We start from the raw sequence: 55,392 nt of genomic DNA, 5'->3' as shown, positions 1-55,392 counted from the left end.
CCGCGGCGCTCACTTGGCGAAGCCGAACGACTCCGCGCCCTCGACCTTGGCCCGTAGGCGCTTGCCCTTCTCGGTGGCCTGGTCGTTCAGCTCCTGCTGGAACTCGCGCATGCGGCCGAGCAGTTCGGGGTCCTGCGTGGCGAGGATCCGCGCGGCGAGCAGACCGGCGTTGCGGGCGCCGCCGACGGAGACCGTGGCGACGGGCACGCCGGCCGGCATCTGCACGATGGAGAGCAGCGAGTCCATGCCGTCGAGGTACTTCAGCGGCACCGGCACGCCGATGACGGGCAGCGGGGTGACGGAGGCCAGCATGCCGGGCAGGTGGGCGGCGCCGCCCGCACCCGCGATGATCGCCTTCAGGCCGCGGCCCGCGGCCTCCTCGCCGTACGCGATCATCTCGCGGGGCATCCGGTGCGCGGAGACGACGTCGACCTCGTAGGGGATGCCGAACTCGTCGAGGGCCTGTGCCGCGGCCTCCATGACGGGCCAGTCGGAGTCGGATCCCATGACGATGCCGACGACGGGTGCGGTGGCGGAGCTCATTCGGTGATCGTTCCTCGCAGGTAGCCGGCGGCGTGGCGGGCGCGCTCCAGCACGTCGTCCAGGTCGTCGCCGTAGGTGTTGACGTGGCCCACCTTGCGTCCGGGCTTCACGTCCTTGCCGTACATGTGGATCTTGAGCTGCGGGTCCCTGGCCATGCAGTGCAGGTACGCGGAGTACATGTCCGGGTAGTCGCCGCCCAGGACATTGCACATCACGGTCCACGGCGCGCGCGGCCGCGGATCGCCGAGGGGCAGGTCGAGGACCGCCCGGACGTGGTTGGCGAACTGCGAGGTGATCGCCCCGTCCTGGGTCCAGTGACCGGAGTTGTGCGGGCGCATCGCCAGTTCGTTGACCAGGATGCGGCCGTCCGTCGTCTGGAAGAGCTCCACGGCGAGGTGGCCGACGACGCCGAGCTCCTTGGCGATGCGGAGCGCCAGCTCCTGCGCCTCGCCCGCCAGGGCGTCGTCCAGGTCCGGCGCGGGCGCGATCACCGTGTCGCAGACGCCGTCGACCTGACGGGACTCGACGACGGGGTACGCCACGGCCTGGCCGTGCGGGGAGCGGACGATGTTCGCCGCGAGCTCGCGGACGAAGTCGACCTTCTCCTCGGCGAGGACCGGCACGCCCGCGAGGAACGGGTCCCGGGCGTCCTCCTCCGTGCGCACGAACCAGACGCCCTTGCCGTCGTAGCCGCCGCGCACGGTCTTGAGGATGATCGGGAAGCCGCCGACCTCGGCGGCGAAGGCCACCGCGTCCGCCGCGTCCGCGACGATGCGGTGGCGGGGGCTGGGCGCGCCGATCTCGTCGAGCTTCGCGCGCATCACCCCCTTGTCCTGGGCGTGCACCAGCGCGTCGGGCCCGGGGCGGACGGGGATGCCGTCCGCTTCGAGGGCCCGCAGGTGCTCGGTGGGCACGTGCTCGTGATCGAAGGTGATCACGTCGCAGCCGCGAGCGAAGTCACGCAGCGTGTCCAGGTCGCGGTAGTCGCCGATGACGACGTCGCCGACGACCTGGGCCGCGGAGTCCTGCGGGGTGTCGCTGAGGAGCTTGAACTTGATGCCGAGGGGGATGCCCGCCTCGTGGGTCATACGCGCGAGCTGACCGCCGCCGACCATGCCTACTACGGGAAACGTCACCCTCTTAGGGTATCCGCACCATCGGTGAACACGCGTCCGGCTGTGGTTTGGCACAAGCGGACCGCAGGCCCCGGGCGGGTTTCCCCGTGGTTTGCGAGGTACTCGGGCGGGTGAGGAGGGTGCTGGTTAGCATGGTTGGGTTGACGTCGCCCGGACGTCACCCGGACGGACGGACAGAGCCATCACCATGAGTGAATCCGGCGCGCTGCGCACGCGACTCAACGGGCTCTTCCGCGAGGTCGCCAAGTTCGGGGTCGTCGGCGGTCTGGGCGTCCTGGTCAACCTCGGCGTCTTCAACCTGGTGCGCGGCGCCACGGAGATCCCGGTGGTGCGGGCCAGCCTGATCGCCACCGTGGTCGCGATCGCCTTCAACTACGTCGGGTTCCGTTACTTCACGTACCGTGACCGTGACAAGTCGGGCCGCACCAAGGAACTGTCGCTGTTCCTGCTCTTCAGCGTGGTCGGCATGGTCATCGAGAACGGCGTGCTCTACGCGGCGACGTACGGCTTCGGCTGGGACGGTCCGCTGGCGAGCAACTTCTTCAAGTTCCTCGGGATCGGCATCGGGACCCTCTTCCGCTTCTGGTCGTACCGCACCTGGGTCTTCCGGGCGCTGCCGGCGAAGGAGGCGGTGCAGACCGCCGAGTCGTTCCTGGAGCAGGCGCCCCGGCAGGCGGCCCGCCGCCAGCCCGACCGCGTCTGACACCCCCTACCGCACGGGGCGGTCCTGCGGCCGATCCGAGACGCTTCTGACCTCCCGGCTCAGGAAGAGCGCGAAGACCGGCGGCTGCTGCTGGAGCAGCTCCAGGCGGCCGCCGTCCGCCTCCGCGAGGTCCCGGGCCACCGCCAGGCCGATGCCGGTGGAGCTGCGGCCGCTGACCGCCCGCTCGAAGATCCGCGCTCCGAGGTCGGCCGGGACGCCGGGACCCTCGTCCGTGACCTCGATCACCGACTGGTTGCCGGTGACGCGGGTCCGCAGCGCCACCGTGCCGCCGCCGTGCATGAGCGAGTTCTCGATCAGGGCGGCGAGGACCTGGGCGACCGCGCCCGGGGTGCCGACGGCCCGCATCCCCTGCTTGCCCGAGTGGACGATGGCCCGCCCGGCGCTGCGGTAGGCCGGCCGCCACTCCTCGATCTGCTGCTTGACGACCTCGTCGAGGTCGAAGGCGACGGCGGAGCCGGTGCGTGGGTCGCGCGCGTTGGTGAGGAGCCGCTCCACGACGTCGGTGAGCCGCTCGACCTGGGTGAGCGCGATCGTCGCCTCCTCCTTGACCGTCTCCAGGTCGTCGGCGAGGGCGACCTCCTCCAGCCGCATGGAGAGGGCCGTGAGGGGCGTGCGGAGCTGGTGGGAGGCGTCGGCGGCGAGCCGGCGCTCGGCGGTGAGCATCCGGGCGATGCGTTCGGCGGAGGCGTCGAGGACGTCCGCCACGCGGTCGAGCTCGGGGACCCCGTACCGCTTGTGCCGGGGCCGCGGGTCGCCGGAGCCGAGGCGTTCGGCGGTCTCGGCGAGGTCGGTCAGCGGGGAGGTCAGCCTGTTGGCCTGGCGTACGGCGAGGAGGACGGCGGCGACGACGGCCAGCAGGGCCACCGCGCCGATGATCAGCAGGGTGCGGCCGACCTCGGCGGTGACGGTGGCGCGGGACTCCTCGACGGTCACCGTCTCGCCGCGCTCGCCCTCGGCGAGGCCGCGGATGACGTCGCCCTCGGGGCGGGTGCCGATCTCGATCGGGGCGCGCCCGGGGATGCGGATCTGCGCGTACCGCTTGGCGCCGCTCTGCTCGGCGAGGATGTCCGGGTTGACCGGCTCGCCGCCGATGAGCCTGCTGTCGACGATGGAGACGATCCGCAGCGCCTCCGAGTCGACGCTCTCCTGGGCGCTGTTGGAGATGGTGCGGGTCTCGACGAGGACCAGGGACACGCCGAACACGGCGATGACGACGAGCACCACGGCGAGCGTGGAGTTGATCAGGCGGCGGCGCATGGTGCGGGGTGGCTCAGCTCTTCTCGAAGCGGAAACCGACTCCGCGCACGGTGGCGATGTAGCGGGGGTTGGCCGCGTCGTCGCCGAGCTTCTTGCGGAGCCAGGAGATGTGCATGTCGAGGGTCTTGGTCGAGGACCACCAGGTGGTGTCCCAGACCTCGCGCATCAGCTGGTCGCGGGTGACGACCCGGCCGGCGTCGCGGACGAGGACCCGCAGCAGGTCGAACTCCTTGGCGGTGAGCTGGAGCTCCTCGTCGCCCATCCAGGCGCGGTGCGACTCGACGTCGATCCGCACGCCGTGGGTGGCGGGGGCGACGACCGGCTCGGTGGAGCCGCGCCGGAGCAGGGCCCGGACCCGGGCGAGGAGCTCGGCGAGCCGGAAGGGCTTGGTGACGTAGTCGTCGGCGCCCGCGTCGAGACCGACCACGGTGTCGACCTCGTCCGCCCGTGCGGTGAGGACCAGGATCGGGACCGTGTGGCCCTCGGCGCGCAGCCGGCGGGCGACCTCCAGGCCGTCCATGCCGGGCAGTCCCAGGTCGAGCACGACGAGGTCCACGCCGCCCTGGAGCCCGGCGTCGAGGGCGGTCGGGCCGTCCTCGCGGACCTCGACCTCGTACCCCTCTCTCCGCAGGGCGCGGGCCAGCGGCTCCGAGATGGATGCGTCGTCCTCGGCGAGCAGTACACGGGTCATGGGGTGATGGTAGTCCGCACGGGTGCCGGGCCGGGGCGTGATCCACCGGCCCCGGGGAATGCCTGGAGATCTTGTGGGTATCTTGCTCATGACCTTCGAATGGCCTTCCGTGGTTGCACACACGCCTGTGATCCATCTCTCAAGTCCTTCCATATCCGGCACTGTCGTGTCGTATGGTGGCGAGACGTCAGTAGCGGTATTCGGGGACCTTTGGCCAGCTTCGCGCGCCAAGGTCCTCTTTCTGCGTGAGGTGGGCCCTGCCAACCTCGACGACGGCGAATGACCTGTGGGCCGGGTCCCGGGACGTGAAGACGCGTCTCCCGGGGCGTGGATCCCGGCGGATTCCTCCCCGACTCCGCCGGTGCCGGCCTCCCCCACCGGGCGCACCCCGCTCACAAGGCGAGCGTCCCGACAGAGCAAGGATCGACATGGCGTCCAGCCTGACGAAGGACTCGGCCGAACCCCTCGGCTACGAGAAGACCTTCCTCGGCCACCCCCGGGGCCTGGCCACCCTCTTCATGACCGAGATGTGGGAGCGTTTCTCCTACTACGGCATGAGGGCTCTTCTGGTGCTGTACCTGGTCTCCGGCGGCGTGGACGCCGCGACGGGCAGCCAGGGCGGCGGCCTCGCGATGACCGCGGCGACGGCGACGGCGATCTACTCCGTCTACGTCTCGATGGTCTACCTGATGGCCATGCCCGGCGGCTGGTTCGGCGACCGCGTCTGGGGCGCCCGCAAGACCGTGGCGATCGCGGCCTCCGTGATCATGCTGGGCCACGTCTCGCTGGCCGTCCCCGGCCAGGCGATGTTCTTCGTCGGCCTCGCGCTCGTCGCCGTCGGCTCCGGTCTGCTGAAGGCCAACATCTCGACGATGGTCGGCCACCTCTACAAGGGCGCGGACGACCCGCGCCGTGACGGTGGCTTCACGCTCTTCTACATCGGCATCAACCTGGGCGCGTTCTTCGCCCCGCTGGTGATCGGCACCGTCGGCGAGAAGGTCAACTGGCACCTGGGCTTCGCCCTCGCCGCCGTCGGCATGGGCCTGGGCCTTGCCGTCTTCCTGGCCTTCGGCAAGACGCTGAACCCGAAGAGCAGCGAGGTCCCGAACCCGCTGTCCGCCGCGGAGCGCAAGGCCGTCATCACCAAGGTCGCCGTCATCGCCGTCGTGATCGCCGTCTTCTACGGCGCGGTCGTGGCCCTGGGCCTGTACACCCTGAACTGGGCGATGGTCCCGATCACCCTCGCCGGTCTGATCATCCCGGTCGCCGTCCTGGCCCGCATCAAGCGCGACAAGGACCTGACCACGGGCGAGAAGTCGCGCGTCACCGGCTACATCTGGTTCTTCGTCGCCGCCGCCATCTTCTGGATGATCTACGACCAGGGCGGCTCGACGCTCTCCCTGTTCGCCGACGACAAGACCGCCGACACCATCTTCGGCCTGGGCTTCCCCGCCACCTGGTACCAGTCGCTGAACCCGCTGTTCGTCATGGCGCTGGCCCCGGTCTTCGCCTGGCTGTGGCTGTGGCTGGCCCGCAAGAACCAGGAGCCGAACACCATCGTGAAGTTCGCGATGGGTCTCGTCCTGGTCGGCGCCTCGTTCTTCGTCTTCATCGTCCCGATGAACATGGCGGGCGACGGCACCAAGGTCTCCCCGATGTGGCTCGTCTCGATCTACATGATCCAGACCATCGGCGAGCTGTGCCTCTCCCCCGTCGGCCTCTCCGTCACCACGAAGATGGCGCCGCAGAAGTACGCCTCGCAGATGATGGGTGTCTGGTTCCTCGCCGTCACCGCCGGCGACTGCACCACGGGTCTGCTCTCCATCGCGGGCGTCGACCTGAACGGGACGGGGATCATCGCCTTGCAGGCGACCCTGGCGGTCGCGGCCGGCTTCGCGATCTACATGTACCGCAAGAAGGTCCAGGGCCTCATGGGCGACGTCCACTGACGTCCCCCGCGCCCGTACGGAGGGCCCGTCGCACCGCACCGGTGCGACGGGCCCTCCGTCGTGTCGTCACCGCCTCAGCCGGGCCCAGGGGGTGAAGGTGAACACCGCGCCGCCGAGCAGAACGACCGTGCCGGCGACCAGGGCGAGGGCGCGCAGGGCGCCGTCGTGCTCGGCGCCGGTCTGGGCGAGGTTCCCGCCGTCGGAGCCGCCGGAGCCGGAGGCAGTGGTGGTGCCGGTCCCGCCGTCGTCGCCGCCGGAGGCGCCGCCGGCCTGCTTGCTGGTGTCCAGTTCGAGGGACGCCTTCACCGCGCCCTTGACCTGGCAGGGGATCTCGATCTTCGAGGCGCCCAGGGTGACCGTGATGGTCAGCGCCCCGGGGCTGAGCGTCGACTTCCCGGTCGCGCCGGGGCGGTAGGTGCCCTTCATGTCCTCCAGGCTGACGGGCGCGCCCGCGGCGAGCTCGGTGGGGTTGGCGGCGCCGGTGACCTTCACCGTGCCGCTGTCGGCGCCGCCCACCTTGATCGCCATGGACGGCTTGAGCGCGCCCTTGGGAAGGGCGGCCGGGCTGTTCATGACGCCCTTGGCGGTCTTGACCGTGAGGTCGTAGACCTCGCCGTTCCTCTTGGCGTCGACGGTCACCTTCGAGTTGATCGCGGCCGGGCCGGGGGGCTGGCAGGCGAAGGCGACGGTCACCTCCTTGCCGGGGAAGTCGGTCTGCCCGCCGCTCCCGCCGGAGCCGCCGGAGGTCGTCGTGGAGCCGCCGGTGGCCGTCGTACCGCCCGAGGCGGTGGAGCCGCCGGAGGTGGTCGTGCCGCCGGAGGTGGTCGTGCCGCCCGTCGTGGAGCCGCCCGAGGCGGTGGACCCGCCGGAGTCCGTCGTGCCGCCGGAGTCCGTGCCGCCCGAGGTGGTGGTGGACCCGCCGGACGTCGTCGTGCCGCCCGAGGTGGTCGAGCCGCCGCCGTCCGTGACCTTGATGGTCGCGCCGACCGGCACGGCCTCCTTCGGCGCGCACTTGGTGTCGGTGGACAGGGGCTTGGAGACGTTGATCGTGTACTTGCCGGGCGTGAGGGTGATCTCACCCGCCTTCTCCAGCTTCAGCCTGCCCTTCATCTCGGGCAGCACCATCGGGCTGTTCTTGGGGATCGGCGGGTTCTGCCGCGGTCCCTCCATCGCGACGGTGCCGGTCGCCGCGCCGCCGACGGTGAGGACACCGGTCGGCTTGACCGTGTCCTTGCCGAGGTCGAGCACGTCGGGGTTCTTCGAGGCGGCCTGGACCGTCTTCCAGACGATCTCTACCTCGTCGCCGACCTTGGCCTCGGCCGGCGCGGTGACCAGCACCTTCGTGGTGCCCTGCACGGGCGGAAGCCCGGAGATGGAGGGCGGGATGCACTCCGTCGTGTACGAGACCTCGGCGGCCTGGGCGGGGCCGGCGGAAACCAGGATCCCCGCGCCGCCGAGCATCAGCGCGACCCCGGCCGCGCTCATCCTCCGTTGCGTACTCACGCATGTCCCTTCGTCGTCGGGCTGCTCTCTGGCGCTGACGGTGCGGAGTCAGGGCTGAACCACGGGAGGACCGTGGTCGTTTCGTCGTCCGCCGGGCCGCCCGGTGCGGGGGCGGCGGGGACGGGGGCACGGGGCCGGACGCGGCGGCTCCACGCCGGGGTCCGGGCGGGGCGGGAGGCCCGGGTGGGGCCGGCCGACGGGCGGACGCGGTCCACCACGGCCATCCCGATCCGGAAGAGGGCCGCCGGAACGACGACGGCGAGCAGGACCCAGAAGAGCGTCACGCCCCAGGGCCGGCCGACGCCCCACGGCTGCTCGACGAGGGTCTTGCCGGCGTAGCGCACCGAGACCTGGTAGTCGCCGTGGGCCCCGGCGGCGAGTTCGGCCGGGAGGCGGACGACGGCCTTGCCGCCGGGCGCGATCGTGCCGCGCCACGGGCGTTCCTCGTACTGCGGGGCGAAGACGCCGTGGCTCGTGCCGACCTCGAAGACCGGGTCGCGCACGGGGGCGGAGCCGAGGTTGCCGACGGTGAGGACGACCTCGCGCCGCGGGGGCGCCCCGAACCAAACGAGGAGTCCGCTCGACCCGTCGAGGCGCGGGGCGGCGAGGACGCCGAGCCGGCCGGCACCGGAGGGCTCGGGGAGCGGGGCGGTGGGGTGGCCGGCGACGGTGAACGCGCGGTCGACGGCGTCCTGCTGTCCGGTCACCCCGGCGACGTGCACCACGCAGGGACAGGGCTCGGGCGGCTCGGCGACCGGGAGCTTCGTACTGAACGCGCCCCGGGCGTCGACGGTCGCGGCGCGGCCCTCGGTGTTGGCGCAGGAGTTGGTGCCGCCGATGACGCCGGTGCCGGGGGCGGCCCGGCCGCAGATCAGGAGCATCAGCAGCGCGCCCGGTTTCCAGCCGCTGCCGCTGACGGTGATCTCGCCGCCCTTGCCGCCCTCCGCCCGGGAGAGCTCGACCACCGGGCCGGGGGCCGCCGCCGCGGGGGCCGCGGGCAGCAGCGCGAGGGCGAGGACCGCCAGCAGGGCGGCGGCGGTACGGAGGGTCCTCATGGTGTCGCTCCCGCCGGGGCTCGCCGGATACGGGGCCAGCCGCGCCGCCGCAGCGCCCACGCGCCGCAGGCCGCCGCCGCGAGGAGCGTCCCGCCCGTCGCGGCGAGCGCGGGGCCCGTGGCGAAGGCCGCCTCGGCGCGGGCCGTGGCGGGGGCGGCGCCGGGAGCGGTGGCGGTCAGCCGGACGGTGACGGAGTCGAGGGCGGGCGGGTCGGGCCAGGGCTCGGTGCGGGCGGCCCGCTCGCCGGGCCTGAGGGTCAGCGGCAGGGGGTGGCCGGGCCGGTCGAGGACCGTGCCGAGGAGTCCGTCGGCACGGACCGCGAGGGCCGGGGCGAGGACCGTGCTGCCGCGGTTGACCAGGGTGTAGTGGAGGTCGCCGGTGGCGGTGTCGACGCGGACGTCCTCGACGGTGAGCGCGGCGAGCCGGGGGCCGTTGACCCGCAGCCGCAGGTCGACGCGGACCTCGCGGCCGGCGGCCGTGGCGCGCACGGTCCCGCGGTGGTCGCCGGGCGGGGTGTCGGCGGTGACGGTCACGGCGAAGGGCACGTCGGCCCGGGTCCTGGGCGGCACGGTGACGGTCCGCGCGGCGAAGGCCACCGGCGCGCCCTGCCCGGTGAGGCGGACGGTGAGCGGTCCGGTGCCGGGGTTGGTGAGCGAGAGGGTGTCCTGGAGGACGCTGCCGGCCGTGCCCTCCAGATAGGCGTACGGCCGTCCGGCGGCGGGCGCCGCCGTCCAGCCGGGGGCTCCGGCGGGAGCCGCCGCGACCACGCCGACGAGGGCGGTCGCGGCGGCCAGGAGGCCGGAGCGGGGGGCCGCCCGCATCAGCGCGCCGTGCGCCGCGTGAGCCAGAGGACTCCGGCGGCGCCGGTCAGTACGACGGTGCCGCCGAGGGTGCCGAGGGCCAGGGCGGAGTCGAGCGGGCCGGTCCTGGGCAGTTCGTTCCCGCCGCCGCCGGAGCCGTCGTCGTCGGCGGGCGGGGTGTCGGCGCCCCCGGACACCCCGGTCACGTCGAGTTCGAGCGCGGGCTTGGGGTTGTTCTTCGGGGTGCAGGTCGCGGCGTCCATGCCGAGCGCGTGGACGATGAGCGTGCCGGCGGTGAAGGTGACCTTGCCGTTCTTCTTCGGGGTGAAGGTGCCCGTGAGCGTGCCGATGGCGATCGGGGTGTCGGGCGGGATGGCGGCCGTGTTCGGTTGACCCTTGACCTTGACGGTGCCGGAGGCGGCGCCGCCGAGGACGAGTTCGGCCCGGGGGGTCATGACGCCCTTGGGGAGTTCGACCGGGCTGTCGGAGACGCCCTTCTCGAACGACATGGTGATCGTGTAGCCGCTGCCGCTCTTGACGGCCTTGATGTCGACGGGTGAGACGGCGCCCTTCGGGCCGATCTTCGTCTCGCACGCGTAGTCGACGTCGACGACGACCGCCTGCGCGGCCGGGGCGGAGGCCAGCACGGCCGCGCCCGTCATGGCGGTGGCCGCCGTGAGCGCGGCCACCGTTCTCCTCCGGTTCGGCACCTTGGACACCCCGAGCACCCCTCACCGCGCAGTAGCTGACGGTCTTTCAGATTGGGCGTCAAGGTACGCCTGAGGCCCGAAGGAGGGAAGAAGAAGGGAGGAAGAGAGACGGTGAAGGTCCCGCACCCGGTCGACACCGGGCGGGACGCGGCGACCCGGTCCTGTCGTTCCGTCGGATTCTAGGCGGGCGAGGCGAGTTCGGCCCAGACCGTCTTGCCGGGGGAGCCGGGGGTGCGCTCGATGCCCCAGTCCAGGCAGAGCCGCTGCACGATGAACATGCCGTGGCCGCCGGGCCGGCCCGAGCGGTGCGGGGTGCGCGGCGCGGGCTGTCCGGCGCCGCGGTCGGTGACCTCCAGGCGCAGGACCTCGGAGCGGCGCAGGACGCGCAGCCGTTCGGGACCCTCGGCGTGCAGGCAGGCGTTGGTGACGAGTTCCGAGACGACCAGCAGGACGTCCTCGGCGGCGGCCCTGCGGTCGGCGGTGGCGGCGGGCAGCCAGCCCCAGTCCCGCAGCGCCGTCCGCGTGAAGTCGCGGGCGAGCGGCACGGTGCCGCTGGTCTCGCCGAGGGCGAGCGTGCGGACGTCGGAATCGCGGTCCATCAGCGCTTCACCTCACCGATTGACGAGACAGATTGATCAGACGGGTTGACCGGAGTGCGGGGCGTGCGGGGCGCGGGGCTCAGTCGGGGAGCGCCGCGGCGAGCGTCTCGTGGACGGTGAAGACCGCCTCCGCGCCCGTGATCTGGAACACCCTGGCCACCGGGGGCCGCATCGCCGCCAGATGGACACCGCCGCCGGCGGCGTCCGCCCGCAGCCGGGCGCCGAGGAGGACGTTGAGTCCGGTCGAGTCGCAGAACTCCAGGCCCGAGCAGTCGACGACGAGCCGCGTGCGGCCCTGGTCCAGCGCGTCGTCCAGCGGGACGCGCAGCAGTTCGGCGGTGTGGTGATCGAGTTCACCCACCGGCGCGAGCAGCTCGGTCGCGCCGTCCACGGTCCTGACCTCGACCCGCAGCCGTGCGGGCTGCGCGCTGCCGATGTGCTGGCGGTCCATGGCCGTGCCTCTTCTCGCTCTCGCGGATGCCGACTGACGTGCGTCGAACCCTACAAGCGGGTGGGCCCTCTGTGCACACAGGGCCCCCACATAAAGGGACGAAACGGATTATTGGCACTTGCAACGATTGCCGTCGAGCAGGTAGGGCTAGAAGAGAACACCCGACACGACCGGCTTCGGAGGCGCCGCAAACCGCAGCAAGAACGACGAAGGAGACCCATGTCACCCCGGCTCGACGCCCCGCGCACCCCCGACGCGCCGTCGGCGACGCACCCCCTCGACCACGTGCACGCCCTCACTCCCGACCTGCCGACGGACCGGCCCCTCGACCGGATCGGCCCGGTCGACGCGCGCGCCCTGTCGAAGCAGCTCTTCGCCCGCCTCGCCGAACTCGAAGAGGGCACCCACGCGTACGCGTACGTCCGCAACACGCTCGTCGAACTGAACCTGGCCCTCGTCCGGTTCGCCGCCGCCCGCTACGGCACGCGCAGCGAACCGATGGAGGACATCGTCCAGGTCGGCACCATCGGCCTCATCAAGGCGATCGACCGCTTCGAACTCACCCGAGGCGTCGAGTTCCCGACCTTCGCGATGCCCACGATCATCGGCGAGATCAAGCGCTTCTTCCGCGACACCTCGTGGTCCGTGCACGTGCCCCGCCGTCTCCAGGAGCTCCGGCTCGACCTCGCCCGGGTCGGCGACGACCTCTCCCAGCGGCTCGACCGCGCCCCGACCGTCGCCGAACTGGCCGACGCCCTCGGCATCACCCCCGCCGAGGTCGTCGAGGGCATGACGGCGAGCAACGCCTACACGGCGAGCTCGCTCGACGCCCAGCCCGACGAGGAGGACGGCGGCGGCGGCGAGACCTCGCTCGCCGACCGGCTCGGCTACGAGGACCACGGCCTCACCGGGATCGAGTACATCGCCTCCCTGAAGCCGATGATCGCCTCGCTCCCCGAGCGCGAACGGCAGATCCTCTCCCTGCGCTTCGTCTCCGGACTCACCCAGTCGGAGATCGGCACGGAGCTCGGCATCTCGCAGATGCACGTCTCCCGGCTGCTCTCCCGCACCCTCGCCCGGCTGCGCCGGGGCCTCACTCTGGACGAGTGATCCCCACCGGCTCCCCCGAGCCGTCAAAATGGCCCCCGGAAGGGCCCGTTCACGGTCGGCCGACCAGGGACGGGCCCTTCCGCACGACCGGACGCGCGCCACGGGACGCCCCGCTTCCGCCCCACGGCGGGCTCGTGTTGACGTGCCTTCCGGATTGGGCGACATTGAGCCCGGGGTTTCAGGGGGGAATCACATGGTTTCTGCGTACGCGGAACTGGAAGAACGCATGCGCGGCCGACTGGGGGGCAGGGAGTGCCTCTACGTGCCGTCGTGCCGTCTCGGTCTCTATCTCGCGCTGCGCCACTGGTGCCGGCCCGGCGGCCGGGTGCTGATGTCGCCCGTCAACGACGACGTCATCTTCTTCGTCGCCCTCGCCGCCGGACTCCGCCCGGTGCAGGCGCCGCTCGACCCCCGCGACGGGTCGATCGACACGGCGGCGGTGCCCGAGTCCGTCTGGCGCGGACTCTCCGCCGTCCTCACCACCAACCTGTACGGGAACCCGGATCCCGCGCCCGAGCTGCGCGCCCGGTGCGACCTGCTCGGCATCCCGCTGATCGAGGACGCGGCCCACGCGATCGGCTCCACCGTCGGAGGGCGCCCGGTCGGCGCGTACGGCGAGGCGTCGGTCTTCAGCCTCTCGAAGCACACCGCCGCCAAGACCGGCGGCTTCCTCACCCTCGCCGACCCGGCGCTGCGCGAGGAGTTCGCCGCCGCCCGCGACGCGCTGCTGCACCCGACCCGCGCCACCGCCGAACTCGCCTACCGGATCAGGCCGTACGCCGAGACCGCCGTGCGCGGCCTGCGCCTGGTCACGGCCGCGCGGGCGGCCGTGCGGGCGCTGGGCCTGGAGGAGCGCGCGGAGATACGGATGCCGCTGCGCGCCGACGAGCTGGCCCGGGCCCTGCCCGCCGCGCCCGCGCTCGACCCCTTCCACTCGTGGATCCGGGTGGACATGCACGACTACCGGCTACGGCCGGGGGCGGGCCGGCTGCGCCGCACCGCCCGCCGGCTGGCGCGACTCGACACCGTCCTCGACGCCCACCGCGAGGGCACCCGCAGACTCCTGGCCGGCGAGTTCGCGGCGCCGGGGGCCGCCGACGAGCCGGCGCAGCCGCTGTTCCGGGTGCCCCTGCTCGTCGCTGACCGGGAGGCCGCGACCGCCGCGCTCGCCCGGCACCGGATCACCACCGGCTACCTCTACGACCCGCCGCTCGACAGCTACGCGGGCGAGGCGTTCACCGACCCCTCCCCCGCACCGGAGGCGGCCGCCTGGTTCGCCCGGCACGCCCTGCCCGTCGACCCGCGCCGCGCCGACGAGGTCCTCGCCGTGCTGCGGACCGCCGGCATCCGCCCCGCCCACCACCCGTCGCCGGCCTTCGGGGGCGCCCGGTGACGGAGACGGTACGGCTGCGGGGCCCGGAGCGGCCCGCGCCCGGGGAACCCGCGGACCCCGTGCCCGACCCCCCGGACGCCGGGAGCGGCACCGGCGGGGACCAGGGCGCGGACTCGATGTTCCGCAACGCCTACGCCCTGATGCTCTCCACCGGCGTCTCCGCGGCGCTCGGCCTCGGCTTCTGGCTGGTCGCCGCCCGCTACTACTCGGAGGAGGCCGTCGGGCAGGGCTCCGCCGCCATCGCGGCGCAGCGGATGCTCGCCTCGCTCACCGCCACCACGATGATCGGCGCGGTCGTCCGGTACGTGCCCCGGGCCGGCCGCGCCACCGGTCCCCTCGTCCTGCGGCTGTACCTGGTCAGCACCGTGGTCGTCGCCGTGGCCTGCGGCGTCTTCCTGCTCACCCTGGACTGGTGGGGGCCTTCGTACGCCCCGCTCGGCACCCTGTCCGCCGGGCTGTTCTTCACCGCCTCCTGCGTCGGCTGGGCGCTGCTGACCCTCCAGGACGGCGTCCTCACCGGCCTCAGACGGGCCATCTGGGTGCCCGTCGGCAACGCGGTCTTCTCGCTGGGCAAGCTCGTGCTGCTCGGCGTCCTCGCCACCGGGCTGCCCCTCCTCGGCGTCTTCGTCTCCTGGTCGGCGGCGATCGCCCTCTCCGTGGTCCCGCTCGCCTGGCTCGTCTTCCGGCGGCTCATCCCCCGGCAGGCCGGCGTGGACCACGACCGCGAGCCGCCCACGCTGCGCGAGATCGGCCGCTTCATGGCCGGGGACTCCGTCGGCGCGCTGTTCAGCCTCGCCATGATCAACCTGCTGCCGGTGATGGTCGCCGTCCGCTTCGACGCCGCCCACAACGCCTTCTTCTACACGGCGTACACCGTCGGCGGCACGATGGAGTTCATGGCCATCAACATGGCCTCCTCGCTCACCGCACACGCCTCGCACAGCCCCGAGTCGCTCGCCGAGGGGGTCAGGGGCGCGCTGCGCCGCATGACGCTGCTGCTGGTCCCGGTGGTGCTGTTCCTCGTCGTCCTCGCCCCGCTGCTGCTCACGCCCTTCGGCGAGGAGTACGCCGAGAACGGCACGACCGTCCTGCGGCTCCTGGCCGCCGCCGCCCTGCCCCGGGTCGCGGTCGAGCTGTACATCGGGGTGCTGCGCGTCCAGGGCCGTACGGGCGCGCTCGCCGTCCTCCAGGGCGCGATGTGCGCGCTGGTGCTGGGCAGCGCGGTGGTCCTCCTCGGGCCGTACGGCATCTCCGGCGCGGGGTACGCCGTCCTCGGCTCGATGACGCTGATGGCGGTGGCCTGCGTGCCCGGGCTGCGGGCCGCGCTCAAGGGCCGGGCGCCGGCGGGCCGGACCGGGGCCGCGGCACGGGAGGGCGCGACGGACGACTACGGCACGAACTGGGCGCGGGAGAGCGCCTATCTGCGCGGCGCGCACGAGTCGGTGACTCCGGCGTTCGGCATCCCCGTCTTCGTGCCCGGGCCGCGCGCGGACGCGCCGGGGCACGGCTCCTCGGCCGTGCGGGCGTCCGCGGCGCCGGCCGTCTCCGCCCCGCCTCCCGCCCCGGCCGCGGCGCGGGGCGCCGTGGACCGGCGGGAGGCGGGGCTGTGGCTGCTGCTGGCCGTCGCGGCCGGCCTCTTCTGGGTCCCGCTCCTCCGCTCCGGCGCACTGGCGGTGGAACGACTCTCCGGGACCGGTCTGCTGACCGCGCTCCCGACGGCGACGCTCGCCGCCGGGCTGCTGCTCGTCGTCCTCCAGGGCGCCGCCGTCGGCCTGCGGGTCTTCCGCCCGGACTTCGCCGCGGCGGTCCTCCTCGCGACCTTCCTCGCCCTGCACACCGCCCCGCCGCTGCTCGGGCTGCTGCCCGCCACGGCGGGCGGGCCCGGGGCGGAGCTCCTCGGCGACGGCCTGGCCGGGCCGGTGGCGCCGATCCTGCTCCAGGCGGTGTGCCTGGTGCTCGCGGGGGTGCTGCTGCGGGTGCTGGGAGCGGGCGACCGGGTCACGGCGGGAGTGGTGTGGGTGCTGGTGTGGGTCGGCTGGGCGGGGCAGCAGGCGTTCGCGGCCGCCCCGGTGCCGTTGGTGCTGGGGCTGGGCGGGGCGACGATGGCGGTCTGTGCGTTCCGGGGGCTCGCGGTGGGCCGGCGGCGGTAGGGGGTGTCCCGTCGGTCAGGCCGGGTCGCGTTCCACCGCGCCGCGGGTGGCGGCGGGGAGGGGGACGCCGGGGAGCAGGGCGGCGACGGTGACGAAGAGGGCGAGGACCAGCAGGAAGGCGGTGAGGGAGAACGTCCTGGTCAGGAAGAGGGTGGTCGCGGTGAGCGTGGCCACGGAGAGGCTGACGGGCGCGGCGAGCGCCAGGGCCTCCAGGCGGGCTCCCGGCCGCAGGCCGAGCGGCTGGGGCATCAGCAGGGCGAGGCCCGGTGCGACGGTGACGAAGACGAGGACGGGGATCCAGCGCAGCGGCGAGCCGCCGGGGAGCGCGGTCGCGGCGAGCGCGACCCATCCGGAGGCCGCGAGCGCGGCGCGGCGCTGGACGCGCGGGGTCAGGCGTGGCGGGGCCATGGCGTACCTGTTCCTGGGGGTTCGACGGGCGGTCAGCGGGCGGCGGGCGGCGTGTAGCGCAGGACGGTCCCGTACGGGTTCTTCATGAGGACCGTGAAGAGCGGGGACTTCTCCAGCGCCGTGCGCACGGTGTCGAAGCCGCCCTCCGGGAGGTACCCCTCGCCGATGACGGACTCGGACTGGGTGCGGGTGAGGACGACGAACGCGGGCTGGCCCGCGGGGATGCCGCCGGCCAGATAGCCGGCCGGGTCCTTCAGCATCCGCAGGTTCTCGTCGACCTCCTGCTCGGTGAAGAACCACCGGTCGTACCGGTCGTAGCGGTAGTACGAGTCGGGGAAGGCGCCCGTCGCCGCGATGATCAGCGCGCCCTCGGGAGCCTGGTCGAAGGCGTGCCGGGTGAGCGCGGTCTCGCCGGACGGGGCGTAGTGCATGCCCTCCTTGCCGTAGTACGAGGGCAGGAATCCGGCGAGCATGACGACGAGGGTGACGGGCAGGGCGACGGCCGTCGCCCTGCGGGCGAGGACGGCGGCGCGGCTCGTGGCGCCGGCCGCGGGCACGAGCGCGGCGGCGGCGAAGAAGGCCGCGCCGGGGAGCCCGAAGAGGTAGACGCGGAAGATCATCTCGCCGCCGTAGTCGTTCACCGCGAACATCGGCACGGGCGCGGCGGCCGCGAGCAGCAGCGGCAGGGCGCTGCGGACCAGCCGGCGGCGGAGCAGGACGGCCGCGGCGGCGAGGCCGCCGAGCGCGAGGACCATGACGATGTTGGCGCCGCCGACGAGTTCGGGGCCGGGGCCGGTGGGGTCGCCGGCGAAGCCGGGCCGCGAGTTGCCGAGCAGGTCGCCGGCCTTCTCGCGGAGGGTGCCGAGGGTCTCCAGGAAGAGCTCCCGGCCCATCGTCAGGTTCCAGACGAGCATGACGGCACCGGAGACGGCGAGCAGACCGAGGTTGCGGTAGCGGCGGGTGAGGCAGAGGACGAACAGGGTCGCGCACAGCATGATGGGGGTGAGCTGGTGCGAGGCGTTGATCGTCGCGATGATCGGCAGGAGGAACAGGACGGCGACCGCGCGCTGCCGGGTCGTGGTGGGCGGCGGCACGGAGGAGGCGGCCGGGTCGAGCGTGGACCGGTCGCGGAGGTCGCCGGCCGAGCCGGGCAGCACGAAGTGCCGGACGACGACGGCGAACACGGTGAGGTAGAGCAGGTACGAGAAGCCCTGCGGCGACAGGTAGTCCTGGCCCACCCAGTTCGCCAGCTGGAAGATCCACACGCCGGTCCAGACGAGACGCCAGTCGTCGCTGAAGGTGCGGTAGACGAGGATGAGGACGGGCACGGTCAGCATGCCGAGCGCGACCGGCGCCCAGTTGATGAACGAGGCGGCGGCGTCGACGCCGAAGGCCCGGACGAGGGCCGCGTCGAGGGCGAAGAAGCCCGGCCACTGGTCGTACGCGGACATGCCGCCGGTCAGGGGGCGGCCCGGGTGGACGGTCCCCTCGGTCAGCAGCCGGGTGATGATCGCGTCGTGCTTGGACGCCCAGGCGTAGCGGACGGTGTCGTAGAGGATCGCGGGCGGCGCCTTGAGGGCGACGAGCATCGCCGCGCAGTACGTCGCGGGCCAGAGCGGCGCGGTGCCCGCCCGGCGCAGGGTGAGGACGAAGCCGAAGGTCAGGACGGCGAGCGCGGCGTAGAAGGCGATCGGGAAGCGGTCGAGCAGCCCGAACTGGTCCATGTCGCGGTAGTCGATCCGCGGCAGCGCCCAGAGCCAGAGCGCGGCGGCCGCGGCCAGCGGGGCGACGTTGTGGGTGACGGGTGAGCGGAGGAGCCCGGCGAGGTCGGGGCGTCCGGCGCGCCCGCGGTCCGCGGCCGCGCCCTTCGCCTCCCGGCCGGCCGGGTCGGGCCGCGACGGAACGCCGCTCCCGGTCACCGGTGTTGGCACATGGTGCTGCACGACGCCACTCCCCCCACGAACTGTCCCTTCGGCGAAGTACAGGAAGGTACTTCGGTTCCGTTCGGGCGATCAACTCCCGGAAGGTCCCGGATCGTCGTCCGCCCGCGGTGCGCGACGGCACCGTCGAGCGCGCGGTCAGCCCGCGAACTCGGGCCCCTTGAGCAGGGCGCGGGCCCTGCGGTACATCCGCCAGCCGACGGTGGGCAGCGAGTCCGGGTAGGGCGCGGCCTTCGCGCCGCGCCCCTCCATCCACTGCTCGACGTCGGCGACGGTGTGGCCGCGGCGCAGGATGAGCCGGGCGATGCGGAAGACCTCGTCGGTCCCGGAGCTGAGCGCGTGCCGGACGGCGACGGCCGAGGTGTACCCGGCGGCCGCGGCGGCCCGCCGGACGGCCGGGCTGTTGTAGCCGTGGGGGTAGGCGAGGTGCCGGACCTCGTGGCCGAGGACGTCCTCCAGGACCGCCCTGGCCTCGCCCAGCTCACGGCGCAGCGCGTTCGGCGCCAGGGTGTCGAGCTGCGGGTGGGTGACGGTGTGGGCGCCGACCTCCATGCCGTACTGCTCCAGGCGCGGCGCCTGCGCGAGCGTCATCATCGGCGCGGGCGGCAGCAGACAGGGCCGGCCGGGGGTGAGGGCGCCGGTGGTCAGGTAGGCGGTCGCCGGCAGCTTGCGGGCGGCGAGCGCCTCGGCCGTCGGCCCGACCAGGTCGGCGAAGCCGTCGTCGAAGGTGAGGACGACGGGGCGGGGCGGCAGCGGGGTCCCGGCGGTGACGTGCGCGGCGAGCTCGCCGACGGTGACCGCGGTCCGGCCGCTGGCGACGACCGCGTCCAGCTGGGAGGCGAACTCCCGCGGCGAGACGGTGAATTCGGCGATCCAGTCCGGCGGGTCCTCCATCACGGCGTGGTAGAGGAGGACGGGTATCCGGCGGTGGACGGGGGTCCCGCTCATCGGGCGTTCCTCCCCCGCCGCGCCCGCACGCGGGCCTGCGCGTATCCGATCGGGCCGAAGAGCATGCCGCGTCGCTCCAGTCGGGAGAGGCCGCGAGGCCAGGGATGGTGGTGGGTGCCGTGCTCGCCCGGGACGCCGCCGGCGGGGCCCTCCCCGCGCTGCGCCGTCATCGTCCGGGCGTGGGCGAGGCCGCGCGGGAGCCGGGCGAGCAGCGCGGGCAGCAGGCGGGGGCGGCGCACCAGCGTCGCCGTGAGGTACGCGGTGAGGCCCGCGCCGTAGCCGTACGCCTGGTTCCGCAGGTCCTGCCAGGTGTCGCGGTGGTGGTGCCAGACGAGGGCCTCGGCGGTGTACCGGAGCCGGAAGCCGGCGGAGAGGACCGCGACGAAGGCGTACAGGTCGTCGCCGCCCCGGGCCGCGGTGCCCGTGCCGGTCGCCGGGTCGAAGCCGCCGGCCTCGCGCAGGGCCGCGGCGCGGAACGCCATGTTGGCGCCCGATCCGAAGCTGCCCGCCGTGAACGGGAAGAGCGGCTCGTCGGCGGGCGGCTCGGCGGGGTCGTACACGCGCGGCGCGAACCCCTTGGCGAAGCCGCCGTGCGACTCCAGGAGGATCTGGGCCGGGGTGCGCAGCCGGGCGGGCAGGATCAGGCCCGTGACGCAGCCGAGGCCGGGATCGGCGGCGAAGGGCTCGGTCAGGGCGGTCAGCCAGTGCGGGTCGGCGATCACGTCGTCGTCGGTGAAGGCGACGACGGTGCCGTCGGCGGCGGCGAGGCCCGCGTTGTGGGCGACGGCGAGTCCCGGGGTGTCCTCGCGCACGTACCGGACGCGGTCCGCGTACGTCCCGGTGACCAGGTCGTGGGTGTCGGTGGTGAGCGGCGCGTTGTCCACGACGATCAGCTCGTGGTCGGGGTGGTCCTGGGCCAGCAGCGAGTCGAGCGCGCGGGCCAGCTGCTCGGGGCGCTCGCGGGTGGCGACGACGACGGAGGCGCGGGGCGGGACGGCGACGGGCCGGCTCCGGGCCAGGAGGTCGGGGCGGGCGAGCGGCCGCGCGGCGGCCAGCCGCTCGGCGGCCGTCCGGGGGCCCGCCTCGGCGAGCCGGCGCCGGGCCGGGCCGGCGAGCACCTCGGCCGGGTCCTCTCCCTCCGCCACGACCGCGACCACGGTGGCCGCGGGCCGGCCCCGGAGCCGCACCAGCGCGTACACCTCGCCCGGCTCGACCGGAGGGCCCCCGGGCGCCGGGCGGAAGGCCAGGACGGGCCCTTCGGGCGTGTCGAGGTCGAGCTCGGCCACGGATATCGGCCGGGGTGCAGGGCTGCTCATCGGGGATCCCCCACGGAGGTACGGCGGACGAGGGCGGGGCGGGGGCAGGGGGTCAACGGTTGCCCCGCAGGCGGGCCAGACCGTTGAGGGCGGCGCGGCCGCGGGCGGCGAGGGCCGGTCGTTCGCGGACGAACCCGACGACCCGGCGGGGCGGTTCGCGGCGCACCCAGTGGAGGGCGGCGCGGACGCCCGGGCGGACGACGGTCCCCTCGTGCACCCTCAGCTCGCCCGTCTTCAGCGAGTCCTTGTACTCGGCGGCCCCGCGCCCCAGGTCGAGCAGGGTGATCCCGGCGGCCGCCGCGCCCTGCGCCATCCGCAGATGGAGCACCAGACCGGGCGAGAACTTCGCGAACTCCGGGTCGTAGGAGGGGAACCAGCAGGCGAGGACGGAGCGCGAGCGCAGGCCGAAGTGGGCGGCGATCGGCCGGTCCCCGAGGTAGAGCACCGACAGCACCCCGGAGCAGCCCGGGGCGCGCTGCTGGTGGAGGCGGCGGACGAGGGCGCTGATCCACTCCTTGGCGAAGCGGTCGCCCCGGCCGGTCCTGCGGTACTGGGCGGACTTCCACTCCATGAGGGTGCGCAGGGCCGCGGGGTCGCGCTCGTCGAAGACGAAGCGGACCTCCTCGTCGGAACGGCGGCCGAGCTTGCGCTCCTTGGCCAGGGTGGTCCGGAGGAACTTGGGCGAGCGCAGGCGCAGCTGCGCCTCGTAGGCCGCGTACCCCTCGCCGACGTCGATCACGGGCGAGGCGAAGGACTCGACGGCCGCGCCCTCGAAGACCGGCTGGCCGTCCTCCAGGTTGTCGAAGCCCCACACGGCGAGCCCGCAGGCGCGCAGCACGGCCCGTGCAGCAGGGCGCAGGCCGGGCCTCAGGACGGCCCCCTGGCTGTCGGAGACGCCGAAGCCGATCGCCCGGCCGATCCCGAACGGGCCTCTCTCGTACGGGAAGAACCCGACGGGCTCGTCGCCCTCGCACCACACCGCGACCCGCGATCCGGGCCGCACCTCGGCCACCGCGCGGGTGAACTCCGGTTCCATGAAGGGGTTCGCGGGCGCCCCGGACTTGATCCGCAGCTCCCGCCACACCTCGATCTCGCGGTCGGTCAGCTCCCCGGGCCTCACGATCCGCATGCGAAAAGCGCTCACCTTACCGACCCCCCGGCCTTCCCCCTGAGTGCTGCCAGGACAGGACGGTACCCGTCCGCAACCGGAGGGGAAGGGGTACCCGGTCTTCCGTGCCCGACTTGTGAGGGAACGGACCGGGCGATGCGGGCCGCACCCGGCGCCGCCGGTCAGTCGCCGAAGGCCAGGCGGATGCCGAAGGCGGCGATGACGGTGCCGGTGAGGCGGTCGAGGGTGCGGCGGGTGGAGGGGCGGCGGAGCCGGGCGGAGAGGAGGCGGGCGCAGGCGACGAGGGCGGTGGACCAGAGCAGGCCGAGGAGGATGTGCTCGGCGGTGAGCAGCAGGCCCATCGCCAGGTGGTCGGTGTCCGGGGGGAGGAACTGCGGGAGGACGGCGACGTAGAAGGCGCCGACCTTCGGGTTGAGGAGGTTGGTGAGGGCGCCCTGGCGCCAGCCGGCCGCCAGGGAGTCCTGCGCGGCGGGGGCCGGTTCGTCCGGGTCCGCGGCGGGGAGGCCGCGGAAGGTCCTGCGGAGCATCCGGACGCCCATCCAGACCAGGTACGCGGCCCCCGCCCACCGCAGGAGCTCGTAGGCGAGGTGGGAGGCCGTGAGGAGCGCGGTCACGCCCAGCGACGTCAGCGCGCCCCAGGCGAGGACGCCGGTCTGGATGCCGAGGACGACGCCCCAGGCCCGCGCGCGGTGACCGAGGGCCGAGGTGCGCAGGACCAGGGCGGTGTCGAGGCCCGGGGTGAGGGTGAGGAGCCCCACGACCAGGGCGAAGGACCAGAGCGCGGTGGTGACGGTCATGGCCCCGAGGGTAGGGGGTCGTCGGCGCGGCCCCGGTGTGCCCTCAGGCGCGGCGGCGCACGTCCGTGCAGGCGACCTCGGGGGAGGCGCCGTAGGGCTCGAAGGCGGTGCGGGTGCCGTCGAAGGTGCCGGCGAGGCACAGCTCACCCATGAAGCGGAGGTCGAGGGTGAACACGACCGCGTCGCCCTTCTTCCGGGGGCCGTCGAGGCGGTAGGCGACGTCGTACCCGAGGCCGTGGAGGGCCTTCTCGACGGCGGCCGGGTCCGCCGGGGTCCGGCCGTCGAGGGCCTTGCCGATGCGCTCGCCGTGGCGGCCCGCCGCGCACTTGTCGACGTCGCCCAGCTCGGCTTCCCGGCGGGCGCGCTCGAAGTCCCAGGACGGGCCGGTCTCCGGGGCCGGGTCGTCGATCGGGACGGGGACCTCGGACGGGCCGCCGGCCGGCGGCGGGAGCGGCGCGCCCGGGTCCCGCGCCGGTTCCCCCGACTCGCCGAGGGGCGGCTCCGGCAGGGCCGACGGCCCGGTGGCCGGGCCGCCCGCGCACGGTTCGGCGACGGTGAGGGCGAGCTGCATCATCCGGAGCTCGGCCGTCTGCTGCGCGGGGGTGAGGCGGGGGTCGTCGGCGGGGTCGGTGCGGGGGGCGGTGGGGGTCGCGGAGGGGGCGGGCGCGGAGGGGCTCGCGGTGGGGTTCCCCACCTGGGCGGCGGCCGCCCCGGAGCGTGCCGGGGCGGCCTTGCCGGCCTCGGTCGTGCCGCAGGCGGTCAGGGCGAGGGCGCACAGGGCGGCCAGCGCGAGGCCGCTGCCGATTCGGGTGTTCCGCGAGGGCGTCGAGGTCATGATCGAAGTCTCGGCGAGGGCGCCGGGCCCCCGCCTGAGTACCGCTACTCAATCCCGTGCTCAGACCACCCGTACGCCGGCCCGCCAGACCTCGGTGACCAGCGGGACGCCGGGGCGGTAGGCCAGGTGGACGGCGGAGGGGGCGTCGAGGACGGCGAGGTCCGCGCGGGCGCCGGGCACGAGGCGGCCGACGTCGGTGCGGCGCAGGGCCGCGGCGCCGCCGGCGGTCGCCGCCCAGACGGCCTCGTCGGGCGTCATGCCCATGTCCCTCACCGCGAGGGCGATGCAGAAGGGGACGGAGGAGGTGAAGGACGAGCCGGGGTTGCAGTCCGTGGACAGGGCGACGGTGACGCCCGCGTCCAGGAGGCGGCGGGCGTTCGGCCACTCGGCGCGGGTGGAGAACTCCGCCCCGGGCAGCAGCGTGGCGACCGTGTCGCCGGAGGCGAGCGCGTCCACGTCCGCGTCCGTCAGATGGGTGCAGTGGTCGGCGCTCGCCGCGTCCAGTTCCACCGCCAGCTGGACGCCGGGGCCGTACGTGAGCTGGTTGGCGTGCACCCGGGGGTGGAGGCCCTTCGCCTTGCCGGCGGTGAGGATGGCGCGTGCCTGGTCGCCGTCGAAGGCGCCCTTCTCGCAGAAGACGTCCACCCAGCGGGCGTACGGGGCGCAGGCGTCGAGCATCTCGCCCGTCACCAGCTCCACGTAGGCCGCCGGGTCGTCGGCGTAGTCCGGCGAGACGATGTGCGCGCCGAGGTAGGTGACCTCGTCGGTGTGCTCGGCCGCGATGCGCAGGGCGCGGGCCTCGTCCTCGACCGTCAGGCCGTAGCCCGACTTGGTCTCGAAGGTGGTGGTGCCCTGGCGGAGGGCCTCGCGGAGGTAGCGGGCCACGTTCGCGGAGAGCTGTTCGTCCGAGGCCGCCCGGGTCGCCGCGACGGTGGTGCGGATGCCGCCCGCCTTGTAGGGCTGTCCCGACATGCGGGCGTTGAACTCGGCGGTGCGGTCGCCCGCGAAGACGAGGTGCGAGTGGGAGTCGACGAAGCCGGGGATCACGGCCCGGCCCCCGGCGTCGACCCGGTTGTCAGTGGCGGGTGCTTTGCTGGATTCACCGACCCAGACGACGCGGTCGCCGTCGATGACGACGGCCGCGTCCTGGATCAGGCCGAGAGGAGTTCCATCACCGGAGGAGGGGTCGTTGGTGACGAGACTGGCGATGTTGACGATGGCGGTGGCGGTCGTCGCCACGGCGCTGTTCGCGCTCGTGGGCGCGGAGTTCGCCGCCTTGTTGTTCGTCGCCTCGGGGCCGGTGTTCATGAGGGGTCTCTCCTTCAGCCGCGCAGCGCGGCGATCGAGTCCGCGAGGGCCTGGGCCGCGTCCGGGACGACGGCGTGGATCCCGTCCCGTACGACATGGCGGCCGCCCACGATCGTGTGCCGCACGTCCGCGGCCGACGCTGCGAATACCGCCGTCTCGGCTGCCAGACGCGGTGCCGGTCCCGCTGTCCTGACCGAGTCCAGCGCGAGCGTCGTGAAGTCGGCCAGGGCGCCCGGCTCCAGGGTGCCGGCGTCCGTCCAGCCGAGGGCGGCATGGCCGTCCGCCGTGGCGGCGCGCAGGAGGGCCGCAGTCGTCCAGTGGCCGCGGGTGCGGGTGCGCAGGCGTTCGTTCAGCTCCATCGCGCGCGCCTCCTCCAGGAGGTCGATCACCGCGTGGCTGTCGCTGCCGAGGGACAGCGGGGAGCCGGCCTGCTGGAGGGCGACGGCGGGACCGATGCCGTCGGCCAGGTCGCGTTCCGTCGTGGGGCACATGCAGGTGCCGGTGGACGTCGAGCCGATGAGGGCGATGTCGCCGCCCGTCATGTGGGTGTTGTGGACGCCCGTGGTCCGGGGGTCGAGCACGCCGTGGTCGGCGAGGAGCTGGGTGGGCGTGCGGCCGTGGGCGGCGAGGCAGGCGTCGTTCTCGGCGGTCTGCTCGGAGAGGTGGACGTGGAGGGGGGCCTGCCGGTCCTGGGCCCAGCGGGCCACCGTCGACAGCTGGTCCGCCGGGACCGCGCGCACGGAGTGGATCGCCGCCCCGATCCGCACGCCGTCCCGTTCCTTGAGGCCGCTCACCCGCTCGGCCCACGCCTCGGCCGTGCCGTCGGAGAAGCGGAGCTGGTGGCGTTCGGGCGCGGCACCGAAGCCCGACGAGAGGTACGCGGTGTCGAGGAGGGTGATGCGGATGCCGGCCTCGCCGGCGGCGGCGATCAGGGCCTCGCCCATGGCGTTGGGGTCGGCGTAGGGGGTGCCGCCGGGCGCGTGGTGGAGGTAGTGGAACTCGCCGACGGCCGTGATGCCCGCCAGCGCCATCTCCGCGTACACGGCGCGGGCGAGGGCGAAGTAGCTGTCGGGGGTGAGGCGCTGGGCCACGTTGTACATGACCTCGCGCCAGGTCCAGAAGGTGCCGGAGCCGACCTGGACGGTGCCGCGCAGGGCGCGGTGGAAGGCGTGCGAGTGGGCGTTGGCCAGGCCGGGGATCGTCAGTCCGCGCAGGACGACGGCGCCGGGCGGGGGCGTGTCCACTCCCGTGCGCACGGCGTCGATGCGGCCGTCCCGGGAGCCCGCGGCGGAGTCGCCGGTGGACACGGTCAGGGCCACGCCCGGCTCGACGTTGGTGCCGAGCCAGGCGTGTTCCAGCCAGTACGTCGTCAGCGGCACGCCAGCTCCTCCAGTACGTCGGCGAGTGCGAGGACTCCGGCCACGCAGTCGTCCTCGGCCGCGGATTCGGCCGGGGAGTGCGAGACGCCGGTGGGGTTCCGTACGAACAGCATGGCGGTCGGGATCGACTCGGACAGGATGCCCGCGTCGTGGCCGGCGCCGGTGCCGAGGACGGGGACCTTGCCCGAGGTCCCGAGGATCCGGGACAGCTCGTCGCGCAGGGCGTGCGAGAAGTCCACCACCGGGGTGAAGGACTCCCGGACGACGGTGAGGTCGATGCCGTGGCGGTCGGCGAAGGCGCGGGCCTCCGCCTCGATGCCGGTGACGACCTTGTCCAGGGCGCCCTGGTCGGCGGCGCGGGCGTCGAGCCAGCCGCGGACCAGCGACGGGATGGCGTTGACGCCGTTCGGCTCGACCGCGATCTTGCCGAAGGTGGCGACGGCACCGGCGAGTTCGGCCTCGCGGCGGGCGGCGAGGACCGTCTCCGCGTAGGTGAGCATCGGGTCGCGGCGGTCGACGAGGCGGGTGGTGCCGGCGTGGTTGGCCTCGCCCGCGAAGTCGTACCGCCAGCGGCCGTGCGGCCAGATGGCGGAGGCGATGCCGATGGCGTCGCCGGAGAGGTCGAGGGCCCGCCCCTGCTCGACGTGCAGTTCGACGAAGGCGCCGATCCGGGCGAGCCGTTCGGGGTCGGGGCCGATCGCCTCGGGGTCGTACCCGGCCGCCTCCATGGCCTGCGGGAGGGTGACGCCGTCGGCGTCGCGGAGCTCGTACGCCTGCTCCTTCGTCAGCCGGCCGCCGGTGAGGCGGGAGCCGACGCAGGCGAGGCCGAAGCGGGCGCCCTCCTCGTCGCCGAAGTTGACGATGGCGAGGGGCCGCCGGAACGAGACGCCGCGGGAGCGGAGTTCGTCGAGGGCGGCGAAGGCGGACACGACGCCGAGGGGGCCGTCGAAGGCGCCGCCGTCGGGGACGGAGTCAAGGTGCGAGCCGGTGACCACGGCGTCGCCGGCCGTCGGGTCGCCGAGCCAGGCCCACTGGTTGCCGTTGCGGTCGGTCTCGACGTCCAGACGTCGGGCCTCGGCCTGCATCCGGAACCAGAGCCGGCAGTCGGCGTCGGCCTGGGTCCAGGCGTAGCGGCGGTAGCCGCCCGAGGCGGCGCTGCGGCCGATGGGCCGCAGCGACCGCCACATGGCGTGGAAGCTGTCGCTCACGCGGAGCCCTCGTCCTCGGAGCCCTCGCGCATCGGGACGCGGACGCCCTTCTCGTCGGCGACGCGCTCCGCGATGTCGTAGCCCGCGTCGACGTGGCGGATGACGCCCATGCCGGGGTCGTTGGTGAGCACGCGGCGGATCTTCTCGCCGGCGAGCGCGGTGCCGTCGGCGACGGAGACCTGGCCGGCGTGGATGGAGCGGCCCATGCCGACGCCGCCGCCGTGGTGGATGGAGACCCAGGACGCGCCGGAGGCGACGTTGACCATGGCGTTCAGCAGCGGCCAGTCCGCGATCGCGTCGGAGCCGTCGAGCATGGCCTCGGTCTCGCGGTACGGGGAGGCGACGGAGCCGCAGTCCAGGTGGTCGCGGCCGATCGCGAGGGGTGCGGCGAGGGTGCCGTTGCCGACCATGTCGTTGAACATGTCGCCGGCCTTGTCGCGCTCGCCCTGGCCGAGCCAGCAGATGCGGGCGGGCAGGCCCTGGAAGTGGACGCGCTCGCCGGCCATCTTGATCCAGCGGTGCAGGGACTCGTTCTCCGGGAAGAGCTCCAGGATCGCCTTGTCCGTCTTGTGGATGTCCGATGCCTCGCCGGAGAGGGCGGCCCAGCGGAACGGGCCCTTGCCCTCGCAGAACAGCGGGCGGATGTAGGCGGGGACGAAGCCGGGGAAGGCGAAGGCCCGGTCGTAGCCGGCGAGCTGGGCCTCGCCGCGGATCGAGTTGCCGTAGTCGAAGACCTCGGCGCCGGCGTCCATGAAGCCGACCATGGCCTCGACGTGCTTGGCCATGGACTCGCGGGCGCGGGTGGTGAACCCGGCCGGGTCCTTGGCGGCGGCGTCGGCCATGTCCTCGAAGGCCACGCCGACCGGCAGGTAGGCCAGCGGGTCGTGGGCGGAGGTCTGGTCGGTCACGATGTCGATCGGGGCGCCCTCGGCGAGCATCTGCGGGAGCAGCTCGGCGGCGTTGCCGAGGAGGCCGATGGAGAGCGGGCGACGGGCGTCGCGGGCCTCGGTCGCCAGCCGGAGGGCGTGGGCGAGGTCGTCCGCCTTCACGTCCAGGTAGCGGTGCTCGATGCGGCGCTCGATGGCGCGCGGGTCGACGTCGATGCAGATCGCGACGCCGTCGTTCATGGTCACGGCGAGGGGCTGGGCGCCGCCCATGCCGCCGAGTCCGGCGGTGAGGGTGATGGTGCCCGCGAGGGTGCCGCCGAACTTCTTGGCCGCGACGGCCGCGAAGGTCTCGTAGGTGCCCTGGAGGATGCCCTGGGTGCCGATGTAGATCCAGGAGCCGGCCGTCATCTGGCCGTACATGGTGAGGCCGAGGTGCTCCAGGCGCCGGAACTCCTCCCAGTTCGCCCAGTCGCCGACCAGGTTGGAGTTGGCGAGGAGGACGCGGGGGGCCCACTCGTGGGTCTGCATGACGCCGACGGGGCGGCCGGACTGGACGAGCATCGTCTCGTCCTGCTTCAGCGTCCGCAGGGTGCGGACCATCGCGTCGAAGGAGCGCCAGTCGCGGGCGGCCTTGCCGGTGCCGCCGTAGACGACGAGCTTGTCGGGGTGCTCGGCGACCTCGGGGTCGAGGTTGTTCTGGAGCATCCGGAGGGCGGCTTCCTGCTGCCATCCCAGGGCGCTCAGTTCCGTACCGCGCGCTGCTCGTACGGGGCGGGGTCCTGACATGGCGGTGCCTCCTCGAATGTCGTACAGATATTCACATCCTGACGTGATGAATAGTTGTAGTCAACAGGGCCGCCCTCACCCGTCCCGGTGAAGCCATGGACGAGGATGGGCCACATGGCCTCCTCCCGCCGAGATCTCGCCGTCCGAGCCTCCGTCGACCAAGGACTCCTCTCCCCCGCCGAACCGGTCGTCGCCCTTCTCGACACCGCCGGCATCCGCGCCTCCGCCGCCGCCCTGACCAGCGCTTTCGCCGCCGTGACCGACGCCCCGGTGCTGCACGCCTTCGCCGTGAAGGCCGCCCCGCTCGTGCCCGTCCTGCGCCTGCTGCGCGAGGCCGGCCTCGGCGCCGAGGTCGCCAGCCCCGGCGAGCTCGCCCTCGCCCGCGCCGCCGGCATCCCGCCCACCCACACCGTGCTCGACTCCCCCGCGAAGACCCCGGCCGAGCTCCGCCAGGCCCTCGCGCTCGGGGTCGCCGTCAACGCCGACAACCTCCAGGAGCTGGCCAGACTCGACGCGCTCGTCGCCTCCGCACCCACCGCCTCACCCCTCGGCCTCCGGGTGAACCCGCAGGTCGGGAGCGGTTCCATCGGCGCCCTGTCGACCGCGACCGCCACCTCGAAGTTCGGTGTGGCGCTCCGCGACGAGGGCGCCCGCAAGACCCTCGTCCACGCCTTCCTGGAGCGGCCCTGGCTGACCCGGCTGCACACCCACACCGGCTCCCAGGGCGTTCCGCTCGCCCTGATGGCACAGGGCGTCGGGGAGACCTACGCACTGGCCGAGGAGATCAACCGCGCGGCCGGCCGGCCGCAGGTCGACACCCTCGACATCGGCGGCGGGCTGCCGGTGAACTTCGCCTCCGACGAGGAGACGCCGACGTTCGCCGCGTACGCCCGGCTGCTCGCCGACACCGTCCCCGGCCTCTTCGACGGCCGCTACCGGCTGGTCACCGAGTTCGGCCGCGCCCTCCTCGCCAAGCACGGCACGGTCCTCGCCCGGGTGGAGTACACGAAGACCTCGGGCGGCCGGCCCATCGCGGTCACCCACGCGGGCGTGCAGCTGGCCACCCGTACGGTCTACGCCCCCGACTCCTGGCCGCTGCGCGTCCTCGCCTACGACGCCGAGGGGCGCCCCCACGCCGGCGAGGAGACCGTCCAGGACGTGGCGGGGCCCGCCTGCTTCGCCGGGGACCTGCTCGCCGCCGGGCGCGCGCTGCCGCTGCTGCGCCCGGGCGACGTCGTGGCCGTCCCGGACACCGGCGCGTACTACTTCGCCCACCACTACGCGTACAACAGCCTGCCCCGACCCGGCATCCACGGCTTCGCGGTGGCCGACGACGGGGCGGTGACGTTCACGGCCGTCCGCCGGGCCCAGACCCTCGCGGAGATCGTCGCGGAGGGCGGCGGGGCGGAGGCGGACGCGCTCGTCCGGTAGCGGGGGCCCGGCGCCCCGGCTTCCATGGAGCCATGACCGCTACGGATCCGGACACCACCTCCGTCGTCGTCGAGCGCCGCGTCGCCGCCTCCCCCGGCCGGGTCTGGGAGGCGATCACCGACCTCGGGGACATGCCCCGCGTCCTGACCGGCGTCGAGAAGGTGGAGGTGCTCACCGAGGGCGTCTTCGGCGTGGGCACGCGCTGGCGCGAGACCCGCCGCATGCTGGGCAAGGAGGCCACGGAGGAGATGACCGTGACCGAGTGCGAGGCGCCCGACCGGTACGTCACGGTGGCCGACTCGCACGGCATGCACTACGTCTCCGAGCTCACCCTGACCCCGGACGGCAGCGGGGGCACCACGCTGCGGATGGCCTTCTCGGCCCGGCCCGCCCGCGGCCGCAGTCCCGGGCTGGTCGCCCGGCTGCTGGCCCGCTTCGGCGCCAAGGCCGTCGCCAAGGCGCTGGCCAAGGACCTGTCCGACATCGCGAACGCCGTCGAGTCGCGGATCTGATCGACGCGCAGGATCAATTTCCGTCAGACACAGGCATGTTCCGATGGAAAATGCCAGAACGCCTCCCCAGAACCGGAACGTTGAGTAGCGTCTCCGTCACTGCCGCACGTCCGCACGCCGCATCGGGAGGGGAATCCGCGTGCCCGGAATCGACGAGTGCCTTCTGGAGGCCATGGCCCTGCCAGGCGCTCGCGGAGCCTCCCTGGTCGACTGGACCAGCGGGCTGGCCCTGGGGACGACGGGTGAGTCACCCACCGGCGACCACGAGACGACCGCCGCCGAGACCGCCGAAATAGCCCGCGCCGCGGCCGAGTTCGACTCCTTCACCACCAGCGGGGCGCCGGACGCGCCACCCGGCCCACCCGTGGAGGACCTGATCGTCACCACCCGTGCCGGCTATCACGTCCTCCGCTTCGTCGAGACGTCCTTCGACAGCAGCGTATTCCTCCATCTCTGGCTCGACCGCGACACCGGCAATCTCGCCCTCGCCCGGATACGGCTGCGGGACCTCGCCGAGAGGCTGGTCCTCGGATGAGCCCCACCGCCACCGCCACCGCCGCCCCGGTCTCCCCGATGCTGGTCCGGCTCGCCGCCGAGAAGGCCACCGGCGCCCTGCTCCGCGACCACGGCACGCTCTACCTCGTCGACGGCCGCGTCGTGCACGCCGAGAGCCCCGCCGCCCCCGGCGTCGACGTCCTCCTGACCGCCGGCGGCCGGCTCCCCCGCGAAGGGTGGGACGAGGCCGTCGACCGGGCCGGCGCCCACCGCGCCGTCGGCCGGTTCCTCGTCGACAGCGGCCGGCTCCACGACGGCGAGCTGGAGATATGCCACCTCGGCGCCGTCTTCGACGCGGCCTTCTTCGCCCTCTCCCCCACCAGCGGACCGACCCGCTTCCGGTACGGGGTGGGGCACTGGTTCGGCACGGTGCGACCGGTCTCCGCCGAGGCCGTCGAGCGCGAGACCGTCCGCCGCCGCGAACTCCTCGACGCCGTCTGGCCGTACGCCTCCGTCGACACCGCCCCGGTCGTGCCCCGCGCCGCCGGCCCCGGCCAGAGCGTCGGCGCGCGCCAGCGCGCGCTGCTCGCCGCCGCCGACGGGGAGCGCACGCCGGCGGAGCTGGCGCGGCTGCTCGGCCGACCCGCCTTCCACACCCTGCTCGACGTCCGGCGGCTCGCCGCCGCCGGTCTCGTCGAGACCCCGCTCGTACCCGACTCCGTACCGCCACCGCCGGTGCTCGCACCGGCCCCGCCGGTCGCGGATCCCGACATCGCCCTGCTGCGCCGGCTCCGTGACGCCCTGGAGGCACACCTGTGATGAGGCGTGCCCTGCGCCTGCGCGCCGAGAGGAGACAGCTCATGACGGCAGAAGCCGAGGTCCTCGGCGAGCTCAGACGGCTGCGGGCCCGACTCCCCCAGCTGACGGGGGCGCTCGCGGCCAGCGCCGACGGGCTCGTGCTGGCCCACGACACCGTGGACGGCGAGGCGGAGAGCGTGGCCGCGCTGACCGCGGCGGCGCTCGGCGTCGGGCAGCGGCTGACCGACTCCACCGGGCAGGGCCGCTTCCGGGAGCTCCTCGTCCGCGGCGAGAGCGGCTACGTCGCGACGTACGCGGCGGGCGGCGCCGCCGTCCTGACCCTCCTCGCGGAGCCCCGCATCAACGTGGGCCGGCTCCATCTGGAGGCCCGCCGGTCCAGCGCACGGATAGGCGAACTCGTCGACGGCGCGCTGGAGCGCAGAGACCTGAACTGACACCCCGCACGCCGCGGGACCGAAACCGCGCGGAACCGTCCGAACAGAACCGTCCGAACAGAACCCGAAAAGGAAGTACGACCATGGCGAACACCGAAGCGGCCCTCAAGGAAGCGGTCACCATCGAAGGCGCCATCGGCGCCGCCCTCGTCGACTACACCAGCGGCATGGCGCTCGGCACGATCGGCGGCGGCAAGGAGCTCGACCTGAACGTGGCCGCGGCCGGCAACACCGACGTCGTCCGGGCCAAGGTCCGGGCGATGGAGATGCTGGGGCTGAACGACGAGATCGAGGACATCCTCATCACCCTCGGCACCCACTACCACATGATCCGGCTGCTGAAGGGCCGCAACACCAACGGCCTCTTCCTCTACCTCGCCCTCGACAAGGGCCGCGCGAACCTGGCGATGGCCCGCCACCAGCTGAAGAAGATCGAGAACGAGCTGGAGGTCTGACCGCCCGCTACTCGACGAACAGACCCCGCGCCGCCGCCTTCGCGTCGAACTCCTCCAGACGCGCCTGCGCGTCCGGGAGCTCGTCCGCCATGGCCTCCAGGAGGACCCGGCCGAGCATCATCGGCGCGCAGGCGGTGTCGAAGGCGAGCCCGGTGCCGACGGCGGCCGGGATGAGCAGGTCGCTGTGGGCGGCGACGGGCGCGAACGCCGACTCGGCGACGGTCACCACCGTGAGCCCGGCCGTCCGCGCGTACTCCAGCGCCTCGACGACCTCGCGGGCGTGACGGGGCAGCGCGAAGCAGAGCAGGGCCGTGGCCCCGGCCCGGACGGCCGCGTCGACGCGGTCCGTGAGCATGGAGCCGCCCTCGTCGAGGAGGCGGACGTCGGGGTGCACCTTGGCCGCGAAGTAGGCGAAGCCGCGCGCCTGCGAGGAGGCGGCCCGCAGCCCGAGCACCGGCAGCGGGCGGGAGCCGGCGAGCAGCCGGCCGGCCCGCTCGACGGGCGCGGGGTCGGCGAGCAGCCCGGCGAGGTGCTGGAGGTTCTCGATCTCGGCGAGCACGGCCTGCTGGTACTCGTTGTGCTGCTCGCCCCCGGTGGCACCGGGCTCGGGGGGCGCGACCTCCCGCAGATGACGGCGGAGCGCCGGATAGCCGTCGAAGCCGAGGGCCACGGCGAAGCGGGTGACGGAGGGCTGGCTGACCCCGGCGAGCTCCGCGAGCTCGACGCTGGACAGGAACGGCACGTCCCCGGCGCGCCGCACCATGCAGTGGGCGATCCGCCGCTGGGTCGGCGTGAGCCGGTGCCCCTCGAAGAGCGCCTGCAGCCGGCCGGCCGGACTGTCGCTCATGCCGCCCCTCCCTATTCACCCGCCGATAAGACTGCATAAGGATATGCAGCGGGGTGAGGGGAGGGCCAGCGCGTACCGCGTCCTGGGAAGGTTGCGCGGGGACCGCCGCACCCCCGTGAACGGGGGGCGGGACGACGGCGGTCCCCGCGAGGGACGCGGGCCCGGGTCAGGGCCGGCCTCCGCGTCCGCGGCGTCTCTGGAGGCCCGGGAGCCGCTCCGGAAGTCCGTGACGCCGACAACCATCACTGTGCCGGAGGCGTGTTAAGCGGGTGCTGCGCGGACGTGTCGCGCTCGTACCGGTTGTACGAAGAACCCGTTGCGCCGTTACCTGGAGCCGCCGTTGGCCAGGAAGGCCAGCAGGTCCTGGCGGCTGACCACACCGGTCGGCTTGCCCTCGACCAGCACGATCGCCGCGTCGGCGGCCTCGCCCAGGACGGACATGAGGTCGGCGACCGGCTCACCCGAGCCGACCTGCGGCAGCGGGGCGCTCATGTGGCGCTCCAGCGGGTCCTCCAGGGAGGCGCGCTGGGTGAAGAGGGCGTCGAGCAGCTCGCGCTCGACGACCGAGCCGACGACCTCGGCGGCCATGACGTCGGGGTGACCGGCGCCGGGCTTCACGATGGGCATCTGGGAGACGCCGTACTCGCGCAGCACCTCGATGGCCTGGCCGACGGTCTCGTCCGGGTGCATGTGGACGAGGGAGGGCAGGACGCCCTCCTTGTGCCGCAGGACGTCGGCGACGGTGGCGGTGGAGGTGTCCTCCAGGAAGCCGTGGCCGGCCATCCACTCGTCGCTGAAGATCTTCGACATGTAGCCGCGGCCGGAGTCGGGCAGCAGGACGACGACGACGTCGTCGGGGCCGAGCTCCTTGGCGACCTCCAGGGCGGCGACGACCGCCATGCCGCAGGAACCGCCGACCAGGAGACCCTCCTCCTTGGCGAGGCGGCGGGTCATCTGGAACGAGTCCTTGTCGGACACGGCGACGATCCGGTCGGTGACGTTCCGGTCGTACGCGGTCGGCCAGAAGTCCTCGCCGACACCCTCGACCAGGTACGGACGGCCCGAGCCGCCCGAGTAGACGGAGCCCTCGGGGTCGGCGCCGATGACCTTCACGGAGCCGCCGCTGGCCTCCTTGAGGTAGTTGCCGGTGCCGGAGATGGTGCCGCCGGTGCCGACGCCCGCCACGAAGTGGGTGATCTTCCCCTCCGTCTGCTCCCAGAGCTCGGGACCGGTGGTCTCGTAGTGGGAGCGCGGGTTGTTCGGGTTGGAGTACTGGTCGGGCTTCCACGCCCCGGGGGTCTCACGGACCAGCCGGTCCGACACGTTGTAGTACGAGTCGGGGTGCTCGGGGTCGACGGCGGTCGGGCAGACCACGACCTCGGCGCCGTACGCGCGCAGCACGTTGATCTTGTCGAGGGACACCTTGTCGGGGCAGACGAAGATGCACTTGTAGCCCTTCTGCTGGGCCACGATCGCCAGGCCGACGCCGGTGTTGCCGGACGTGGGCTCGACGATGGTCCCGCCGGGCTTGAGCTCGCCGCTCTGCTCGGCGGCCTCGATCATCCGCACGGCGATCCGGTCCTTGACCGAGCCGCCGGGGTTGAAGTACTCGACCTTGGCCAGGACGGTCGCCTGAAGGCCCGCTGTGACGTTGTTGAGCTTCACCAGCGGGGTGTTGCCGACGAGGCTGATCATCGAGTCGTGGAATTGCACCGTAATCTCCGGGGTCTCCGTAATGGTGTGGCCAGCGTATGCGTAGTCGGAGCGGGTTACGGGGCAGTTAGACCCTGAACGGCTTGAAGGACCAGGTACCGCTCGACGGACCCAACGGCTTGAAGGAGGTGACGGCCCCATGTCGAGGGCGAGGGTGGCGCGCCGGATCGCGGCGGGTGCGGCCTACGGCGGCGGGAGCATCGGGCTGCTCGGGGTGGCGGCCGTCGGGGTGCTGCTGGCGGAGATGCAGCTCGCGAAGCGGACGGTCGGCGACGGGGCGGCGCCGCTGCCGCCCGCGGCGGACGGTCTCTACGGCCGCGCCTTCGGCACGCAGGACCCCCTGCGACTGGCCCTTCTGGGTGATTCCACGGCGGCGGGCCAGGGAGTGCGCCGCTCGGGTCAGACGCCGGGCGCGCTCCTCGCCTCGGGGCTCGCGGCGGTCGCGGAGCGGCCGGTGGTGCTGCGGAACGTGGCGCTCTCCGGGGCCCGCTCGGACGACCTGGAGCGTCAGGTGTCGCTGCTGCTCACCCAGCCGCTCGGCCCGCCGGACGTGTGCGTGATCATGATCGGGGCCAACGACGTGACGCACCGGATGGCGCCCACCGAGTCGGTGCGGCTCCTGGCGGCGGCGGTGCGGCGGCTGCGGACGGCGGGCGCCGAGGTGGTGGTCGGGACCTGCCCGGACCTGGGCACCATCGAGCCGGTCTACCAGCCGCTGCGCTGGCTGGCCCGGCGGGCCTCGCGGCAGCTGGCGGCGGCCCAGACGATCGTGGTGGTGGAGCAGGGCGGGCGGACGGTGTCGCTGGGCGACCTGCTCGGCCCCGAGTTCGCCGAGAACCCGCGCGAGATGTTCGGCATCGACAACTTCCACCCCTCGGCGGAGGGGTACGCGACGGCGGCGATGGCCGTCCTGCCGACCCTCTGCGCGGTCCTGGGCGTCTGGCCGGAGGCGGACCGGCTGGAGCCGGCCCGGCGCGAGAACATGCTGCCGGTCGCCAAGGCGGCGGCCGAGGCGGCCCGGGAGGCCGGTACCGAGGTGACGGGCGCCCGGGCCCCGTGGGCGCTGCTGAAGCACCGGCGCAGGCGGCGGCTGCCGGTGGCGGACGGAGCCGCGGAGGGCGCCGTCGGCGGGGCGGCGGAGGGCGCCCCGGCCGCGGAGACCCCCGCCAACTGAGCGCTCGCTTAGAAAAGAGGCCCGCGTCACACCGCCAGGGCGGTGACCCCTGCGGTACGTACGGGTAACTTCCCTTTCAGTCCGCTCTCTCCGCACCCTCATGGAGCCGTGATGCCCGAAGCAGTGATCGTCTCGACCGCCCGCTCGCCCATCGGCCGGGCCTTCAAGGGCTCCCTGAAGGACCTGCGGCCGGACGACCTCACCGCGACCATCGTCCAGGCCGCCCTGGCGAAGGTGCCGGAGCTGGACCCGCGCGACATCGACGACCTGATGCTGGGCTGCGGCCTGCCGGGCGGCGAGCAGGGCAACAACCTGGGCCGGATCGTCGCCGTGCAGATGGGCATGGACCACCTGCCGGGCTGCACGATCACCCGCTACTGCTCCTCCTCGCTGCAGACCTCCCGCATGGCGCTGCACGCGATCAAGGCGGGCGAGGGCGACGTCTTCGTCTCGGCCGGCGTCGAGATGGTCTCCCGCTTCGTGAAGGGCAACTCCGACTCGCTGCCCGACACGCACAACCCGTACTTCTCCGAGGCCGAGGCCCGCACCGCCGAGGTCGCCGCCTCCGAGGGCTCCACCTGGCACGACCCGCGCGAGGACGGCATCGTCCCGGACGCCTACATCGCGATGGGCCAGACCGCCGAGAACCTGGCCCGCCTGAAGGGCATCAGCCGCCAGGAGATGGACGAGTTCGGCGTGCGCTCGCAGAACCTCGCCGAGCAGGCCATCAAGAACGGCTTCTGGGAGCGCGAGATCACCCCCGTGACGCTGCCGGACGGCACCGTCGTCTCCTCGGACGACGGCCCGCGCGCCGGAGTCACCCTGGAGGGCGTCCAGGGCCTCAAGCCGGTCTTCCGCCCCGACGGCCTCGTCACCGCCGCCAACTGCTGCCCGCTGAACGACGGCGCCGCCGCGCTGGTGATCATGTCGGACACCAAGGCCGCCGAGCTGGGCCTGACCCCGCTGGCCCGGATCGTCTCCACCGGCGTCTCCGGCCTCTCCCCCGAGATCATGGGCCTCGGCCCGGTCGAGGCGTCGAAGCAGGCCCTCAAGCGCGCCGGCCTGACCATCGGCGACATCGACCTCGCGGAGATCAACGAGGCGTTCGCCGCCCAGGTCATCCCGTCCTACCAGGACCTCGGCCTGGACCTGGACAAGGTCAACGTCAACGGCGGCGCGATCGCCGTCGGCCACCCCTTCGGCATGACCGGCGCCCGCATCACCGGCACCCTGATCAACAGCCTCCAGTTCCACGACAAGCAGTTCGGCCTGGAGACCATGTGCGTCGGCGGCGGCCAGGGCATGGCGATGGTCATCGAGCGACTGAGCTGAGCGGCCGAGCCGAGCCGTAGCGGGGCGGTTTCGCCCTGCGGGCGCCTGTCCCGGCGCCCGGTGGCTAACCGCGCCGCGTCCGAGCCGTGACCGAATCTCCCCCAGGATGTGACCTACGTCCCGGGGGAGTTCGTTTTCCCAGGTCAGAGTGGTTTCGGGACTAAACACCTGGCTGAAATACCTGTCCAATTCGTGACGTAATGCACTGACAGGCTGCCCCACCTCAGGACAAGCTGATGTAGGAAGTCGGGGGATCGACTCGGAATCGGGAGTACGTCAGTGAGCGCCATGCCTCTTGCCCTGCTGCTGACCACGGCCGCTGCCACGGCCGTGGGCGCTGCCGCCCTGCACGCCGTGCGCGGTCTCCGCAAGGAGGTCACCGCCCTCCGGAGCGAGCTGGCCGCCGGCCGTGGGATCACGGTCCCCGCCGCCCGCACACCCGTCGCCGAGATACGGGCCGCGGTCGCGGAGGCGCTGGCCGAGGAGCGCGAGCGCGAGCTCGCCGAGGCGCGGGCCTTCTGGGCCGCGCAGGAGGCCCGTGACGCCGCCGACGCCCCGTCGCTGCTCGGCGGGTTCGGCGGCCCGGCGGACGACGCCGCGTACTTCGTGCCCCGCCAGTCCGACTTCGCCGGGCTGGAGGCGATGGCCCTGGAGGCCATGGAGGCCGAGGCGGCCGCGCTCGACGGCCCCGACGCGCTGGACGAGTACCCCGAGGACTCGGCGGAGCTGGCCGCGGCCCGCCGCCGACACCCCTCCCACCCGGACTTCGTGCCGGTCCAGACGCCGGTCGTCACCGACCACGAGCGGACGGTGGCCCGCCTGGAGGAGCTCGCCGACACCCGCACGGCGCTCACCGACGTACGGCCCGGCCCGCTCGGCACCCTGGACGTGTACGTCTTCGCGGACGGCACCACGCTCTGCATGACCCCCGGCCACCGGGAGACCGCGGAGCTCCTCGCGGAGGCCCTGCGCTCCGGCCGGACCCCGGTCCTGCTCGGCGGCTCGGGCGTCTCGGGCGCCTTCGCCCTGACGTTCAGCTACGGCGACGCCGACGAGGAGAACGTCTACATCCTCGCGGACCGCGTGATCGCCTCCCTGTGACCCGGCCGGGGCCGGGACACCCGGTCCCTACAGCCCCGAGCGCTCCGCCGCCTCCCGTACCAGCCCCACGGCCTCGCCGAGCTCCCCCGCAGGGGAGCCGTCCGGGGCCGTTCGCATGATCTCGGCCAGGTCGTTGCCGGCGACGAGGAGTTGGTCGGCGACGGTGAAGACGCCCGCGTCGGGCATGATCCGCGGCTCGCTCCCCGGCTCCTCGGCGCGCTGGGCGCGCGCCGCGAGTTCCCTGGCCAGGGCCAGTCCCTCGGCGGCCGCGCCGCGCTGGAGGCGGCTCTGCGGGGCGGTCCGCAGCCGGTCGGCGAAGCGCTCGACGGCGGCGGTCAGTTCACTCGTATCACGCACCCCGCGACCCTACGCGCCGCCCCGGCCCCCTTGCCAACGGGCGATCCCTTCGGCACGGTGACGGGGAGAACACGAGGAGCGACACGGTACGACGCGTCCGGAGGCGCCGATGTCCCAGACATTCTCCGCGGAGACCCACCGCAACATGCTGGCCCGCATCCCGCGCCGCACCGGCCGTGAGATCGCCGACTGGATGCGCACCGTCGAGGAGGGCCCCTCCCTCCTCCGCTTCGAGGAGCGGGTGAGCTGGCTGCGCGGGGCCCACGACCTCGCGTACGGCCACGCCAAGGCCATCCTCCACGAGTACGACCTGCGGCGGGCGGCGCGCAGACTGCTCTGAGCCGCGCGCCGGCGCCGCCCCCGAGGGGTCACGTCACGTGGCGGCCGAGGAAGTCGCGGACGAGTCCGGCGATCTCCTCGCCGTGCGTCTCCAGCGCGAAGTGCCCGGCGTCGAGCAGATGGATCTCGGCGTCCGGCAGGTCCCGGGCGAACGCCTCCGCACCGGCCGGCCCGAAGATCTCGTCCCCGCGCCCCCAGGCCGCGAGCAGCGGCGGCCGGTGGGTGCGGAAGTACTCCTGGAAGGCCGGGTAGCCGTCCAGGTTGAACTGGTAGTCCCAGAAGAGCTGGAGCTGGACCTCCTTGTTGCCGGGCCGGTCGAGGCCGGCCTGGTCCAGCGTCCAGGTCTCGGGAGCGAGCCGGTCGAGCCGGTCGGCGGGGACCCCGTGGGTGTACTGCCAGCGGGTGGCCTCGGCGGTCAGCAGCTCCCGCACCCCCGCCTCGTTCGCCGCCCGGTCCTTCGCGTGGGCGAAGAGCACGTCCCAGAAGGGCGTGAAGCCCTCCAGGTAGGCGTTGCCGCTCTGGCTGACGATCGCGGTGACGCGCTCGGGGTGCCGGGAGGCGATCCGCAGGCCGATGGGGGCGCCGTAGTCCTGGACGTAGAGCGCGAACCGTTCCACGCCCAGCCGGTCGAGGAGTCCGAGCGTGATCTCGGTGAGCTTCTCGAAGCCGTAGGCGAAGTCCTCGACGGCCGGTGCCGCGGAGGCGCCGAAGCCGATGTGGTCCGGGGCGATCAGGTGGTACGCGTCGGCGAGCTCGGCGAGAAGCCCGCGGAACATGTGCGAGCTGGACGGGAAGCCGTGCAGCAGGACGAGGGTGGGGTTCGCCGGGTCGCCGGCCTCCCGGTAGAAGACGTCGAGCCCGTCGACGGTGACGGTGTGGGCGCGCTGGGCGAAAGCGGACATGACTGACTCCCCGTTTCCGGTCTCCGGTAGGGAGAACGATCGTTCTCCCGATGCCCTGTAGACTACGAGAACGATGGTTCTCCATGCAAGGGGTGATCGGACGATGGACGCGGAAACCGCCGAGCTGAAGCTGCTCGACACGGCGGAGCGGCTCTTCGACGAACGCGGGGTGCAGTCCGTCGGCATGGACGCCCTCCGCACCGCGTCCGGGGTGTCGCTCAAGCGGCTCTACCAGGTCTTCCCCTCCAAGGAGCTCCTGGTCGAGGCCGTCCTCAGGCGCCGCGACGAGGCCGTCCGGGCCTCCCTTGCCGCCCACGGCGCCGCGGCAGCCGACGGGCCGTACGAGCGGGCCCTGGCGGTCTTCGACTGGCTGGCCGACTGGTTCGCCGAGCCCGGGTTCCGCGGGTGCGCGTTCATCAACTCCTTCGGGGAGCTGGGCGGGGTCGCGCCGGCGGTCACCACGATCGCCCGCGACCACAAGGAGGCCCTGCGGGCGTACTTCGCCGAGCAGACCGACGCCCTCGGCACCCCGCCCGCCCTCGCCGCCCAGCTGTCCCTCCTCGCCAACGGCGCCATGGCCGTCGCGGGCATCACCGGCTCTCCCGAGCCCGCCGCCCAGGCCAAGGCGGCGGCGCGGGTCCTGCTCGACGCGGCGCCGCGCTCCTGACACGCGGAAGGGCCCGCCCGGCACGAAGCCGGACGGGCCCTTCCCCCCGAGTGGGGGAGGCGTCAGTCGTCGCCCTGCAGGATCGACAGCAGACGCAGCATCTCCAGGTAGATCCACACCAGGGTCATGGTGAGACCGAAGGCGGCCAGCCATGCCTCCTCGCGCGGCGCGCCGTAGGTCACGCCGTCCTCGACCTGCTTGAAGTCGAGGGCGAGGAAGCAGGCACCGAGGATGATGCCGACGATGCCGAAGACGATGCCGAGGCCGCCGCTGCGGAAGCCCAGGCCGTCGCCGCCCGCGAAGACCGCGAACAGCAGGTTGGCCACCATGAGCAGCATGAAGCCCATCGCGGCGGCCATCACGAAGCCGTAGAACCGGCGGTTGACCCGGATCCAGCCCATCTTGTAGGCGATGAGGACACCGGCGAAGACCGCCATCGTGCCCAGGACCGCCTGGATGACCACGCCGTCGGCGATGTACGTCGAGACGGCCGCGGAGATCACACCGAGGAAGACGCCCTCGAAGGCGGCGTAGCCCAGGATCAGCGCGGGGGACGGCTTGCGCTTGAAGGACTGCACGAGCGACAGCACGAGCGCCACCAGGGCGGCGCCGATCGCGATGCCGTACGACTTGCCGAGGTTCGCCGGGTCGACGGGCAGCAGCAGCCAGGACAGGACGGCGGTGAGAACGACCGTGCCGAGCGTCATGGCCGTACGGCTCACGACGTCGTCGATCGTCATCACGTTGCCGCGCGTCTGCTGCGGGGCCCCGAACTGGGTGTCCTGCGGCGCGTACGGGTTGGTGGCGTAGGGGTTCGTCGCGCCCTCGGCGTAAGGGTTGCCGGTGGCGTACGGGTTGGTTCCGACGGCGGGGCCCCCGGCCTGCGGCTGCTGCGCGTTGACACCCGCGTGGCCGGTGTCGCGGCTGAACCCCCGTCGCGAGAAGACCGGGTTGCTGCTCCTCATCTCACTCCTCCATGGCAGACCGCACGGCGCGGCCTTGCGTCAAGAGTAATGCGTAGGCAAAAGAAACTCCCTAGTGCTCGGGGAGGATCTTTTTCCGCCATCACCCGATCCCCGTCGGCCACGGCCGACCCCTCGGAGACTCCGCCGGGCCACAGGCACCCGCCTGGGCCCGGTGGTGCCCGGAACCGGACTCGAACCGGTACGGCCCGAAGGCCAGCGAGGTTTAAGCTCGCCGTGTCTGCGTTCCACCATCCGGGCGTACACGCGAAGCTCCGCGTTGGCACAGGAGCCTATCGGGGCGCTTCCCTCGTTCAGCGGAACATCAGCCCGATGTTGTCTTATTTTATTGACGTCTGAGGGTGCGTCAGTGCAGGTGGGGGCGTTTTCACCGAACTGTGACAGGGGTCGCAGGCGCAAAGCCGCACCCCCTGGAATGACGAAAAGTCGTCGCACTTCTGTCACCTCCGCGGAGGGCCCCGCGCGAGCGGTCCCTCGGGGGCCGCCGTCATACCTCAGGAGGACGGATCGGCCCTCCGGTCAGACTCGAGAGGGCCCCGGGAACGGGCACGTGGACGGACGCCCACGGCCGCAACGGCCGAGACGATGGAGGAGTTCCCGCAGCAGCCCCGCAGTGACAGGAGTCCTCCTCGTGACCACCACCCCCACCGTGTCCCGCGCCACCGCGGTGGCCGCCCGCGCCACGGACCTCTCCAAGGTGTACGGACAGGGCGAGACCCAGGTGGTCGCGCTCGACCATGTCACCGTCGACTTCCGGCAGGGCGAGTTCACCGCGATCATGGGCCCCTCCGGCTCCGGCAAGTCGACGCTGATGCACTGCGTCGCCGGCCTGGACTCCTTCTCCTCCGGCTCGGTGCGCATCGGCGACACCGAGCTGTCCACCCTGAAGGACAAGCAGCTCACCCAGTTGCGGCGGGACAAGATCGGCTTCATCTTCCAGGCGTTCAACCTGCTGCCGACCCTGACCGCCCTGGAGAACATCACGCTCCCGATGGACATCGCCGGCCGCAAGCCCGACAAGCAGTGGGTCCAGCAGGTCATCGACATGCTCGGCCTCTCGGCCCGCCTCGGCCACCGGCCCGGCGAGCTCTCCGGCGGCCAGCAGCAGCGCGTGGCCGTGGCCCGCGCCCTCGCCTCCCGGCCCGAGATCATCTTCGGTGACGAGCCGACCGGAAACCTGGACTCCCGCTCCGGCGCCGAGGTCCTCGGCTTCCTGCGCAACTCGGTCCGCGAGCTCGGCCAGACCGTCGTCATGGTCACCCACGACGCGATGGCCGCCGCCTACGCGGACCGCGTGATCTTCCTCGCGGACGGCCGGATCGTCGACGAGATGCTCCGCCCCTCGGCGGACGGCGTCCTCGACCGGATGAAGGCGTTCGACGCCAAGGGCCGTACGAGCTGAGACGGCGGCACCGCCGCACCCCGCCCGCCGCCCTCCCTCTCCTTCCTCCAGGACACACCCATGTTCCGTACCGCCCTGCGCAACGTCCTCGCGCACAAGGCGCGGCTGCTGATGACCGTCCTCGCCGTGATGCTCGGCGTGGCCTTCGTCTCCGGCACCCTCGTCTTCACCGACACCCTCGGCCAGGCATTCCGCAACCAGTCGGCCAAGAGCTACGACGACGTCGCCGTCTCCGTCGAGATGTACCCGAACCCCGAGGAGGCCCGGAAGGCCCCCGGCCTCTCCCAGCAGGACGTCGACAAGGTCGCGAAGCTCGACGGCGTCGCCTCCGTCACCCCCCGGGTCGACGGCTTCGCCGGTGTGCCCGACAGGAACGGCAAGCTGATCGGCAGCGGCTGGTCCAACAAGGGCACCAACTTCGCCCCCGGCAAGGACGGCAAGGACCGCGCCTACCGCTTCACCGCGGGCAACGGCCCGGCCGACGCCGGGCAGGTCGCGCTCGACAAGGACACCGCCGACAAGGGCGGCTACAAGGTCGGCGACACCGTCCGCGTCGCCACCAACGGCCCGGTGAAGGAGTACACCCTCTCCGGTGTCTTCACCACCGAGGACGGCGCCGTCAACGCGGGCGGCAGCCTGGTCGTCTTCGACGGCTCCGTCGCCCAGAAGCTCTACCTGAAGCCCGGCTTCTTCCAGAACCTGACCGTCACCGGCGCCCCCGGCACCGACGACGCCAAGCTCCTGGACGAGGTCCTCAAGGTCGTCCCGAAGTCCGCCACCGCGCAGACCGGCAAGGCCCTCGCCGACCAGCAGGCCAAGGACATCGAGGCCGGCCTCGGCGCCCTCAACCAGGTCCTCCTCGGCTTCGCCGGCATCGCGCTCTTCGTCGGCGTCTTCCTGATCTCCAACACCTTCACCATGCTGGTCGCCCAGCGCACCAAGGAACTGGCCCTGATGCGCGCGGTCGGTGCCTCGCGCAAGCAGATCACCCGCTCCGTCCTCGCCGAGGCCGGCCTGGTCGGCCTGGCCGCCTCCGCCGTCGGATACGTCCTCGGCATCGGCCTGGCCGTCGCGCTCCGCTCGGCCATGAGCGCCTTCGACATGAAGGTCCCGGACGGCGACCTGGTCCTCGGCACCACCCCGGCCGTCAGCGCCTTCGCCGTCGGCGTCCTGATCACCATGTTCGCCGCCTGGCTGCCCGGCCGCCGCGCCGCGAAGATCCCGCCGGTCGCCGCCATGAGCAGCGTCCACGCGGCCGCGAGCACCAAGTCGCTCGTCGTGCGGAACTCCATCGGCGCCCTGTTCACCGCGATCGGCGTCGTGCTGATCGTGCTCGGCGCGGGCCAGGGCGGCGACGACGGCCGCATGCTCATCGCGGGCGGCGCGTTCCTCACCCTCATCGGCGTGATCGTGCTGATCCCGTTCCTGTCCCGCCCGGTCATCGCCGTGATCCGCCCGGTCTTCGTGAACCTCTTCGGGGTCTCCGGCAAGCTCGCCGGCCTCAACGCGGTCCGCAACCCGCGCCGCACCGGCGCCACCGCCTCGGCGCTCGCCATCGGTCTGACCCTCGTCACCGGCCTCTCGGTGCTCGGCGCCACCGTCGGCACGGCCCTGGACAAGGTGACGACCGACCAGATCAAGGCCGACTACATGGTCTCCATGGCCAGCGGCAACTCGCTGAGCCCGGAGGCGCTGGCCGCCCTGGAGAAGGCCCCCGGCGTCACCGCGGTCTCCCCGCAGCAGGCCGGCGCCTTCGACCTGAAGGGCTCGTACGTCTCCGTCTCCGGCGTCTCCCCCCGGGACATCGGCAAGGTCCTCAAGCTGGACGTCGTGAAGGGCTCGCTGAACTCCCTCGGCGGGAACACGATCGCCATCGACGACGACGTCGCCGCCAAGCGCGGCCTGAAGGTCGGCGACACCGTCCCGGTGGAGTACCTGGACAAGCGGAAGGGCGAGCTGACCGTCGGCGCGGTCTACGAGGCCAACGAGTTCGTCTCGCCGGTCCTGGCCGACCACCGGCTGGTCACCGCGCACGAGGAGCAGGCCGAGATCCGCCAGATCTTCGTCTCCACGGAGGGCGGCGCGAGCACGGCGCACGAGCAGGCCCTGTCGAAGGCCATGGGCGACAACCCGGCCATCACGGTGATGGACCACAAGGACATCCGCGACTCCTTCGGCGGCCCGATCAACATGATGCTCAACATCATGTACGGCCTGCTCGGCATGGCCCTGATCATCGCCGTCCTCGGCGTCGTCAACACCCTCGCGATGTCCGTCTTCGAACGCCAGCAGGAGATCGGCATGCTGCGGGCGATCGGTCTGGACCGGCGCCGGGTGAAGCGGATGGTCCGTCTGGAGGCCGTGGTCATCTCGGTGTTCGGCGCGGTCGTCGGCATCGGCCTCGGCTCGTTCCTCGGCTGGGCGATCGGCGAGACGTTCAAGAGCAGCCTGCCGGGCTACGTCCTGGTCCTGCCCTGGGACCGCATCGGGATCTTCCTGGTCCTGGCGGCCCTGGTCGGCGTCCTCGCCTCGCTGTGGCCGGCGCGCAGCGCGGCCAGGCTGAACATGCTCTCCGCCATCAAGGCCGAGTAGCCGCGGGCACGCGAAGGGCCGGCCTCCCCCCAAGGGGAGGCCGGCCCTTCGCCGTTGCGTCAGTCCCTCCGCTCGTCCCACACGCGGGGGCGCAGCGCCGTGCCGCTCCGGCCCGACTCCGCGGTCCGCACGGCGAGGAACTGGTTCACGCCGATCCGGTTGCGCTCGAAGGAGACGGCCGACGCGGCCATGTAGAGCCGCCAGATCCTGGCGCGGCCGGGCGAGGTGAGCCGGACCGCCCGGTCCCAGTCGCGCTCCAGGTTGGCCACCCAGCGGCGCAGGGTGAGCGCGTAGTGCTCGCGGATGGCCTCGACGTCCCGGACCTCGAAGCCGGCGTCCTCCAGGGTGGACAGCGTGCGGCCCATGGGGGCGAGCTCCCCGTCGGGGAAGACGTACGCGTCGATGAAGGGGTCGATCTCGTAGGCCGCCTCGTCGGGTTCGGGGCGGCGGGAGATCTGGTGGTTGAGGAGCCGTCCGCCGGGTCGGAGGAGCCCGTACAGCGTGTCGGCGTACTCCCGGTACCGCACCTCCCCGACGTGCTCGGCCATGCCGATGGAGGAGACGGCGTCGTACGGGCCGTCGGCGACGTCCCGGTAGTCCTGGACGCGGATCTCGATCCGGTCGGTGAGGCCCTCCTCGGCGATCCGCTTGCGGGCGAAGGCGGCCTGTTCGCGGGAGAGGGTGATGCCGACGACCTTGGCGCCGTACTCGCGGGCGGCGTGCAGGGCCATGGACCCCCAGCCGCAGCCGACGTCGAGGAGCCGGTCGCCCTCCTTGAGGTTCAGCTTGCGGGCGATGAGGTCCAGCTTGTCGCGCTGGGCCTCCTCCAGCGTCCCGTCCTCGGTCCAGTAGGCGCAGGAGTAGACCATCGACGGGCCGAGGACCAGCGCGTAGAAGTCGTTGCCCACGTCGTAGTGGTGGCTGATGGCCTGTCTGTCGCGGCGCCGGGTGTGCCGGCTGCCGCTGCGGCCGCGGATCTCCTCGGCCGGCGGCTTCGGCGGCGGCAGGGGGCCGGCGAGCCGCAGCAGGGCGCGGGCGGCGGCGCGCAGCCGCGGGTCGCGTGCGGAGTCCAGCAGGCTCCTGCTCTCCTCGCCGCGCTCCCAGAGGTGGCCCGAGAGCCGGTCCAGGGCGTCGTACAGGTCGCCCTCGACGTCGATCTCACCGGCCACCCAGGCGCGGGCCAGGCCCAGTTCGCCGGGCTTCCAGATCATCCTCCGCAGGGCGCGGCGGTCGCGGACGATCAGGACGGGGCCGCCGGCGGGGCCGGCCTCGCTGCCGTCCCAGGCTCGCAGACGTACCGGGAGCGGACCTCCCAGCAGCTCCTCGGCGAGAGTCGTCAGCCGCGACGCGGCGTCGGCCATGGTGCACACCTCCGTGATCTCGTGCCCCAGAAATGCTCGTCACCAAGGGAACACCGTCCGTAGGCGTTTGCAGTCCCACCACAGCGCAACAAGTCGGCAAAACACGCGAAGGGCCGTCCGCACCACGGATGGCGGACGGCCCTTTTACGGCCTTGCGTGTACGACGGGTACTGCGGGTGCTACGAAGCCTTGGCCTTCTCCTGGGCCGGGGCGGCCGGCGCGGGGGCGGGCTTGGCGGCCTCGTAGAACTCCTCGCGCGGGGTCTCCATGGCGCCCAGGGAGACGACCTCGCGCTTGAGGAACATCGCGAGGGTCCAGTCGGCGAAGACGCGGATCTTGCGGTTCCAGGTCGGCATCGCCATGCCGTGGTAACCACGGTGCATGTACCAGGCGAGACGGCCCTTGAGCTTGATCTTCACCTTGCCCATGACGATCATCGCGACGCCCTTGTGCAGACCGAGTCCGGCCACGGCGCCCTTGTTGGCGTGGCTGTACTCCTTCTGCGGGAAGCCGCGCATGCCGGCCACCACGTTGTCGCCGAGGACCTTCGCCTGGCGCAGCGCGTGCTGGGCGTTCGGCGGGCACCAGGCGTTCGGGTTGCCCGCCTTGCGGCCGACCATGTCCGGGACCTGGGCGTTGTCGCCCGCGGCCCAGGCGTAGTCGAGGCCGTTGATCTGGAGCTTCTCGTTGCAGTCCACGTGGCCGCGGGGGCCGAGCGGCAGACCGAAGCGGGAGAGCGCCGGGTTCGGCTTCACGCCGGCGGTCCACACGATCGTGTTGGAGTCGACCTCGAGGCCGTTCTTCAGCACGACGTGGCCGTCGACGCAGGAGTCCATCGAGGTCTCGAGGTAGATCTCGATACCGCGGCCCTCGAGGTGCTCCTTGCCGTACTGGCCGAGCTTCGGGCCCACCTCGGGGAGGATCTTGTCGGCCGCGTCGACCAGGACGAAGCGCATGTCCTCGCGCGACACGTTCTGGTAGTACTTCGCGGCGTCGCGGGCCAGGTCCTCGACCTCGCCGATGGTCTCCGCGCCGGCGAAGCCGCCGCCCACGAAGACGAAGGTCAGCGCCTTGCGGCGGACCTCCTCGTCGGTGGTCGAGTCGGCCTTGTCCAGCTGCTCGAGGACGTGGTTGCGCAGGCCGATGGCCTCCTCGATGCCCTTCATGCCGATGCCCTGCTCGGCGAGGCCGGGGATCGGGAAGGTGCGGGAGACCGCGCCCATGGCGATGACCAGGTAGTCGAACGGCAGCTCGTACGCCTCGCCGACGAGCGGCGCGATCGTGGCGACCTTGCGGTCCTGGTCGATGGTGGTGACCCGGCCGGTGAGCACCTCGGCTCCGCGGACGACGCGTCGCAACGGGACGACGACGTGACGCGGCGAGATGCTGCCGGCGGCGGCTTCGGGGAGGAAGGGCTGGTAGGTCATGTACGACCGCGGGTCGACGACCGTGACGGTCGCCTCCGCGTAGCGCATCTTCTTGAGGATGCGCCGAGCTGCGTACAGGCCTACGTACCCGCCGCCTACTACGAGGATCCTGGGACGCTCCGTGGTGCTCATGGGATCGAGTATCCACCCCTCCGGAGGGGGGTGCTCGTGCGCCCCTTCACAAGGTCCTGGGGTACCTCTGCTACACTCCGCCGCCCACGTGATCCACGTCATGGTCCTGCAAAGGAACCGGGGTGCACTGGTGAACGTTGTTCACCCCCCGTGAACTGGCCGGGAGAGCCCCCGTTAACGCTGAACCGAGGGGCCCGTTCACACGATGGAAACTTCGAGCGAATCGGCCCCCGCACCTGCGAAAGGGCCCTGAGGACCCCCTCGAAGGGCCTAAAGGCCCCCCTCGGGCGCCACCAGGGCCCTTTTCCTTGTGAAGAACTTCACGAACTTTCCCGACGGGATGTCGCCGGACGGCTCGATAGATGCCCGCTATGCCACGGATAGGGCGATCCCATCGAGGATGTCGTGCTCGCTGACGACGACCTCGTGGGCTCCCACCCGCTCGACGATCTCCCGCAGGACGAGCGCCCCGGCGATGATCACGTCCACCCGGCCGGGGTGGATGACGGGGATCGCGGCCCGCTCCGCGTGGGTGGAGGCGAGCAGCCGGTCGGTGACGTCGGCGATCTGCCGGGCGGAGATCCGGGCGTGGTGGATCTTCGTGGAGTCGTACGCGTCGAGCCCGAGGGCGATCGCGGCGACGGTGGTCACCGAGCCGGCGAGGCCGACGAGGGTTCCGGCCGAGGCGATCGGCACCGTCTCGGCGGCCAGGTCGAGCGCGGCCCGCACGTCGGCGCGGATCGCCTCGGCCTCCTCGGCGGTCGGCGGGTCGTTGCGGACGTGCCGCTCGGTCAGCCGGACGCAGCCGATGTCGACCGAGCGGGCGGCCTCGACGTGCCGGTTGCCGGTGACGAACTCGGTGGAGCCGCCGCCGATGTCCACGACGAGGTAGGTCTCGGTGCCGTGCAGCTCGCCGGTGGCGCCGGTGAAGGAGAACTCCGCCTCCTGGTCACCGGTGATCACCTCGGGCTCGACGCCCAGGATCTCCACGACCCCGTTCACGAAGTCCGCGCGGTTCTCGGCGTCCCGGGAGGCGGAGGTGGCGACGAAGCGGATCCGCTCGGCGCCCAGCTCCCTGATCACCGCCGCGTACGCGCGGCAGGCCGCGAAGGTGCGCTCCAGGGCCTCCGGGGCCAGCCGGCCCGTCCTGTCGACGCCCTGGCCGAGCCGGACGATCGTCATGCGCCGGTCCAGCTCGACGAGGTCGCCCGTCTCGGGGTGGACGTCGGCGACGAGGAGGCGGATGGAGTTCGTGCCGCAGTCGATTCCGGCGACCCTGGTCACGCGCCCTTCCCCTCTTCCCCGTCGGCCCCGCGGTCGGCGCACGGCGTGACGCAGGCGCCCTTGGCCCACCACTCCGGGAGCATCGCGAGGGCCTCGTCGCCGAACGGGTTCACGCCCGGGCCGGCGGCCAGCGAGTGGCCGACGAGGACGTGCAGGCACTTGACCCGGTCCGGCATGCCGCCGGCGCTCGGGAAGCCCTCCAGCACCTCGATGGCGTCGCGGCGGGCGATGTAGTCCTCGTGCGCGGCCCGGTAGGCGGCGGCGAGCTCGGGGTCGGTGGCGAGCCGGGCCTGCATCTCCTTCATGACCCCGTTGGCCTCCAGGGTGCCGATGGCCGAGGCCGCCCGGGGGCAGGTGAGGTAGTACGTGGTCGGGAAGGGGGTGCCGTCGGGGAGCCGCGGCGCGGTCTCGACGACGTCCGGGTTGCCGCACGGGCAGCGGTGCGCGATGGCGCGCAGGCCGCGGGGCGGCCGGCCGAGCTGGAGCTCGAAGGCGGCGATGTCCTGCTCGGTGGGCTCGGTGCGTTCGGTCTGCGGAGGGGGCGTTTCCATGTCTGCCTTGCTCGTGTGTCGGGTCGGCCACCAAGAGGCCGGGTCAGGGGCGGTCGGCGTGGTCGACGCCGTCCCAGAGGTTGTCGTACCAGGGGCGGTCGGCCGTTCCCTGGTCGGCGCGGGGCCGCTGCTCCGCGTCGGGGTCGTCCACGGTGAAGCCGGTCTCGCCGGGCAGCACGTAGTGCAGGTGCTCGCGGGCGAGGCGGCGGACGTAGGCCGGGTCCTGGAGGCGGGCCTTCTCGTCCCTCAGTTCCTCGACCCGTCGGGCGGCCTCGGCGGCCCTGCGCTCCTGTTCGGCGATCTCGCCCTGCTGGGAGACGTAGCTCCGCATGGGATAGGCGAGGGCCACGACGAGGGAGCAGACGACGAGGGCGAGGAAGGCCGCGCGGCCGGTGAGCCGGGAGCGGCGGGCCTGACGGCGGGTCTGGGAGCGGTAGACACGGGCGGCTGTCTGCTCGCCGAGCAGTCTGATCCGGGTCGCGGTCGAGAACCGGTCCCGGTCCTTCGCGGCCATGTCGTGTCGCCTCCCCTGTTCACGCGGACGTCCCCGCACACGGTACGGGACCGAGTGCGGGGACGGACGGAACTGCCGGGGGTGACGCCTGTCAGCCCTTGAAGCGCGGGAAGGCGCTGCGGCCGGCGTAGACGGCGGCGTCGTCGAGGATCTCCTCGATGCGCAGCAGCTGGTTGTACTTGGCGACGCGGTCCGAGCGGGCCGGGGCGCCGGTCTTGATCTGACCGCAGTTCACCGCGACCGCGAGGTCGGCGATGGTGACGTCCTCGGTCTCGCCGGAGCGGTGGGACATCATGCACTTGAAGCCGTTGCGCTGGGCCAGCTCGACGGCGTCCAGCGTCTCGGTCAGCGAGCCGATCTGGTTGACCTTGACCAGGAGGGCGTTCGCGGTGCCCTCCTCGATGCCGCGGGCGAGGCGCTCGGGGTTGGTGACGAAGAGGTCGTCGCCGACGATCTGGACCTTGGCGCCCAGCTTGTCGGTGAGGACCTTCCAGCCCGCCCAGTCGTCCTCGTACAGCGGGTCCTCGATGGAGACCATCGGGTACGCGGAGACGAGCTCCTCGTAGTACTCGGTCATCTCGGCGGCCGAGCGGGACTTGCCCTCGAACTCGTACACGCCGTCCTTGTAGAACTCGGACGCGGCGACGTCGAGCGCGAGCGCGACGTCGGTGCCCGGGGCGTAGCCGGCCTCCTTGATGGCCTCGATGATGAGGTCCAGGGCGGCGCGGTTCGACTCCAGGTTCGGGGCGAAGCCGCCCTCGTCGCCGAGGCCGGTGGAGAGGCCCTTGCGCTTCAGGACGCCCTTGAGGGTGTGGTAGATCTCCGCACCCCAGCGAAGGGCCTCGGAGAAGGACTCCGCGCCGATCGGGGCGATCATGAACTCCTGGATGTCCACGTTGGAGTCGGCGTGCGACCCACCGTTGAGGATGTTCATCATCGGGACGGGCAGCAGGTGCGCGTTCGGGCCGCCGAGGTAGCGGAAGAGCGGCAGGTCGCTGGCCTCGGAGGCGGCGTGCGCGACGGCGAGGGAGACGCCGAGGATGGCGTTGGCGCCGAGCGATCCCTTGTTCTCCGTGGCGTCCAGGTCGAACATGGCCTGGTCGATCAGGCGCTGCTCGGTGGCGTCGTAGCCGACGAGCTCCGGGCCGATCTGCTCGATGACGGCGAGGACGGCCTTCTCGACACCCTTGCCCTGGTAACGGTTGGGGTCACCGTCGCGGAGCTCGATGGCCTCGAAGGCACCGGTGGAGGCACCGGACGGAACGGCAGCACGACCGGTGCTGCCGTCGTCGAGGCCGACCTCGACCTCGACCGTGGGGTTGCCTCGGGAGTCCAGGATTTCCCGGGCTACGACGACGTCGATGGACGGCACGAGCATCTCCTTCTGGGATGTGACGCTGGATGTGACGCAAGGTCGGTGCAGGGTCGCTTGGCCTTGCGACAAGAGCCTAACCGGCTCGGGGGCTCCCGCCCGCCGGGCGCCCGCACCCTGGGACGAAAAAGGACCCAAGGGCAGGTATTACGGGACGAAGGGCCTCAGATCTACTGGGTGGTAACCGCCTCCGTGTCCCGAACGCCCTCCCTCTGACACGGCGAAACCCCGGCCCGGCGTGCACGGGGGAGGGCACGTCGGACCGGGGTGGTCACCGCGGGAGGGTCGCCGGGCTCACTTGAGGTGGAGCTGCTGGCCCACGTAGATCAGGTCGGCGTTCTCGACGACGTCCTTGTTCAGGTCGAAGAGCTTCGCCCAGCCGCCCTGGACGCCGTGGTCCCGGGCGATGGTGCCGAGGGTGTCACCGGGCTTGACCCGGTACTCGCCGTCACCCTGCTTGACCGTCTTGCCGGCCGGGGTCACGACGGTCTTCGCGGCGGTGGCCTTCCGCGGGGCCTGCGCGGCGGTGGCCTTCTTGGGGGCCTGGCGCTGCTCGCTGCGGGTGGTCGGCTGGGTGGCCTTGCGCTCGGGGGCGGGGGCCGTGGTGCCACCGGTGTAGGTGGTGCGGGAGAGACCCACGCCGCAGCTCGGCCAGGCACCCTTGCCCTGGCCCGCGAGGACCTTCTCGGCGACGGTGATCTGCTGCGACTTGGACGCCTGGTGGGCGTTGGGGGCGTAGGCGGTGCCGCCGTACGCGGCCCACGTCGACGACGAGAACTGCAGGCCGCCGTAGTAGCCGTTGCCCGTGTTGATGGCCCAGTTGCCGCCGGACTCGCACTGGGCGACCCGGTCCCACTCGGCGCCCGTGGCGGCCGAGGCGGTGCCCGCGGTCATCAGCGGGGCGGCGACGGCGACACCGGTGACGCCGACGAGCGTGGCGACCTGGGTGGCCTTGGAGGGACGACGGTGTTTGCCCTTGCCGGAAAACAGCATGGAGATTCTCCTCACCGACGCCTGCGAGGTGAGCTGTCGGGTTCGGGCCAATGAGTTGCCCGGCCGCGTGTCCTTGCACGCGACTTCACCCCAAGCCGGTCGTCGGCCGTCTCTCGACGGCCGGGGCCGGCACTTACCTTGGGTCCCCCGCTCCTGCCTTCGGCGCTGACGCGACGACTGTTCCCATCGACCGACGGCAGGATTCGGCGTTTCGGTCGACGGGGCCCGCGGTGGCGAGCGGTTAAGACCGTAGACACAGACCCACCGGAAGTTCAAAGAGGCGCATTGCGGAAATTTCGCCCCTCCTTGCCCTCCGGCGGGGGGTGTTTGTGCAGGTGAGAGGTGACGGAGGCAAAGGTCACGGGCAGGACACGCCAGTTGGGGCGAAGAGACCCATGTCTCACTTGCCCAGAACCGGACATTCAGTCCCGAACTACCCTTCGGCCGTGACCGGATCCACCGTCAGTTCGAGGCTCTGACCAGGCAGGATCAGGTCCGGATCGGCGCCCACCGTCTGGCGGTTGGCGTCATAGAGGGCCGTCCACCCTCCGGGCAGTTCGTTCGACTGCGCGATATCGGACAGGCTGTCGCCGGGCCGCACGGTGTACGCGTCCGAAGTGTCCGCACTGTCCTTTGCGCCCGAATTCTTCGCGGCGTCGGTCGCCGGCGTCGAGGTGGAGGCGTCCGCCAACTCGTCCGTGGGCGAGGCATGCTTGCCGGATTCCGGTGAATTGCCCGCCTTGTCGGTTTCCTCCGGAGCGGCGTCGCCCCGATGCTTTCCGGACCCGGGGGCCGTCGACGACCCGTCACCCTCCTCCACTCCGGGGGAAACGGGCATACCGGGCGTAACAGACGTGTCGGGCGTGACCGGCGTCGTGGGCGTGCCCGGCGTCGTGGGCGTGCCGGGCGTGACGGGCACGCCGGGGGTGACGGGGACCGTCGGGGGAAGCGAGGCGTTCGGGTCCTCCGGGACGGCCGGCGCGGTGGGCGTGGCCGTGGCGGTCTTCGGCGTCTGGGCGTGCCGGAAGGAGCCGGCGGAGCCCGACGGGGTGCCGTCGGTCCGGTTGGACTCGGCGACGGGACCGGTGGGGGCCGTGGGGACGGAGGTCGGGCCGGGGTCCACCCCGGTGGCCTTCCCGTCGTTCGTCAGCCCGGCGATCGGCGCGCAGGTGGCCCACTCGGTGCTGCCCT

General features: G+C 72.8%; 53 protein-coding genes, 1 tRNA gene and 1 riboswitch (2 of these 55 running past the window's edge). Of the genes, 18 read left to right on the top strand and 36 right to left on the bottom strand.

Annotated features, from left to right (window positions below):
• The 3 genes in view from AB0424_RS27130 to AB0424_RS27120 are tightly spaced (each overlapping or abutting the next) and all read right to left on the bottom strand, a layout consistent with a single transcriptional unit that may run on beyond the window.
• Positions 1–13 carry the 5' portion of a dipeptidase gene (locus tag AB0424_RS27130; RefSeq protein WP_366309168.1) on the bottom strand. 1,184 nt of this gene lie to the left of the window's left edge, so the window shows 13 of its 1,197 coding nt (coding positions 1–13); it begins with the start codon at positions 11–13; its stop codon lies beyond the left edge, outside the window.
• Complete coding sequence (purE, locus tag AB0424_RS27125; protein WP_366309167.1) at positions 10–543, bottom strand: 5-(carboxyamino)imidazole ribonucleotide mutase; 534 nt, start codon at positions 541–543, stop codon at positions 10–12. The genes AB0424_RS27130 and purE overlap by 4 nt, the downstream gene beginning before the upstream one ends.
• Positions 540–1,679, bottom strand: coding sequence for a 5-(carboxyamino)imidazole ribonucleotide synthase (locus AB0424_RS27120; RefSeq protein ID WP_366309166.1), 1,140 nt, complete (start codon positions 1,677–1,679; stop codon positions 540–542). The genes purE and AB0424_RS27120 overlap by 4 nt, the downstream gene beginning before the upstream one ends.
• Before the next feature lie 187 nt (positions 1,680–1,866).
• Here AB0424_RS27120 and AB0424_RS27115 point away from each other — a divergent pair, with 187 nt between their 5' ends.
• On the top strand, positions 1,867–2,382 hold the full coding sequence (locus AB0424_RS27115) for a GtrA family protein (RefSeq protein ID WP_366309165.1): 516 nt from the start codon (positions 1,867–1,869) through the stop codon (positions 2,380–2,382).
• 6 nt (positions 2,383–2,388) lie between these two features.
• Here AB0424_RS27115 and AB0424_RS27110 read toward each other — a convergent pair whose 3' ends face one another.
• A complete protein-coding gene (locus AB0424_RS27110; protein WP_366309164.1) occupies positions 2,389–3,660 on the bottom strand; it encodes an ATP-binding protein in 1,272 nt (423 codons plus the stop codon).
• Positions 3,661–3,673: 13 nt separating this feature from the next.
• Positions 3,674–4,351, bottom strand: coding sequence for a response regulator transcription factor (locus AB0424_RS27105; RefSeq protein ID WP_366309163.1), 678 nt, complete (start codon positions 4,349–4,351; stop codon positions 3,674–3,676).
• Between the two features lie 428 nt (positions 4,352–4,779).
• Between AB0424_RS27105 and AB0424_RS27100 the strand changes: the two genes are divergently transcribed.
• Positions 4,780–6,300, top strand: coding sequence for an oligopeptide:H+ symporter (locus AB0424_RS27100; protein ID WP_366309162.1), 1,521 nt, complete (start codon positions 4,780–4,782; stop codon positions 6,298–6,300).
• 66 nt (positions 6,301–6,366) lie between these two features.
• Here the strand turns inward: AB0424_RS27100 and AB0424_RS27095 are convergent, their stop codons facing one another.
• The 6 genes from AB0424_RS27095 to AB0424_RS27070 form a co-directional block, all read right to left on the bottom strand.
• Positions 6,367–7,785, bottom strand: coding sequence for a hypothetical protein (locus tag AB0424_RS27095; RefSeq protein WP_366309161.1), 1,419 nt, complete (start codon positions 7,783–7,785; stop codon positions 6,367–6,369).
• Between the two features lie 14 nt (positions 7,786–7,799).
• Positions 7,800–8,858: a hypothetical protein gene (locus tag AB0424_RS27090; protein ID WP_366309160.1), complete on the bottom strand. Its 1,059-nt coding sequence runs from the start codon at positions 8,856–8,858 to the stop codon at positions 7,800–7,802.
• The gene (locus tag AB0424_RS27085) at positions 8,855–9,679 is read right to left on the bottom strand and encodes a hypothetical protein (RefSeq protein WP_366309159.1); all 825 of its coding nucleotides are present in this window, start codon (positions 9,677–9,679) and stop codon (positions 8,855–8,857) included. The genes AB0424_RS27090 and AB0424_RS27085 overlap by 4 nt, the downstream gene beginning before the upstream one ends.
• Positions 9,679–10,368, bottom strand: coding sequence for a peptidase (locus tag AB0424_RS27080; RefSeq protein ID WP_366309177.1), 690 nt, complete (start codon positions 10,366–10,368; stop codon positions 9,679–9,681). Before AB0424_RS27080 ends, AB0424_RS27085 begins: the two co-directional genes overlap by 1 nt.
• A gap of 179 nt (positions 10,369–10,547) precedes the next feature.
• Positions 10,548–10,967, bottom strand: a complete 420-nt coding sequence (locus AB0424_RS27075) for an ATP-binding protein (RefSeq protein ID WP_366309158.1) — start codon at positions 10,965–10,967, stop codon at positions 10,548–10,550.
• A gap of 79 nt (positions 10,968–11,046) precedes the next feature.
• Entirely contained in the window at positions 11,047–11,418 is a 372-nt protein-coding gene (locus AB0424_RS27070; protein ID WP_366309157.1) for an STAS domain-containing protein, read from the bottom strand.
• 219 nt (positions 11,419–11,637) lie between these two features.
• On the opposite strand from AB0424_RS27070, the gene AB0424_RS27065 reads away from it, so the two are divergent.
• The 3 genes from AB0424_RS27065 to AB0424_RS27055 all read left to right on the top strand — a co-directional run bounded on the left by AB0424_RS27065 (position 11,638) and on the right by AB0424_RS27055 (position 16,071).
• Complete coding sequence (locus AB0424_RS27065) at positions 11,638–12,528, top strand: RNA polymerase sigma factor SigF (protein WP_366309156.1); 891 nt, start codon at positions 11,638–11,640, stop codon at positions 12,526–12,528.
• A gap of 193 nt (positions 12,529–12,721) precedes the next feature.
• Entirely contained in the window at positions 12,722–13,921 is a 1,200-nt protein-coding gene (locus AB0424_RS27060) for a DegT/DnrJ/EryC1/StrS family aminotransferase (protein WP_366309155.1), read from the top strand.
• A 59-nt stretch (positions 13,922–13,980) separates the two neighbouring features.
• Positions 13,981–16,071: a lipopolysaccharide biosynthesis protein gene (locus tag AB0424_RS27055; RefSeq protein WP_366309176.1), complete on the top strand. Its 2,091-nt coding sequence runs from the start codon at positions 13,981–13,983 to the stop codon at positions 16,069–16,071.
• Positions 16,072–16,086: 15 nt separating this feature from the next.
• Here the strand turns inward: AB0424_RS27055 and AB0424_RS27050 are convergent, their stop codons facing one another.
• The 11 genes from AB0424_RS27050 to hutU all read right to left on the bottom strand — a co-directional run bounded on the left by AB0424_RS27050 (position 16,087) and on the right by hutU (position 29,012).
• Entirely contained in the window at positions 16,087–16,479 is a 393-nt protein-coding gene (locus AB0424_RS27050) for a hypothetical protein (RefSeq protein ID WP_366309154.1), read from the bottom strand.
• A 32-nt stretch (positions 16,480–16,511) separates the two neighbouring features.
• The gene (locus AB0424_RS27045) at positions 16,512–18,422 is read right to left on the bottom strand and encodes a hypothetical protein (protein WP_366309153.1); all 1,911 of its coding nucleotides are present in this window, start codon (positions 18,420–18,422) and stop codon (positions 16,512–16,514) included.
• Positions 18,423–18,557: 135 nt separating this feature from the next.
• Entirely contained in the window at positions 18,558–19,367 is an 810-nt protein-coding gene (locus tag AB0424_RS27040; RefSeq protein WP_366309152.1) for a polysaccharide deacetylase family protein, read from the bottom strand.
• Positions 19,364–20,683, bottom strand: coding sequence for a glycosyltransferase (locus tag AB0424_RS27035; RefSeq protein WP_366309151.1), 1,320 nt, complete (start codon positions 20,681–20,683; stop codon positions 19,364–19,366). The genes AB0424_RS27040 and AB0424_RS27035 overlap by 4 nt, the downstream gene beginning before the upstream one ends.
• A gap of 52 nt (positions 20,684–20,735) precedes the next feature.
• Complete coding sequence (locus AB0424_RS27030; protein WP_366309150.1) at positions 20,736–21,812, bottom strand: GNAT family N-acetyltransferase; 1,077 nt, start codon at positions 21,810–21,812, stop codon at positions 20,736–20,738.
• A 161-nt stretch (positions 21,813–21,973) separates the two neighbouring features.
• Entirely contained in the window at positions 21,974–22,609 is a 636-nt protein-coding gene (locus AB0424_RS27025; RefSeq protein WP_366309149.1) for a LysE family translocator, read from the bottom strand.
• A gap of 43 nt (positions 22,610–22,652) precedes the next feature.
• A complete protein-coding gene (locus AB0424_RS27020; RefSeq protein ID WP_366309148.1) occupies positions 22,653–23,444 on the bottom strand; it encodes a hypothetical protein in 792 nt (263 codons plus the stop codon).
• Between the two features lie 60 nt (positions 23,445–23,504).
• A complete protein-coding gene (gene hutI / locus AB0424_RS27015) occupies positions 23,505–24,752 on the bottom strand; it encodes an imidazolonepropionase (RefSeq protein ID WP_366309147.1) in 1,248 nt (415 codons plus the stop codon).
• Between the two features lie 14 nt (positions 24,753–24,766).
• Positions 24,767–26,131: a formimidoylglutamate deiminase gene (locus AB0424_RS27010; protein ID WP_366309146.1), complete on the bottom strand. Its 1,365-nt coding sequence runs from the start codon at positions 26,129–26,131 to the stop codon at positions 24,767–24,769.
• A complete protein-coding gene (locus AB0424_RS27005) occupies positions 26,122–27,318 on the bottom strand; it encodes an allantoate amidohydrolase (protein ID WP_366309175.1) in 1,197 nt (398 codons plus the stop codon). Before AB0424_RS27005 ends, AB0424_RS27010 begins: the two co-directional genes overlap by 10 nt.
• Before the next feature lie 17 nt (positions 27,319–27,335).
• On the bottom strand, positions 27,336–29,012 hold the full coding sequence (gene hutU / locus AB0424_RS27000; protein WP_366309145.1) for a urocanate hydratase: 1,677 nt from the start codon (positions 29,010–29,012) through the stop codon (positions 27,336–27,338).
• A 105-nt stretch (positions 29,013–29,117) separates the two neighbouring features.
• Here hutU and AB0424_RS26995 point away from each other — a divergent pair, with 105 nt between their 5' ends.
• The 6 genes from AB0424_RS26995 (at position 29,118) to AB0424_RS26970 (ending at position 33,158) form a co-directional block, all read left to right on the top strand.
• A complete protein-coding gene (locus tag AB0424_RS26995) occupies positions 29,118–30,443 on the top strand; it encodes a diaminopimelate decarboxylase (RefSeq protein WP_366309144.1) in 1,326 nt (441 codons plus the stop codon).
• Between the two features lie 32 nt (positions 30,444–30,475).
• Positions 30,476–30,955: an SRPBCC family protein gene (locus AB0424_RS26990; protein ID WP_366309143.1), complete on the top strand. Its 480-nt coding sequence runs from the start codon at positions 30,476–30,478 to the stop codon at positions 30,953–30,955.
• A gap of 139 nt (positions 30,956–31,094) precedes the next feature.
• Positions 31,095–31,490, top strand: a complete 396-nt coding sequence (locus AB0424_RS26985) for a hypothetical protein (protein WP_366309142.1) — start codon at positions 31,095–31,097, stop codon at positions 31,488–31,490.
• Positions 31,487–32,269: a transcriptional regulator gene (locus tag AB0424_RS26980; protein WP_366309141.1), complete on the top strand. Its 783-nt coding sequence runs from the start codon at positions 31,487–31,489 to the stop codon at positions 32,267–32,269. The genes AB0424_RS26985 and AB0424_RS26980 overlap by 4 nt, the downstream gene beginning before the upstream one ends.
• A 41-nt stretch (positions 32,270–32,310) precedes the next feature.
• The gene (locus tag AB0424_RS26975) at positions 32,311–32,703 is read left to right on the top strand and encodes a roadblock/LC7 domain-containing protein (protein WP_366309140.1); all 393 of its coding nucleotides are present in this window, start codon (positions 32,311–32,313) and stop codon (positions 32,701–32,703) included.
• A gap of 83 nt (positions 32,704–32,786) precedes the next feature.
• Positions 32,787–33,158 (top strand): hypothetical protein, encoded by a 372-nt coding sequence (locus tag AB0424_RS26970; protein ID WP_366309139.1) that lies wholly within the window; start codon positions 32,787–32,789, stop codon positions 33,156–33,158.
• Positions 33,159–33,165: 7 nt separating this feature from the next.
• On the opposite strand, the gene AB0424_RS26965 is transcribed toward AB0424_RS26970, so the two are convergent.
• Together AB0424_RS26965 and AB0424_RS26960 are read right to left on the bottom strand one after the other, a co-directional pair.
• Entirely contained in the window at positions 33,166–34,005 is an 840-nt protein-coding gene (locus AB0424_RS26965) for a MurR/RpiR family transcriptional regulator (protein ID WP_366309138.1), read from the bottom strand.
• Positions 34,006–34,329: 324 nt separating this feature from the next.
• Complete coding sequence (locus tag AB0424_RS26960; RefSeq protein WP_366309137.1) at positions 34,330–35,718, bottom strand: cystathionine beta-synthase; 1,389 nt, start codon at positions 35,716–35,718, stop codon at positions 34,330–34,332.
• Between the two features lie 139 nt (positions 35,719–35,857).
• Between AB0424_RS26960 and AB0424_RS26955 the strand changes: the two genes are divergently transcribed.
• From AB0424_RS26955 to AB0424_RS26945, 3 genes are all read left to right on the top strand, one after another.
• Positions 35,858–36,892 carry an SGNH/GDSL hydrolase family protein gene (locus tag AB0424_RS26955; RefSeq protein ID WP_366309136.1) on the top strand — a complete coding sequence of 345 codons (1,035 nt, stop codon included), beginning with the start codon at positions 35,858–35,860 and terminating at the stop codon, positions 36,890–36,892.
• A gap of 111 nt (positions 36,893–37,003) precedes the next feature.
• Positions 37,004–38,224 carry an acetyl-CoA C-acetyltransferase gene (locus AB0424_RS26950; protein WP_366309135.1) on the top strand — a complete coding sequence of 407 codons (1,221 nt, stop codon included), beginning with the start codon at positions 37,004–37,006 and terminating at the stop codon, positions 38,222–38,224.
• Between the two features lie 279 nt (positions 38,225–38,503).
• Positions 38,504–39,325 carry a hypothetical protein gene (locus AB0424_RS26945; RefSeq protein ID WP_366309134.1) on the top strand — a complete coding sequence of 274 codons (822 nt, stop codon included), beginning with the start codon at positions 38,504–38,506 and terminating at the stop codon, positions 39,323–39,325.
• Between the two features lie 27 nt (positions 39,326–39,352).
• On the opposite strand, the gene AB0424_RS26940 is transcribed toward AB0424_RS26945, so the two are convergent.
• The gene (locus AB0424_RS26940; RefSeq protein WP_366309133.1) at positions 39,353–39,682 is read right to left on the bottom strand and encodes a hypothetical protein; all 330 of its coding nucleotides are present in this window, start codon (positions 39,680–39,682) and stop codon (positions 39,353–39,355) included.
• A gap of 109 nt (positions 39,683–39,791) precedes the next feature.
• Between AB0424_RS26940 and AB0424_RS26935 the strand changes: the two genes are divergently transcribed.
• A complete protein-coding gene (locus tag AB0424_RS26935) occupies positions 39,792–40,022 on the top strand; it encodes a DUF4287 domain-containing protein (RefSeq protein WP_366309132.1) in 231 nt (76 codons plus the stop codon).
• Positions 40,023–40,050: 28 nt separating this feature from the next.
• Here AB0424_RS26935 and AB0424_RS26930 read toward each other — a convergent pair whose 3' ends face one another.
• Positions 40,051–40,923 carry an alpha/beta hydrolase gene (locus AB0424_RS26930; RefSeq protein WP_366309131.1) on the bottom strand — a complete coding sequence of 291 codons (873 nt, stop codon included), beginning with the start codon at positions 40,921–40,923 and terminating at the stop codon, positions 40,051–40,053.
• Between the two features lie 103 nt (positions 40,924–41,026).
• Here AB0424_RS26930 and AB0424_RS26925 point away from each other — a divergent pair, with 103 nt between their 5' ends.
• Positions 41,027–41,590 carry a TetR/AcrR family transcriptional regulator gene (locus tag AB0424_RS26925; RefSeq protein WP_366309130.1) on the top strand — a complete coding sequence of 188 codons (564 nt, stop codon included), beginning with the start codon at positions 41,027–41,029 and terminating at the stop codon, positions 41,588–41,590.
• A gap of 62 nt (positions 41,591–41,652) precedes the next feature.
• Here the strand turns inward: AB0424_RS26925 and AB0424_RS26920 are convergent, their stop codons facing one another.
• Positions 41,653–42,555, bottom strand: a complete 903-nt coding sequence (locus AB0424_RS26920; protein ID WP_366309129.1) for a Bax inhibitor-1/YccA family protein — start codon at positions 42,553–42,555, stop codon at positions 41,653–41,655.
• Between the two features lie 173 nt (positions 42,556–42,728).
• A tRNA-Leu gene (locus tag AB0424_RS26915) sits at positions 42,729–42,813 on the bottom strand.
• Positions 42,814–43,204: 391 nt separating this feature from the next.
• Here AB0424_RS26915 and AB0424_RS26910 point away from each other — a divergent pair.
• Positions 43,205–43,975 (top strand): ABC transporter ATP-binding protein, encoded by a 771-nt coding sequence (locus AB0424_RS26910; RefSeq protein ID WP_366309128.1) that lies wholly within the window; start codon positions 43,205–43,207, stop codon positions 43,973–43,975.
• 60 nt (positions 43,976–44,035) lie between these two features.
• Positions 44,036–46,567 carry an FtsX-like permease family protein gene (locus tag AB0424_RS26905; protein WP_366309127.1) on the top strand — a complete coding sequence of 844 codons (2,532 nt, stop codon included), beginning with the start codon at positions 44,036–44,038 and terminating at the stop codon, positions 46,565–46,567.
• A gap of 59 nt (positions 46,568–46,626) precedes the next feature.
• Here the strand turns inward: AB0424_RS26905 and AB0424_RS26900 are convergent, their stop codons facing one another.
• The 8 genes from AB0424_RS26900 to AB0424_RS26865 all read right to left on the bottom strand — a co-directional run.
• Positions 46,627–47,928 (bottom strand): cyclopropane-fatty-acyl-phospholipid synthase family protein, encoded by a 1,302-nt coding sequence (locus AB0424_RS26900; RefSeq protein WP_366309126.1) that lies wholly within the window; start codon positions 47,926–47,928, stop codon positions 46,627–46,629.
• Between the two features lie 179 nt (positions 47,929–48,107).
• On the bottom strand, positions 48,108–49,487 hold the full coding sequence (locus AB0424_RS26895; RefSeq protein ID WP_366037871.1) for an NAD(P)/FAD-dependent oxidoreductase: 1,380 nt from the start codon (positions 49,485–49,487) through the stop codon (positions 48,108–48,110).
• 369 nt (positions 49,488–49,856) lie between these two features.
• Complete coding sequence (locus AB0424_RS26890) at positions 49,857–50,771, bottom strand: Ppx/GppA phosphatase family protein (protein ID WP_366309125.1); 915 nt, start codon at positions 50,769–50,771, stop codon at positions 49,857–49,859.
• Positions 50,768–51,322, bottom strand: a complete 555-nt coding sequence (locus AB0424_RS26885) for a DUF501 domain-containing protein (protein WP_366309124.1) — start codon at positions 51,320–51,322, stop codon at positions 50,768–50,770. Before AB0424_RS26885 ends, AB0424_RS26890 begins: the two co-directional genes overlap by 4 nt.
• A gap of 43 nt (positions 51,323–51,365) precedes the next feature.
• A complete protein-coding gene (locus tag AB0424_RS26880; protein WP_366309123.1) occupies positions 51,366–51,836 on the bottom strand; it encodes a septum formation initiator family protein in 471 nt (156 codons plus the stop codon).
• Positions 51,837–51,927: 91 nt separating this feature from the next.
• Positions 51,928–53,214, bottom strand: a complete 1,287-nt coding sequence (gene eno, locus AB0424_RS26875; protein ID WP_366309122.1) for a phosphopyruvate hydratase — start codon at positions 53,212–53,214, stop codon at positions 51,928–51,930.
• A gap of 288 nt (positions 53,215–53,502) precedes the next feature.
• A complete protein-coding gene (locus AB0424_RS26870; protein ID WP_366309121.1) occupies positions 53,503–54,201 on the bottom strand; it encodes a transglycosylase family protein in 699 nt (232 codons plus the stop codon).
• A gap of 3 nt (positions 54,202–54,204) precedes the next feature.
• Positions 54,205–54,376, bottom strand: a riboswitch (cyclic di-AMP (ydaO/yuaA leader).
• A gap of 258 nt (positions 54,377–54,634) precedes the next feature.
• On the bottom strand, positions 54,635–55,392 hold the 3' portion of the coding sequence (locus tag AB0424_RS26865; RefSeq protein WP_366309120.1) for a transglycosylase family protein. 319 nt of this gene lie beyond the right edge of the window; only the last 758 of its 1,077 coding nucleotides appear in the window; its start codon lies beyond the right edge, outside the window — the gene reads right to left on this strand; the stop codon is at positions 54,635–54,637.

Source organism: Streptomyces sp. NPDC051180 (assembly GCF_040689545.1).
Lineage (GTDB): Bacteria > Actinomycetota > Actinomycetes > Streptomycetales > Streptomycetaceae > Streptomyces.
Note: the sequence above shows the minus strand (reverse complement) of the source record. Positions and strands in the feature narration are given on the sequence as shown.

Excerpts from the sequence above, each read along its gene's own strand:
- purE (WP_366309167.1), bottom strand. The coding sequence starts at position 543 with ATGAGCTCCGCCACCGCACCCGTCGTCGGCATCGTCATGGGATCCGAC.
- AB0424_RS27115 (WP_366309165.1), top strand. The coding sequence starts at position 1,867 with ATGAGTGAATCCGGCGCGCTGCGCACGCGACTCAACGGGCTCTTCCGC.
- AB0424_RS27110 (WP_366309164.1), bottom strand. The coding sequence starts at position 3,660 with ATGCGCCGCCGCCTGATCAACTCCACGCTCGCCGTGGTGCTCGTCGTC.
- AB0424_RS27105 (WP_366309163.1), bottom strand. The coding sequence starts at position 4,351 with ATGACCCGTGTACTGCTCGCCGAGGACGACGCATCCATCTCGGAGCCG.
- AB0424_RS27100 (WP_366309162.1), top strand. The coding sequence starts at position 4,780 with ATGGCGTCCAGCCTGACGAAGGACTCGGCCGAACCCCTCGGCTACGAG.
- AB0424_RS27095 (WP_366309161.1), bottom strand. The coding sequence starts at position 7,785 with ATGAGCGCGGCCGGGGTCGCGCTGATGCTCGGCGGCGCGGGGATCCTG.
- AB0424_RS27090 (WP_366309160.1), bottom strand. The coding sequence starts at position 8,858 with ATGAGGACCCTCCGTACCGCCGCCGCCCTGCTGGCGGTCCTCGCCCTC.
- AB0424_RS27085 (WP_366309159.1), bottom strand. The coding sequence starts at position 9,679 with ATGCGGGCGGCCCCCCGCTCCGGCCTCCTGGCCGCCGCGACCGCCCTC.
- AB0424_RS27075 (WP_366309158.1), bottom strand. The coding sequence starts at position 10,967 with ATGGACCGCGATTCCGACGTCCGCACGCTCGCCCTCGGCGAGACCAGC.
- AB0424_RS27070 (WP_366309157.1), bottom strand. The coding sequence starts at position 11,418 with ATGGACCGCCAGCACATCGGCAGCGCGCAGCCCGCACGGCTGCGGGTC.
- AB0424_RS27065 (WP_366309156.1), top strand. The coding sequence starts at position 11,638 with ATGTCACCCCGGCTCGACGCCCCGCGCACCCCCGACGCGCCGTCGGCG.
- AB0424_RS27060 (WP_366309155.1), top strand. The coding sequence starts at position 12,722 with ATGGTTTCTGCGTACGCGGAACTGGAAGAACGCATGCGCGGCCGACTG.
- AB0424_RS27050 (WP_366309154.1), bottom strand. The coding sequence starts at position 16,479 with ATGGCCCCGCCACGCCTGACCCCGCGCGTCCAGCGCCGCGCCGCGCTC.
- AB0424_RS27040 (WP_366309152.1), bottom strand. The coding sequence starts at position 19,367 with ATGAGCGGGACCCCCGTCCACCGCCGGATACCCGTCCTCCTCTACCAC.
- AB0424_RS27035 (WP_366309151.1), bottom strand. The coding sequence starts at position 20,683 with ATGAGCAGCCCTGCACCCCGGCCGATATCCGTGGCCGAGCTCGACCTC.
- AB0424_RS27030 (WP_366309150.1), bottom strand. The coding sequence starts at position 21,812 with ATGCGGATCGTGAGGCCCGGGGAGCTGACCGACCGCGAGATCGAGGTG.
- AB0424_RS27025 (WP_366309149.1), bottom strand. The coding sequence starts at position 22,609 with ATGACCGTCACCACCGCGCTCTGGTCCTTCGCCCTGGTCGTGGGGCTC.
- AB0424_RS27020 (WP_366309148.1), bottom strand. The coding sequence starts at position 23,444 with ATGACCTCGACGCCCTCGCGGAACACCCGAATCGGCAGCGGCCTCGCG.
- hutI (WP_366309147.1), bottom strand. The coding sequence starts at position 24,752 with ATGAACACCGGCCCCGAGGCGACGAACAACAAGGCGGCGAACTCCGCG.
- AB0424_RS27005 (WP_366309175.1), bottom strand. The coding sequence starts at position 27,318 with ATGTGGCGGTCGCTGCGGCCCATCGGCCGCAGCGCCGCCTCGGGCGGC.
- hutU (WP_366309145.1), bottom strand. The coding sequence starts at position 29,012 with ATGTCAGGACCCCGCCCCGTACGAGCAGCGCGCGGTACGGAACTGAGC.
- AB0424_RS26995 (WP_366309144.1), top strand. The coding sequence starts at position 29,118 with ATGGGCCACATGGCCTCCTCCCGCCGAGATCTCGCCGTCCGAGCCTCC.
- AB0424_RS26990 (WP_366309143.1), top strand. The coding sequence starts at position 30,476 with ATGACCGCTACGGATCCGGACACCACCTCCGTCGTCGTCGAGCGCCGC.
- AB0424_RS26980 (WP_366309141.1), top strand. The coding sequence starts at position 31,487 with ATGAGCCCCACCGCCACCGCCACCGCCGCCCCGGTCTCCCCGATGCTG.
- AB0424_RS26975 (WP_366309140.1), top strand. The coding sequence starts at position 32,311 with ATGACGGCAGAAGCCGAGGTCCTCGGCGAGCTCAGACGGCTGCGGGCC.
- AB0424_RS26970 (WP_366309139.1), top strand. The coding sequence starts at position 32,787 with ATGGCGAACACCGAAGCGGCCCTCAAGGAAGCGGTCACCATCGAAGGC.
- AB0424_RS26965 (WP_366309138.1), bottom strand. The coding sequence starts at position 34,005 with ATGAGCGACAGTCCGGCCGGCCGGCTGCAGGCGCTCTTCGAGGGGCAC.
- AB0424_RS26955 (WP_366309136.1), top strand. The coding sequence starts at position 35,858 with ATGTCGAGGGCGAGGGTGGCGCGCCGGATCGCGGCGGGTGCGGCCTAC.
- AB0424_RS26950 (WP_366309135.1), top strand. The coding sequence starts at position 37,004 with ATGCCCGAAGCAGTGATCGTCTCGACCGCCCGCTCGCCCATCGGCCGG.
- AB0424_RS26935 (WP_366309132.1), top strand. The coding sequence starts at position 39,792 with ATGTCCCAGACATTCTCCGCGGAGACCCACCGCAACATGCTGGCCCGC.
- AB0424_RS26930 (WP_366309131.1), bottom strand. The coding sequence starts at position 40,923 with ATGTCCGCTTTCGCCCAGCGCGCCCACACCGTCACCGTCGACGGGCTC.
- AB0424_RS26925 (WP_366309130.1), top strand. The coding sequence starts at position 41,027 with ATGGACGCGGAAACCGCCGAGCTGAAGCTGCTCGACACGGCGGAGCGG.
- AB0424_RS26920 (WP_366309129.1), bottom strand. The coding sequence starts at position 42,555 with ATGAGGAGCAGCAACCCGGTCTTCTCGCGACGGGGGTTCAGCCGCGAC.
- AB0424_RS26905 (WP_366309127.1), top strand. The coding sequence starts at position 44,036 with ATGTTCCGTACCGCCCTGCGCAACGTCCTCGCGCACAAGGCGCGGCTG.
- AB0424_RS26900 (WP_366309126.1), bottom strand. The coding sequence starts at position 47,928 with ATGGCCGACGCCGCGTCGCGGCTGACGACTCTCGCCGAGGAGCTGCTG.
- AB0424_RS26895 (WP_366037871.1), bottom strand. The coding sequence starts at position 49,487 with ATGAGCACCACGGAGCGTCCCAGGATCCTCGTAGTAGGCGGCGGGTAC.
- AB0424_RS26885 (WP_366309124.1), bottom strand. The coding sequence starts at position 51,322 with ATGGAAACGCCCCCTCCGCAGACCGAACGCACCGAGCCCACCGAGCAG.
- AB0424_RS26880 (WP_366309123.1), bottom strand. The coding sequence starts at position 51,836 with ATGGCCGCGAAGGACCGGGACCGGTTCTCGACCGCGACCCGGATCAGA.
- eno (WP_366309122.1), bottom strand. The coding sequence starts at position 53,214 with ATGCTCGTGCCGTCCATCGACGTCGTCGTAGCCCGGGAAATCCTGGAC.
- AB0424_RS26870 (WP_366309121.1), bottom strand. The coding sequence starts at position 54,201 with ATGCTGTTTTCCGGCAAGGGCAAACACCGTCGTCCCTCCAAGGCCACC.